This window comes from Streptomyces sp. NPDC006544, from assembly GCF_040611715.1.
Lineage (GTDB): Bacteria > Actinomycetota > Actinomycetes > Streptomycetales > Streptomycetaceae > Streptomyces.
In genome coordinates, this window is sequence record NZ_JBEXOV010000063.1 from 1 (window position 1) to 43515 (window position 43515).

The 43515-nt window shown below is 71.2% G+C and carries 43 protein-coding genes, 3 pseudogenes and 1 riboswitch; of the genes and pseudogenes, 30 read left to right on the plus strand and 16 right to left on the minus strand.

The window, feature by feature from the left end; genetic code table 11:
- Positions 1 to 173 precede the first annotated feature (173 nt).
- From ABZY44_RS25735 to ABZY44_RS25780, 10 genes are all read left to right on the plus strand, one after another.
- Complete coding sequence (locus ABZY44_RS25735) at positions 174 to 764, plus strand: CDP-alcohol phosphatidyltransferase family protein (protein WP_356657716.1); 591 nt, start codon at positions 174 to 176, stop codon at positions 762 to 764.
- 99 nt (positions 765 to 863) lie between these two features.
- Positions 864 to 3359 (plus strand): mannose-1-phosphate guanyltransferase, encoded by a 2496-nt coding sequence (locus ABZY44_RS25740; protein WP_356657718.1) that lies wholly within the window; start codon positions 864 to 866, stop codon positions 3357 to 3359.
- Between the two features lie 111 nt (positions 3360 to 3470).
- On the plus strand, positions 3471 to 4403 hold the full coding sequence (locus ABZY44_RS25745) for a DUF881 domain-containing protein (protein ID WP_356657720.1): 933 nt from the start codon (positions 3471 to 3473) through the stop codon (positions 4401 to 4403).
- Entirely contained in the window at positions 4400 to 4732 is a 333-nt protein-coding gene (locus ABZY44_RS25750; protein ID WP_356657722.1) for a small basic family protein, read from the plus strand. The genes ABZY44_RS25745 and ABZY44_RS25750 overlap by 4 nt, the downstream gene beginning before the upstream one ends.
- A 5-nt stretch (positions 4733 to 4737) precedes the next feature.
- Positions 4738 to 5535 carry a DUF881 domain-containing protein gene (locus ABZY44_RS25755; RefSeq protein ID WP_356657724.1) on the plus strand — a complete coding sequence of 266 codons (798 nt, stop codon included), beginning with the start codon at positions 4738 to 4740 and terminating at the stop codon, positions 5533 to 5535.
- Between the two features lie 483 nt (positions 5536 to 6018).
- Positions 6019 to 6561, plus strand: a complete 543-nt coding sequence (locus tag ABZY44_RS25760) for an FHA domain-containing protein (RefSeq protein ID WP_356657726.1) — start codon at positions 6019 to 6021, stop codon at positions 6559 to 6561.
- A gap of 19 nt (positions 6562 to 6580) precedes the next feature.
- Complete coding sequence (locus ABZY44_RS25765) at positions 6581 to 7354, plus strand: MerR family transcriptional regulator (protein WP_356657728.1); 774 nt, start codon at positions 6581 to 6583, stop codon at positions 7352 to 7354.
- A gap of 96 nt (positions 7355 to 7450) precedes the next feature.
- Complete coding sequence (locus ABZY44_RS25770; RefSeq protein WP_007262890.1) at positions 7451 to 7924, plus strand: bifunctional nuclease family protein; 474 nt, start codon at positions 7451 to 7453, stop codon at positions 7922 to 7924.
- 180 nt (positions 7925 to 8104) lie between these two features.
- Complete coding sequence (locus ABZY44_RS25775; protein WP_356657731.1) at positions 8105 to 8761, plus strand: MerR family transcriptional regulator; 657 nt, start codon at positions 8105 to 8107, stop codon at positions 8759 to 8761.
- Positions 8762 to 8883: 122 nt separating this feature from the next.
- On the plus strand, positions 8884 to 10488 hold the full coding sequence (locus tag ABZY44_RS25780; RefSeq protein WP_356657733.1) for a DNA polymerase IV: 1605 nt from the start codon (positions 8884 to 8886) through the stop codon (positions 10486 to 10488).
- Between the two features lie 160 nt (positions 10489 to 10648).
- Here ABZY44_RS25780 and ABZY44_RS25785 read toward each other — a convergent pair whose 3' ends face one another.
- Positions 10649 to 11014: a PRC-barrel domain-containing protein gene (locus ABZY44_RS25785; RefSeq protein ID WP_356657735.1), complete on the minus strand. Its 366-nt coding sequence runs from the start codon at positions 11012 to 11014 to the stop codon at positions 10649 to 10651.
- 117 nt (positions 11015 to 11131) lie between these two features.
- Positions 11132 to 11230: riboswitch (glycine riboswitch) on the plus strand.
- A 198-nt stretch (positions 11231 to 11428) separates the two neighbouring features.
- On the opposite strand from ABZY44_RS25785, the gene gcvP reads away from it, so the two are divergent.
- Positions 11429 to 14314 (plus strand): aminomethyl-transferring glycine dehydrogenase, encoded by a 2886-nt coding sequence (gene gcvP / locus ABZY44_RS25790; RefSeq protein WP_356657737.1) that lies wholly within the window; start codon positions 11429 to 11431, stop codon positions 14312 to 14314.
- A 95-nt stretch (positions 14315 to 14409) separates the two neighbouring features.
- Here gcvP and ABZY44_RS25795 read toward each other — a convergent pair whose 3' ends face one another.
- Together ABZY44_RS25795 and ABZY44_RS25800 are read right to left on the minus strand one after the other, a co-directional pair.
- Positions 14410 to 14613 (minus strand): DUF5999 family protein, encoded by a 204-nt coding sequence (locus ABZY44_RS25795; protein WP_356657739.1) that lies wholly within the window; start codon positions 14611 to 14613, stop codon positions 14410 to 14412.
- A 285-nt stretch (positions 14614 to 14898) separates the two neighbouring features.
- Positions 14899 to 15519, minus strand: a complete 621-nt coding sequence (locus tag ABZY44_RS25800) for a hypothetical protein (protein WP_356657741.1) — start codon at positions 15517 to 15519, stop codon at positions 14899 to 14901.
- Positions 15520 to 16035: 516 nt separating this feature from the next.
- Between ABZY44_RS25800 and ABZY44_RS25805 the strand changes: the two genes are divergently transcribed.
- Positions 16036 to 17571 carry a glutamate-cysteine ligase family protein gene (locus ABZY44_RS25805; protein ID WP_356657743.1) on the plus strand — a complete coding sequence of 512 codons (1536 nt, stop codon included), beginning with the start codon at positions 16036 to 16038 and terminating at the stop codon, positions 17569 to 17571.
- A 193-nt stretch (positions 17572 to 17764) separates the two neighbouring features.
- Complete coding sequence (locus ABZY44_RS25810; protein WP_356657790.1) at positions 17765 to 18505, plus strand: type II CAAX endopeptidase family protein; 741 nt, start codon at positions 17765 to 17767, stop codon at positions 18503 to 18505.
- 25 nt (positions 18506 to 18530) lie between these two features.
- On the opposite strand, the gene ABZY44_RS25815 is transcribed toward ABZY44_RS25810, so the two are convergent.
- Both ABZY44_RS25815 and ABZY44_RS25820 read right to left on the minus strand, forming a co-directional pair.
- Entirely contained in the window at positions 18531 to 19358 is an 828-nt protein-coding gene (locus ABZY44_RS25815; protein WP_356657745.1) for a PhzF family phenazine biosynthesis protein, read from the minus strand.
- A gap of 161 nt (positions 19359 to 19519) precedes the next feature.
- A complete protein-coding gene (locus ABZY44_RS25820; RefSeq protein WP_356657792.1) occupies positions 19520 to 19969 on the minus strand; it encodes a DUF2199 domain-containing protein in 450 nt (149 codons plus the stop codon).
- A 353-nt stretch (positions 19970 to 20322) separates the two neighbouring features.
- On the opposite strand from ABZY44_RS25820, the gene ABZY44_RS25825 reads away from it, so the two are divergent.
- Positions 20323 to 20949, plus strand: coding sequence for a PadR family transcriptional regulator (locus ABZY44_RS25825; protein WP_356657747.1), 627 nt, complete (start codon positions 20323 to 20325; stop codon positions 20947 to 20949).
- 193 nt (positions 20950 to 21142) lie between these two features.
- Positions 21143 to 21333: pseudogene (locus ABZY44_RS25830) on the plus strand (IS630 family transposase); the annotation flags it as partial.
- A 38-nt stretch (positions 21334 to 21371) separates the two neighbouring features.
- Here ABZY44_RS25830 and ABZY44_RS25835 read toward each other — a convergent pair.
- The gene (locus ABZY44_RS25835; protein ID WP_356657749.1) at positions 21372 to 21746 is read right to left on the minus strand and encodes an ASCH domain-containing protein; all 375 of its coding nucleotides are present in this window, start codon (positions 21744 to 21746) and stop codon (positions 21372 to 21374) included.
- Positions 21747 to 21812: 66 nt separating this feature from the next.
- A complete protein-coding gene (locus ABZY44_RS25840) occupies positions 21813 to 22241 on the minus strand; it encodes an SRPBCC family protein (RefSeq protein ID WP_356657751.1) in 429 nt (142 codons plus the stop codon).
- A 181-nt stretch (positions 22242 to 22422) separates the two neighbouring features.
- Here ABZY44_RS25840 and ABZY44_RS25845 point away from each other — a divergent pair, with 181 nt between their 5' ends.
- The gene (locus ABZY44_RS25845) at positions 22423 to 23400 is read left to right on the plus strand and encodes a DMT family transporter (RefSeq protein ID WP_356657753.1); all 978 of its coding nucleotides are present in this window, start codon (positions 22423 to 22425) and stop codon (positions 23398 to 23400) included.
- A gap of 165 nt (positions 23401 to 23565) precedes the next feature.
- Entirely contained in the window at positions 23566 to 24603 is a 1038-nt protein-coding gene (locus ABZY44_RS25850) for a DMT family transporter (protein WP_356657755.1), read from the plus strand.
- A 40-nt stretch (positions 24604 to 24643) separates the two neighbouring features.
- Here ABZY44_RS25850 and ABZY44_RS25855 read toward each other — a convergent pair whose 3' ends face one another.
- Complete coding sequence (locus ABZY44_RS25855; RefSeq protein ID WP_356657756.1) at positions 24644 to 25348, minus strand: pyridoxamine 5'-phosphate oxidase family protein; 705 nt, start codon at positions 25346 to 25348, stop codon at positions 24644 to 24646.
- A 28-nt stretch (positions 25349 to 25376) separates the two neighbouring features.
- On the opposite strand from ABZY44_RS25855, the gene ABZY44_RS25860 reads away from it, so the two are divergent.
- Positions 25377 to 26717, plus strand: a complete 1341-nt coding sequence (locus tag ABZY44_RS25860) for an aminotransferase class I/II-fold pyridoxal phosphate-dependent enzyme (protein ID WP_356657758.1) — start codon at positions 25377 to 25379, stop codon at positions 26715 to 26717.
- 53 nt (positions 26718 to 26770) lie between these two features.
- Here ABZY44_RS25860 and ABZY44_RS25865 read toward each other — a convergent pair whose 3' ends face one another.
- Positions 26771 to 27829, minus strand: coding sequence for a DMT family transporter (locus ABZY44_RS25865; RefSeq protein ID WP_356657760.1), 1059 nt, complete (start codon positions 27827 to 27829; stop codon positions 26771 to 26773).
- Positions 27830 to 27903: 74 nt separating this feature from the next.
- Here ABZY44_RS25865 and ABZY44_RS25870 point away from each other — a divergent pair, with 74 nt between their 5' ends.
- Positions 27904 to 28803, plus strand: coding sequence for a LysR family transcriptional regulator (locus tag ABZY44_RS25870; RefSeq protein ID WP_356657762.1), 900 nt, complete (start codon positions 27904 to 27906; stop codon positions 28801 to 28803).
- Positions 28804 to 28893: 90 nt separating this feature from the next.
- On the opposite strand, the gene ABZY44_RS25875 is transcribed toward ABZY44_RS25870, so the two are convergent.
- The gene (locus tag ABZY44_RS25875) at positions 28894 to 29319 is read right to left on the minus strand and encodes a pyridoxamine 5'-phosphate oxidase family protein (RefSeq protein WP_356657794.1); all 426 of its coding nucleotides are present in this window, start codon (positions 29317 to 29319) and stop codon (positions 28894 to 28896) included.
- Between the two features lie 244 nt (positions 29320 to 29563).
- Here ABZY44_RS25875 and ABZY44_RS25880 point away from each other — a divergent pair, with 244 nt between their 5' ends.
- From ABZY44_RS25880 to ABZY44_RS25915, 8 genes are all read left to right on the plus strand, one after another.
- Positions 29564 to 30178, plus strand: coding sequence for a cysteine hydrolase (locus ABZY44_RS25880; protein ID WP_356657764.1), 615 nt, complete (start codon positions 29564 to 29566; stop codon positions 30176 to 30178).
- A gap of 18 nt (positions 30179 to 30196) precedes the next feature.
- A complete protein-coding gene (locus ABZY44_RS25885; RefSeq protein ID WP_356657766.1) occupies positions 30197 to 31036 on the plus strand; it encodes a HipA family kinase in 840 nt (279 codons plus the stop codon).
- Entirely contained in the window at positions 31033 to 31416 is a 384-nt protein-coding gene (locus tag ABZY44_RS25890) for a DUF3037 domain-containing protein (protein ID WP_356657768.1), read from the plus strand. The genes ABZY44_RS25885 and ABZY44_RS25890 overlap by 4 nt, the downstream gene beginning before the upstream one ends.
- Before the next feature lie 205 nt (positions 31417 to 31621).
- Positions 31622 to 32383, plus strand: a complete 762-nt coding sequence (gene fabG / locus ABZY44_RS25895; protein WP_356657770.1) for a 3-oxoacyl-ACP reductase FabG — start codon at positions 31622 to 31624, stop codon at positions 32381 to 32383.
- Between the two features lie 20 nt (positions 32384 to 32403).
- A complete protein-coding gene (locus ABZY44_RS25900) occupies positions 32404 to 33165 on the plus strand; it encodes an SDR family oxidoreductase (RefSeq protein WP_356657772.1) in 762 nt (253 codons plus the stop codon).
- 152 nt (positions 33166 to 33317) lie between these two features.
- Positions 33318 to 34901: an ABC transporter substrate-binding protein gene (locus ABZY44_RS25905; RefSeq protein WP_356657774.1), complete on the plus strand. Its 1584-nt coding sequence runs from the start codon at positions 33318 to 33320 to the stop codon at positions 34899 to 34901.
- 131 nt (positions 34902 to 35032) lie between these two features.
- Positions 35033 to 35701, plus strand: a complete 669-nt coding sequence (gene ung / locus ABZY44_RS25910; protein ID WP_356657796.1) for a uracil-DNA glycosylase — start codon at positions 35033 to 35035, stop codon at positions 35699 to 35701.
- A gap of 131 nt (positions 35702 to 35832) precedes the next feature.
- Positions 35833 to 36285 carry a hypothetical protein gene (locus tag ABZY44_RS25915; protein WP_356657798.1) on the plus strand — a complete coding sequence of 151 codons (453 nt, stop codon included), beginning with the start codon at positions 35833 to 35835 and terminating at the stop codon, positions 36283 to 36285.
- An 80-nt stretch (positions 36286 to 36365) separates the two neighbouring features.
- On the opposite strand, the gene ABZY44_RS25920 is transcribed toward ABZY44_RS25915, so the two are convergent.
- Together ABZY44_RS25920 and ABZY44_RS25925 are read right to left on the minus strand one after the other, a co-directional pair.
- Positions 36366 to 36959 (minus strand): hypothetical protein, encoded by a 594-nt coding sequence (locus ABZY44_RS25920; protein ID WP_356657776.1) that lies wholly within the window; start codon positions 36957 to 36959, stop codon positions 36366 to 36368.
- 116 nt (positions 36960 to 37075) lie between these two features.
- Positions 37076 to 37600 (minus strand): DinB family protein, encoded by a 525-nt coding sequence (locus ABZY44_RS25925; protein WP_356657778.1) that lies wholly within the window; start codon positions 37598 to 37600, stop codon positions 37076 to 37078.
- An 84-nt stretch (positions 37601 to 37684) separates the two neighbouring features.
- Between ABZY44_RS25925 and ABZY44_RS25930 the strand changes: the two genes are divergently transcribed.
- A complete protein-coding gene (locus ABZY44_RS25930) occupies positions 37685 to 38590 on the plus strand; it encodes a Gfo/Idh/MocA family oxidoreductase (RefSeq protein ID WP_356657780.1) in 906 nt (301 codons plus the stop codon).
- A gap of 81 nt (positions 38591 to 38671) precedes the next feature.
- Here the strand turns inward: ABZY44_RS25930 and lnt are convergent, their stop codons facing one another.
- Both lnt and ABZY44_RS25940 read right to left on the minus strand, forming a co-directional pair.
- A complete protein-coding gene (lnt, locus tag ABZY44_RS25935) occupies positions 38672 to 40258 on the minus strand; it encodes an apolipoprotein N-acyltransferase (protein WP_356657782.1) in 1587 nt (528 codons plus the stop codon).
- Between the two features lie 49 nt (positions 40259 to 40307).
- On the minus strand, positions 40308 to 40778 hold the full coding sequence (locus tag ABZY44_RS25940; RefSeq protein WP_356657784.1) for a nuclear transport factor 2 family protein: 471 nt from the start codon (positions 40776 to 40778) through the stop codon (positions 40308 to 40310).
- 1003 nt (positions 40779 to 41781) lie between these two features.
- Between ABZY44_RS25940 and ABZY44_RS25945 the strand changes: the two genes are divergently transcribed.
- Together ABZY44_RS25945 and ABZY44_RS25950 are read left to right on the plus strand one after the other, a co-directional pair.
- Positions 41782 to 42153 carry a CorA family divalent cation transporter gene (locus ABZY44_RS25945; RefSeq protein WP_356657786.1) on the plus strand — a complete coding sequence of 124 codons (372 nt, stop codon included), beginning with the start codon at positions 41782 to 41784 and terminating at the stop codon, positions 42151 to 42153.
- Between the two features lie 32 nt (positions 42154 to 42185).
- A complete protein-coding gene (locus tag ABZY44_RS25950; protein WP_356657788.1) occupies positions 42186 to 42536 on the plus strand; it encodes a hypothetical protein in 351 nt (116 codons plus the stop codon).
- 114 nt (positions 42537 to 42650) lie between these two features.
- On the opposite strand, the pseudogene ABZY44_RS25955 reads toward ABZY44_RS25950, so the two are convergent.
- Positions 42651 to 42782, minus strand: a pseudogene (locus tag ABZY44_RS25955) (undecaprenyl-diphosphatase); the annotation flags it as partial.
- A 504-nt stretch (positions 42783 to 43286) separates the two neighbouring features.
- A pseudogene (locus ABZY44_RS25960) lies at positions 43287 to 43420 on the minus strand (IS5/IS1182 family transposase); the annotation flags it as partial.
- Positions 43421 to 43515: the final 95 nt, after the last annotated feature.

Below are 43515 nucleotides of genomic sequence, written 5' to 3' on the forward strand. Positions count from 1 at the left end.
GGGACCCTGTGGGAGAGTAGGACGCCGCCGAACAATTATTGTGGGAAAGCCCCGCACCAGCCCTTACAGGGCACGGTGCGGGGCTTTTCTGCGTTGACGGGCGGGTGTTCCGCCTCCTGTAAGGTCAGGGGGCATCGTTCGACATTTCTACAGTCACAGTGGGAGGCCCCCGGGTGGAGGTCCAGGAGACTCGGGTTCAGACCGACCGAATTTTCACCATTCCGAACATCCTGAGCATGGCTCGCCTCGTCGGCGTACCCGTGTTCCTGTGGCTGATCCTGGCCGAGCACGACGGCTGGGCGCTCGCCGTCCTGATGCTCAGCGGGATCAGCGACTACCTCGACGGAAAGCTCGCGCGGCGCTGGAATCAGATCAGCCGCCTCGGGCGCCTGCTGGACCCGGCCGCGGACCGCCTCTACATCCTGTCCACCCTGTTCGGCCTCACGTACCGGGGGATCCTGCCGCTCTGGCTCACCGCAGCCCTGCTCGCGCGTGAGCTGATGCTGCTGGTCATGGTGTGGATCCTGCGCCGGCACGGCTATCCGCCGCCCCAGGTCAACTTCCTCGGCAAGGCCGCGACCTTCAACCTGATGTACGCGTTCCCCTTCCTGCTGGTCAGTGACGGGACGGGTTGGTTGGCCTGGACGGGGTCAGTTTTCGGATGGGCGTTCGCCGGATGGGGTACAACCCTCTATTGGTGGGCAGGAGTCCTGTACGTGGTGCAAGTCCGCCGGATCGTGAAGGCGGACGCCACGGCCGATTGAGCTCGCTCGGCGCCTGCTGACGCGGAGGAGTTGCCCAGTCACCATGCGCGACGGGTGATGTCGGCTAAGACGTAGTCTCTCAAGGAGGACTCTTCCGACATGAAGGCCGTCGTGATGGCCGGCGGCGAGGGCACGCGCCTTCGCCCCATGACCTCAAGCATGCCCAAGCCGCTCCTGCCGGTGGCGAACCGGCCGATCATGGAGCATGTGCTCAGGCTGCTGAAGCGGCATGGACTCAATGAGACCGTGGTCACCGTGCAATTCCTGGCGTCACTCGTCAGGAACTACTTCGGTGACGGCGAAGAGCTCGGAATGGAGCTCACCTATGCCAACGAGGAGAAGCCACTCGGCACCGCCGGCAGCGTGAAGAACGCGGAGGAGGCGCTGAAGGACGACACCTTCGTCGTCATCTCCGGTGACGCCCTGACCGACTTCGACCTCACCGACCTGATCCGCTTCCACAAGGAGAAGGGCGGCCTCGTCACGGTCTGCCTGACCCGGGTGCCGAATCCCCTGGAATTCGGCATCACCATCGTGGACGAGGAGGGCAAGGTCGAGCGCTTCCTGGAGAAGCCGACCTGGGGACAGGTGTTCTCGGACACCATCAACACCGGCATCTACGTGATGGAGCCGGAGATCTTCGACTACGTGGAAGCGGACGTCTCGGTGGACTGGTCCGGCGACGTCTTCCCGCAGTTGATGAAGGAAGGCCGGCCGATCTACGGCTACGTCGCCGAGGGCTACTGGGAGGACGTCGGCACCCACGAGAGCTACGTCAAGGCCCAGGCCGACGTGCTCGAGGGCAAGGTCCAGGTCGACATGGACGGCTTCGAGATCTCGCCGGGGGTCTGGATCGCCGAAGGCGCCGAGGTGAGCCCGGAGGCGGTGCTGCGCGGACCGCTGTACATCGGGGACTACGCCAAGGTCGAAGCCGGTGTGGAGATCCGCGAGCACACCGTCGTCGGGTCGAACGTCGTGGTCAAGAGCGGCGCTTTCCTGCACAAGGCCGTCGTGCACGACAACGTGTACATCGGGCCGCACAGCAATCTCCGCGGCTGCGTCATCGGCAAGAACACCGACATCATGCGGGCCGCCCGGATCGAGGACGGGGCCGTCATCGGCGACGAGTGCCTCGTCGGCGAGGAATCGATCATCCAGGGGAACGTGCGCGTCTACCCCTTCAAGACGATCGAGGCCGGAGCCTTCGTCAACACGTCCGTGATCTGGGAGTCCCGCGGGCAGGCGCACCTCTTCGGCGCGCGCGGGGTCACCGGCATCCTGAACGTGGAGATCACCCCCGAGCTGGTGGTCCGGCTCGCCGGCGCCTACGCGACGACCCTGAAGAAGGGGGCGACGGTCACCACCGCGCGTGACCACTCCCGAGGCGCGAGAGCGCTGAAGCGGGCCGTGATCTCGGCGCTCCAGGCCAGCGCCATCAACGTGCGGGACCTGGAGAACGTACCGCTGCCCGTGGCCCGCCAGCAGACCGCGCGCGGCAGTGCCGGCGGGATCGTGCTGCGGACCTCACCGGGAGTGCCGGACTCCGTCGACATCGTGTTCCTCGACGAGCGGGGCGCCGACCTCTCCCTCCAGCAGCAGCGCAAGCTGGACCGCGTGTACGCGCGCCAGGAATACCGTCGCGCCTTCCCCGGCGAGATCGGCGACCTGCAGTTCCCGGGAAGCGTCTTCGACGCGTACACGGGTTCGCTGCTGCGCCGGGTGGACATCACCGGCGTCGCGGACTCCGGGCTCAAGGTGGTCGTGGACGCCTCCAACGGCAGCGCCGGGCTCGTACTGCCCAGCCTGCTGGGCCGGCTCGGCGTGGACGCCCTCACCGTCAATCCCGGTCTCGACGAGACCAGGCCGACGGAGACCGCGGAGACCCGGCGGGCCGGACTGGTGCGGCTCGGGGAGATCGTGGCCTCCTCGCGGGCCGCCTTCGGCGTCCGCTTCGACCCGGTGGGCGAGCGGATCTCCCTGGTGGACGAGCGCGGGCGGATCATCGAGGACGACCGGGCACTGCTGGTGCTGCTCGACCTGGTGGCCGCCGAGAAGCGCAGCGGGAAGGTGGCGCTGCCGGTGACCACGACCCGGATCGCCGAGCAGGTCGCGGCGTACCACGGCACCCAGGTGGAGTGGACGACCACCTCGCCCGACGACCTGACCCGGGTGGGCCGGGCGGAGAACACCATCTTCGGCGGTGACGGCCGGGGCGGCTTCATCGTCCCGGAGTTCAGCAGCGTCTTCGACGGGTCGGCGGCCTTCGTGCAGCTGATCGGGCTGGTCGCGCGGACGCAGCTCACGCTGAGCCAGATCGACGCCCGGATCCCGCGGGCGCACGTCCTCAAGCGGGACGTACCGACCCCGTGGGCGGTCAAGGGGCTCGTCATGCGCCGGGTCGTGGAGGAGGCCGGGGACCGGCAGGTGGACACCACGGACGGGGTGCGGGTCGTCGAGGCCGACGGACGGTGGGCGCTGGTGCTCCCGGACCCGGCGGAGGCGGTCACGCACCTGTGGGCCGAAGGCCCCGACGACGCCTCCGCGCAGGCGCTGCTGGACGACTGGGCGGCGGTCGTGGACAGCGCCGGGCGCTGAGTCACCCGACGGAACGCCGCAGGTCGCAACTCCGGTGGGACGGGCGGGGCGCAGGCCCGGCCCGTCCCACCGGGCGGCCGCATTCGGTGTGTGCGGCGCCGACATGCGACGATGTGCGGCATGTCGCAGCCGCCCCCCAACCGGAGTTCCGACCCGCCCCCGGACGTCGTCCAGGGGGCTTCCCGGCCCGCGCGGCCGGACGCCTCCATGTCGCTGCTGACGCACGTGATGGACCACGGTCTCGACGAGGGCTACGCGGAGGCCTCCGAGCGCCGCGCGTCGGACGGTACGGCGGGGCTGCCGCGCAGCCTGAAGGCCAAACTGGGGCTCGCCGCGGGGCTCGTCCTCGCCGCGATGGTCGTCACCCTGGGCGCCGCGCAGGCGCGGGTCGCCGCGCCGGTGCTGGCCAAGGAGCGGCAGGAACTGATCGACCGGGTCGACCGGGCCGACGCGCGCGCGGACGGCCTGGAGCGGGACATCGAGACGCTGCGCAAGACCGTCGCCGACCGCCAGCGCGAGGCGCTCAAGCAGCACGGCGGCGACCGGGGTGAGCTCGTGGCGCTGCTGTCCGGGGCCACCGAGCTGAGCGGGCCCGGGATCAAGCTGACGGTGGACGACGCCAAGGGCGCGTCTTCGGGCAATGGCACCAAGCCCCGCGAGAGCGCCGGGTTCTCGGACACCGGGCGGCTCCGCGATCGGGACATGCAGAAGATCGTCAACGGGCTCTGGCAGTCCGGGGCGGAAGCGATCTCGATCAACGGCCAGCGGCTGACCTCGCTCTCGGCGATCCGGGCCGCGGGTGACGCGATACTGGTCGACAACAGGCCGCTGGTGCCGCCGTACGAGGTGCTCGCGATCGGCGACAAGAAGCGGCTGGGAACGGCGTTCCAGGACTCCGCGGACGGCCAGTACCTGCACGTGCTGCAGGAGAGCTACGGGATCCGCTACGCCTTGTCCGCGCAGGACGAGGTGCGGCTGCCGGCCGCGTCGAGCCTGACCGTACGTACAGCCACAGCAGCAGAGCAGCAGAAGGGTGCATCGTGATCGCGGTACTGGGCCTCGTGGCCGGAGTGGTGGCCGGACTTCTGGTCCGGCCCGAGGTGCCGGCCGTGGTGGAGCCTTATCTGCCGATCGCCGTCGTGGCGGCGCTGGACGCGGTGTTCGGAGGCCTGCGCGCGATGCTGGACGGCATCTTCGTCGACAAGGTCTTCGTGGTGTCGTTCCTGTCGAACGTGGTGGTGGCCGCCCTGATCGTCTTCCTCGGCGACAAGCTGGGCGTCGGCTCGCAGCTGTCCACGGGTGTGGTCGTCGTCCTGGGCATCCGCATCTTCTCCAACGCCGCGGCCATCCGCCGGCACGTGTTCCGGGCGTGAGGCCGATGAGTACGAACGACACCCCGCCCGAGGAACCGACGGGTGCGGAGCAGCCGTCCAAGGAAGTACCGGCCGAGCCCGCGCAGACCGGCCGGCAGCGGCTGGCTGCCGGGCTGTGGCCGCCGCGCGTGAGCCGGGCCCAACTGATCGTCGCGGTGCTGCTGTTCGTCCTGGGTCTCGGTCTGGCCATCCAGGTGCGGTCGAACAGCGACTCGAGCGCCCTGCGCGGGGCACGGCAGGAGGACCTCGTACGGATCCTCGACGAACTGGACGGGCGGACCAAGCGGCTGGAGGACGAGAAGCAGACGCTGGAGGAACAGCGCAGGGAGCTGGAGAGCAGCTCCAACCAGGCCGAGGAGGCCCGGAAGCAGACCGTGGAAAAGGAACGGCAACTCGGGATCCTGGCCGGTACGGTGGCCGCCCAGGGTCCGGGGATCGTGCTGAAGATCTCGGATCCCAAGGCGCAGGTGCAGTCGGACAAGCTCCTGGACACCCTCCAGGAGCTGCGGGCCGCCGGGGCCGAGGCGATCCAGATCAACGGTGTGCGGATCGTGGCGGACTCGTACTTCTCGGACGAGGGCGGTGGCGTGGCGATCGACGGTAAGAAGATCACACAGCCGTACGAGTTCAAGGTGATCGGCAAGCCGCAGGATCTGGAGCCGGCGCTCAACATTCCGGGCGGCGTCGTCCAGTCGCTGGAGAAGGAGCAGGCGGTCGTCACCGTCACACGACCGGCGAAGATCGTTGTGGATGCCTTGCGTGCCGCGAAGCAGCCTGACTACGCTCGGTTGTCATCGCCGTGAGACGGGACGGGGAGCGGACCGGCTCACGCCGCTTGATGCCTGCGGGGGGTCGACGCGCCGAAGTCGCGGTGCGTGGTGGAAACTGTCTGATGGTTACGGACGTTGTAAGTATGTCCGGGTCGGCAGGTGTTGCATTCGGAGTTCGTCCTGCCCCACGGGCGGGTCTGTTTCGGTCAAGGGGAATCGCCCGTGAAGTTGTTTGAGAAGTTGTTCGGCAAGAAGAACCGCGAGGAAAGCGGTGCGGCCAGGCACCGCGCGGGGCACGGAGACGTGGAGGGGCAGGGCGACCGGCCGCTCTTCCGGGACGAGGTCGCCGGCGCCGGTGACATTCCGGGCGCGCAGGGCGCGTCGGCTGTTGACCCTGCCGGTACCGGACGCATAGGTTTCGGTGAACCATCAACCTCAAGTACGGGTGGAGGGTTTGCGCCCGACCCGTATGCCACCAACGCCTCCGCGGGGCAGCCGCGGCGCGAGGAGCCGTCCATGTCGGCCGAGCAGATTTGCAGCAGGTGCGGGCACCGCAGCGATGCGGCCAGCCGATTCTGCTCCAACTGCGGGGCGCCGTTGCGGGCGGGCCTGACGCCGGAGCGTGCCTCGGAGACCACGTCCACCATCTCGATCTCGGGCCTCGAGGCCTACGAGGCCGAGGTGTCGGGACAGACGCACGTGTCGTCCTCGCTGTCCCCCGAGGCCCAGGCCGCGGTGGAAGCGCTGCCTCCGGGTTCCGCCCTGCTGATCGTGCGGCGCGGCCCCAACTCCGGCAGCCGCTTCCTCTTGGACGGCGAGCTCACGACGGCCGGCCGGCACCCGCAGAGCGACATCTTCCTGGACGACGTCACCGTCTCCCGGCGCCATGTCGAATTCCGCAGGAGCCAGGACGGGGGCTTCACCGTCTCCGACGTCGGCAGTCTCAACGGCACGTACGTGAACCGGGAACCGATCGACTCCGTCTCCCTCCACAACGGTGACGAAGTGCAGATCGGCAAGTACCGGCTGGTCTTCTACGCGAGCCTGCGGGGGCACTGACCCTTCAAGGGAAGGTCCCATGCTGCGTACCCCGGCAGGCGGTGCCGCCAAGAGCGGCGCCGCCGGCACCGCCGCCTCCGCCGGGCGGCTGGTGAGCATCGGCACGGTGCTCACGATGCTGCGTGACGAGTTCCCCGACGTGACGATCTCCAAGATCCGTTTCCTGGAAGCGGAGGGGCTCGTCGAGCCCACGCGCACGCCGTCCGGATACCGCAAGTTCAGCACCGGCGACGTGGAGCGCCTCGGGCGCATCCTGCGGCTCCAGCGCGACCACTACCTTCCGTTGCGCGTCATTCGCGAGCAGCTCGACGCCCTCGCCCGGGGCGAGCAGATCCGCATCCCGGCGCCCGCGGCGCACGGGGAGTCCATCGACCCCACGAGCCCCGTCGCCCTCTACGGCGAGGTGGGCCGGGAGCGGCCGACCGTGGCCCGCGTGGGCCGGGCCGAGCTGATCGCCGCCGCGGAGGTGGACGAGGTGCAGCTCGTGGAATGGGAGTCCTACGGGCTGCTCGCCGAGGCACCGGGCGGCGGATTCGACGCCGAGGCCGTCACCGTGGCCCGTCTGGTGGCCGATCTCGGCAGATTCGGGCTGGAGCCGCGCCATCTCCGGGCGATGAAGGCCGCGGCCGACCGGGAGGCCGGGCTGGTCGAGCAGGTCGTCGCGCCGCTGCGCCGGCACCGCAATCCGCAGACCAGGGCGCACGCGGAGGCCACCATGAAGGAGCTCGCGGGGCTCTCCGTGCGCCTGCACGAGGCGCTCGTACAAACGGCTCTCGGAGTGCGACTGCACTGATTGTGGGGCCTTCCGAGGGGTTCCGGAGGGCCTCTGGGGGCAGGCTTGGGGGAGCCCGACTACCCAAACCGGCCGGGCAGGTCCTAGGGTTGCTGTGTGAACGAGCTCGACGTTGTGGGTGTCCGGGTGGAAATGCCCTCGAACCAACCGATCGTGCTCCTGCGTGAAGTGGGAGGCGACCGGTACCTCCCCATCTGGATCGGACCGGGGGAGGCGACCGCCATTGCCTTCGCGCAGCAGGGCATGGCCCCTGCCCGTCCGCTGACGCACGACCTGTTCAAGGACGTGCTGGAGGCGGTCGGCGAGGAACTCACCGAAGTCCGGATCACGGATCTGCGGGAGGGCGTTTTCTATGCGGAGCTCGTCTTCGCCAGTGGAGTCGAGGTGAGCGCGAGGCCGTCCGACGCCATAGCGCTCGCCCTGCGGACCGGGACGCCGATCTACGGCAGCGACGGCGTGCTGGACGACGCCGGAATCGCGATTCCGGACGAGCAGGAGGACGAGGTGGAGAAGTTCCGCGAGTTCCTCGACCAGATCTCGCCCGAGGACTTCGGTACCGGCCCGCAGTGAGGCTCGGGCCGCCTCGTGCTCCGGGGAATCGAAGCCCATTCGAGTAGCCTTTCCCCGCTTTGGGGTACGGGAAACCACTCTCAGGGTGATTATCACTCGGCGTGCCGAGTGTGGCGATCGTTGACGCACCCCTGGTGACTGCCTACCTTCGAGGTGGCAGGTCAAGGACGGAGGGTCGGCGTGAGAGTCACGGGCGACGGTATGACCGGGGGCATCCCCGCACGGAGTGACGGTGGGCCGTACCCGCTGCACGGTGGTGCGGTAAGTTCCGCGCGCCGTCAGCCGGAGCCCGCGCCGGTCGGTTCGATGGGGCCGGTGGGGCCCCAGGGTGGCGAGCCGGTCGCGGAACAGGTGGGCTACCGCGGGCCGACGGCGTGTGCCGCGGCCGGCATCACGTACCGGCAGCTCGACTACTGGGCGCGGACCGGGCTGGTGGAGCCGAGCGTACGGTCCGCGTACGGGTCGGGCACGCAGCGCCTGTACAGCTTCCGCGACGTGGTGGTCCTCAAGATCGTCAAGCGCTTCCTGGACACCGGGGTGGCGCTGCAGAACATCCGCACCGCCGTGCAGCACCTGCGCGACCGCGGTTTCTCGGACCTCGAGCGCATGACCCTGATGAGCGACGGCGCCACGGTGTACGAGTGCACCTCCCCGGAGCAGGTCGTCGGCCTGCTCCAGGGCGGTCAGGGAATCTTCGGAATCGCCGTCGGCGTGGTCTGGCGCGACGTCGAGAACGCGCTGTTGCAGCTGCACGGAGAACGCGTGGACACCGGCGAGACGGTGGCCGGCCACAACCCCGCGGACGAGTTGGCCGCGCGGCGCAACCGGGCCGTCTAGAGGGCTCGGAAGGGACGGTCCGGCAGGAGGGTGCCGGTCCGTCCGGCACCGCCCGCCCGCACGGCGGGCCAGGCCGGACCGCCTGGGGCCGATTGTCGGTGGCGTAGGGCAGCATCGGGGTTGTGAGAGCCGCGCCGACCATCCTGCATCTGGACATGGACGCCTTCTACGCCTCGGTGGAACAGGCGTCGAAGCCGAGCCTGCGCGGCAAGGCCGTCATCGTCGGCGGGCTCGGGCCGCGCGGGGTCGTGGCCACCTGCTCGTACGAGGCCAGGCGGTACGGGGTCCACTCGGCGATGCCGACGGCCCAGGCGCGCCGGCTCTGTCCGAACGGGGCGTACCTGATCCCGCGCTTCAGCCTGTACCGGTCGGTCAGCGACATCGTCATGGCCCTCCTGCGGGAACTGTCCCCGCTCGTCGAGCCGCTGAGCCTGGACGAGGCCTTCGTGGACCTGGAGGCGGGCGGCGTCGCCTTCGACGCGGCGGGTGCGCGGGCCGCCGGGGAGCGGCTGCGGGCGGACATCATGGCCGCGACCGGGCTCAGCGGATCGGTCGGACTGGCCGGGTCCAAGATGCTGGCCAAGGTGGCCTCCGAGGAGGCCAAACCGGCGGGGCTGCTCCTGATCGAGGTCGGCACGGAGCGGGCGCACCTCGCGCCGCTGTCGGTACGGACCCTGCCCGGGGTGGGGCCGGCCACGGGCGAGCACCTGCGGCGGGCCGGGATCACCACGGTCGGGGAGCTGGCGAAGGCCGGCGAGGACGAGCTGGTCCGGATGGTGGGGCGCTCGCACGGGCTCGGGCTGTACCGGATGGCGCTGGGCCTGGACGAGCGGCCGGTGGTCGCGGAGCGCGACGCGAAGTCCGTGTCGGTCGAGGACACCTTCGACGTGGACCTGCACGACCGGGTGCGGATCCGCGGCGAGGTGGGGCGGCTCGCGGACCGGTGCGTGCACCGCCTGCGGGAGTCCGGGCACTCGGGGCGGACGATCGTCCTCAAGGTGCGGCGCTACGACTTCTCCACGCTGACCCGGTCCGAGACGCTGCGGGGCCCCACCGACGACCCGGCGGTGGTGCGGGAGGCCGCGGCGCGGCTGCTGGAGGCAGTGGACACCACGGGCGGCGTGCGGCTGCTGGGCGTGGGCGTGACGGGGCTGGCGGACTACACGCAGGAGGACCTCTTCGCCTTCGCGCTGGCCGCCCGTGCGGACGGCGAGGCCGCGCCGACGGCTGAGGCGGGCGAGGCGGGCGAGGCGGGCGAGGCGGGCGAGGCGGGGGCGACGGGGGCCCCCGGAGCCGTTGAGCCGGACGGGGCCGCGGGGGCTCCTGAGGCGGCCGGGGCGGGTGCGGGCGCAGAAGCGCAGGAGTCGGCGGAGGCCAGTGGGGCGGAGGACGAGCCGGCCGCCGGGGCGCCGGCGCCCGGGGGAGGAGCCGTGGCCGCTGAGGCGGCCGCCGGCGGCGGACCGCCCGGCGAGGCCGGGGCGGTCCACGGGAGGCTCTGGCAGGCGGGGCAAGACGTTCGGCACACGGTGTACGGGCCGGGGTGGGTCCAGGGCAGCGGGGTCGGGCGGGTGACCGTGCGGTTCGAGCGGCCCGGTTCGGAGCCGGGCCGGGTGCGCACCTTCCTGGTGGACGATCCCCAGCTCGAGCCGTCCGATCCGCTGCCGCTGGTGGGCGTACCGGCCGGACCCCGAGGAGGGGACCGGCGAGATCCGGAAGGGACGGCCTGAGGGCTGTCCCGCAATCCCCGGCGGGCGCACGACGCCAGCTACGGCACCTCGCCGCGTTGTCGGAACGCCCGAATACGCCCAGTATGGGGGCGCTCCTCCGCCTTGCGATGCACCGCATCCGACGCCGTGCGCTGACCCACCGGGGATTGCGGGACAGCCCTCAGCCCTCGTCACCCGCGAGCCGGCCGAAGTCGCGCCGGAACTCGCTGGGGAGGGCCACGTCGAGGCCGTAGTGGTGGTAGAGCTGCAGCTCCTGTTCGGGGGAGAGGTGACGGCCCACGCCGAAATCGGGCGCGTCCTTGATGAGGGAACGCTCGAAGGGCACGTGCAGGGTCTCGCCCACCAGCTCGCTCGGTTCCAGCGGGACGAAGGCGTCCCGGCTGAAGAGGCCGGTCCGTACGGCGGCCCATTCCGGGACGCCCGTGGCGTCGTCGAGGTAGACCTCGTCGATGGTGCCGATCTTGGTGCCGTGGCGGTCGAACGCCTTGCGGCCGATCAGGCTGCGCGGATCGATGTCAGTCTGCACGGTCCGGTCCCTCCACTGGTCGCAACTCCTCCGTTATGACTACAAAAGTGCATTTCCGGAGAGGGGGCCACTCGAGGGAGGCCCCGGATCCTCGCTGGTAGGCTGGGTGACGGCTGTTGACCCTGTGCGGGAGAGTCCTCCGAGTGAGCTCGACGGAGGCGCCGAAGGAGCAAATCCTCCCCGGAATCTCTCAGGCATACGTACCGCACGTAGGTGAGGCCACTCTGGAAAGCAGGGCGGGTACCGGGCGCGCAGTGCCGGTTCCCCTCCTCACCGACGGTGAAAACCGGACCTCGCGAGCGATCCTCGAGGGGCCCGGTGAAACTCTCAGGTTGTGATGACAGAGGGGGAGGCCGTCCGGGTGCCCGCGCCGAGGCACCCCTCGCAGGTCGTACGACCAGGAGGCCTCCGTACATGACCGCCAACCGCATTCCGCTCTCCCAGCTGGAGCGAGGCATCCCCTTCGAGCAGCGCCACATCGGCCCGGATGCCGAGGCGCAGGCCAAGATGCTCGCCCAGGTGGGCTACGGCTCCCTGGACGAACTGACCGCCGCCGCGGTACCGGATGTGATCAAGACCACTGACGCGCTGAACCTGCCCGAGGCGCGGACCGAGGCCGAGGTGCTGGCCGAGCTGCGCCAGCTCGCCGACCGCAACCAGGTCCTCTCCTCCATGATCGGTCTCGGCTACTACGGGACGTTCACGCCGCCGGTGATCCTGCGCAACGTCATGGAGAACCCGGCCTGGTACACGGCGTACACGCCCTACCAGCCCGAGATCTCCCAGGGCCGTCTCGAAGCCCTGCTGAACTTCCAGACCGTCGTCGCCGAGCTGACCGGCCTGCCGACCTCGGGCGCCTCCCTGCTCGACGAGGGCACCGCGGCCGCCGAGGCCATGACGCTCGCCCGCCGCGTGGGCAAGGCCAAGGGCAACGTCTTCCTCGTCGACGCCGACGCGCTGCCGCAGACCATCGCGGTGATCCAGACCCGTGCCGAGCCGATCGGCATCGAGGTCGTCGTCGCCGACCTGTCCGGGGGCGTCCCGGCCGAGGCCGCCGAGCGCGGCGTCTACGGCGTACTGGTCCAGTACCCGGGCGCCTCCGGTGCCGTTCGGGACATCAAGCCGGTCATCGACCAGGCGCACGAGCTCGGCGCGATCGTCGCCGTCTCGGCCGACCTGCTCGCCCTGACCCTGCTGACCTCCCCGGGCGAGCTGGGCGCGGACATCGCGGTCGGCACCACGCAGCGCTTCGGTGTCCCCATGGGCTTCGGCGGACCGCACGCCGGATACATGGCCGTCCAGGCCAAGCACGCCCGCTCGCTGCCCGGCCGCCTCGTCGGCGTCTCCGTGGACGCGGACGGCAACAAGGCCTACCGCCTGGCGCTCCAGACCCGTGAGCAGCACATCCGCCGCGAGAAGGCCACCAGCAACATCTGCACCGCGCAGGTGCTGCTCGCCGTCATGGCCGGCATGTACGCCGTCTACCACGGTCCGGACGGCCTGCGGACGATCGCCCGCCGCACCCACCGCTACGCCGCCCTCCTCGCCGCGGGCCTGACGGCCGGCGGGGTCGAGATCGTGCACGGCGCCTACTTCGACACCGTCACCGCCCGGGTCCCCGGCCGCGCCGCCGAGGTCGTGGCCGCCGCCCGCGAGGGCGGGGTCAACCTGTACCAGGTGGACGCCGACCTGGTCTCCGCCTCCTGTGACGAGACGACCCTGCGCGCCGACGTCGAAGCCGTCTGGGCGGCCTTCGGGGTCGAGGCCGACCTGGAGGCGCTCGACGCCACCACGGCCGACGCGCTCCCGGAGGGACTGCTGCGCGAGGACGCGTACCTGACCCACCCGGTCTTCCACCAGCACCGCTCCGAGACCGCGATGCTGCGCTACCTGCGCAAGCTCTCGGACAAGGACTACGCGCTGGACCGCGGCATGATCCCGCTGGGCTCCTGCACGATGAAGCTGAACGCGACCACAGAGATGGAGTCGGTCACCTGGCCCGAGTTCGGCCAGCTGCACCCGTTCGCCCCGGTGGAGCAGGCGGAGGGGTACCTCACGCTCATCACCGAGCTGGAGGAACGTCTCTGCGAGGTCACCGGCTACGACAAGGTCTCCATCCAGCCGAACGCCGGCTCCCAGGGTGAGCTCGCCGGCCTGCTGGCCGTCCGCGCCTACCACCGGGCGAACGGTGACGAGCAGCGCACCGTCTGCCTCATTCCGTCCTCCGCGCACGGCACCAACGCCGCGAGCGCCGTGATGGCCGGCATGAAGGTCGTCGTGGTGAAGACCGCCGACGACGGCGAGGTGGACGCGGCCGACCTGCGGGCAAAGATCGAGCAGTACCGCGACGAACTCGCCGTGCTGATGATCACCTACCCCTCCACGCACGGTGTGTTCGAGGAGCACGTCGCCGAGATCTGCGCCCAGGTGCACGATGCCGGCGGCCAGGTCTACGTGGACGGCGCGAACCTCAACGCCCTGGTGGGCCTGGCCAAGCCGGGTCACTTCGGCGGCGACGTCTCGCACCTGAACCTGCACAAGACCTTCTGCATCCCGCACGGCGGCGGCGGTCCGGGCGTGGGCCCGGTCGGTGTCCGGGCGCACCTGGCCCCCTACCTGCCGAACCACCCGCTGCAGCCGACCGCCGGTCCCGAGACGGGCGTCGGCCCGATCTCCGCCGCGCCGTGGGGCTCGGCCGGCATCCTGCCGATCTCCTGGTCGTACGTGCGGCTCATGGGCGGAGAAGGCCTCAAGCGCGCCACCCAGGTCGCGGTGCTCGGCGCCAACTACATCGCCAAGCGCCTGGAGCCGCACTACCCGGTGCTCTACACCGGGCCGGGCAACCTGGTCGCGCACGAGTGCATCATCGACATGCGCCCGCTGTCGAAGGCGACGGGTGTCAGCATCGACGACATCGCCAAGCGTCTGATCGACTACGGGTTCCACGCGCCGACCATGTCCTTCCCGGTCGCCGGCACGCTCATGATCGAGCCGACGGAGTCCGAGGACCTCGCCGAGATCGACCGCTTCTGCGACGCGATGATCGCGATCCGCGCGGAGGTCGAGCGGGTCGCGGCCGGCGAATGGCCGGTGGACGACAACCCGCTGGCCAACTCCCCGCACACGGCGGCGGCGCTGGGCGGCGAGTGGAACCACCCGTACACCCGCGACGAGGCCGTCTTCCCGGGCGGGGTCTCCGCCGCCGAGAAGTACTGGCCGCCGGTGCGCCGCATCGACGGTGCCTTCGGTGACCGGAACCTGGTGTGTTCCTGCCCGCCGCTGGACGAGTACGACAACTAGGACCCACGGGTTCCAGGCAGACGAAGGGGCCGGTCCGGGAGTGGTACTCCCGGACCGGCCCCTTTCGGCACCGGCTGCCGGCGGACGGGCCGCGGCTAGGCCGCCCTCATCCCGTGCGCCGCGAGGGCGCGGTGGGGCGCGATGATCTGGCCGTCCGGCAGCAGCTCACCGGTGTCCTCGAAGAGCAGGACGCCGTTGCACAGCAGGCTCCAGCCCTGTTCCGGGTGCACGGCCACGGGGTGTGCGGCCTCCCGGTCGGCGGAGTCGGCGGTCGGGCATGCTGGCTTGTGCTGGCACATGGATGCGTTCTTTCGCTGCGGTGTGGTGTGCGTGCTGCGGCTCGATGCGTTGTTCATGGCCGCCCCCCGTATCAACGACTCGGCTTGGTCAGGGTCCCCAGTGTTCCCCGACGACAGGGTGTCCGCAGGGATTTCCCCGCAGCTGTCCTCATGGATTGATGACGCATCACTCGTGCGGGCGGTTCAGCTCAACTCCCCTGTCCTTTCGGATGGTTCGCAGGGGGCCCGAGTGGGCTAGGCCGAATGGGCCGGACGGATGGGCGCCGTCCGGCGCGGGTGGCCCGCTCAGGCGGCAGGCGCCGCCACCGAGGGCGGGACCGGCGGCGCCGACGGTGTGAGCCGGTGGGTCAGGACGGGCAGCAGTTCGGAGACGGGGTGCGGCCGGTAGGCGGCGATGCCCGGCGGGGCGGGTGCCAGCGGGATCAGCAGATCGGCCGCGGCCGGCAGTCCGGCGGAGGCGTCGGCCCCCACCGAACCGTGCAGCCACAGCGTCAGCATGTACAGCTCGGGAACGGACAGCAGTCGCGGCTGGTAGTTCTTGCCGAGCGATTCCGCCTGGCGCAGCGCGCGTTCGGTGGCGGCGACGTAGGGGCCCTCGAAGAAGTGGGAGAAGGCCCAGCCGTCCGGGGTGAGCCGGGTGTCGGCCGCCGCGACGTAGCGGTCCCCGCTGCGGATCAGGAACCGCCAGCCGGTCAGCCTGGTGCGCGGGGGCCTGCCGCCCGAGGGCAGGCCGGAGATGTTCAGCCGGTCCAGGACGTGGACGGGCAACGGCAGTTCGGCGGTCATCGGACCCTGGAGGTCCCGCAGGGCCGGCGTGTGCGCCTCATGGACGGCCGTGGGGGAACCGAGGGCCGCGAGGACGCTGCGCAGGGCGGGCGCGGGAGCCGGAGGGACGTGCAGCGGCATGGTGGGTCGCCTCTCACTTGGGAGACCGGTGGATCGGGGGCGAGGTGCGGGTGCGGGACGGCGCTGTCGCATTCTGGGGCCAGAGGGGGGCCGAGGGGCAATGGCCGCGCGCCAACTCTCTGCCTCGTTTGCGGAGTTTATACGACCTGTGTTCACGCAGTGTTTCGGCTAGCTGTCCCGCCCATTACCTGCAAGACGCTTACCGGCCCCTCTGACATCACATATATGCCCGGTGCGCGCAAACATGAAGCGCTGACCTCGGAGGTTACCGGACGGGGGCTCGGCTGGAAAGCGCCTGTTATCCGGAACCGGCAAAGTCGACGCGGTATTTGCTGACGCGTCCTTGCCAGGTGAATGTGCCAAAGCGCCTGTCGGCCAAACCGGCGCGCGCTCCTGTCCGGTCACGCCCCTTCCGCGTTATCGATCACTCCGCCGGGGCATCATCGAGCGTAACGCGCGCCTGGGCCGACGGATCCCTTCCAATCCGGCCAGGCCCACTCGAGGAGGGACGCTCCGATGGGGGAGAAGGTCGTGGCGGGCGGATTCGACCTGTCCGATCGGCAACGGTACCGACGGAAGCTCCACGAGTGTCTGGAGGGACTGGAGCGGCTGCTGGCCGAGAAGAGGTTCGATCGCCCGAAGAACATGATGGGGCTGGAGATCGAGCTGAATCTCGCGGGTTCCGACGGTTTGCCGAGAATGGTGAATGCGCAGGTTCTGGAGCGCATAGCGAGCCCCGATTTCCAGACCGAACTGGGAATGTTCAACCTGGAGGTGAACGTACTGCCCCACCGGCTCGGCGGCCGCGTATTCGACCAGCTCGCCGAAGAACTGAGCGCGGGGCTCGGCTATGCCCACCGCCAGGCCGTGGAGATCGACGCCGGGGTGGTGATGATCGGCATTCTGCCGACCATCTCCCGGGCCGACCTGGTCACCGCCAACCTCTCGGCGGTGGACCGCTACTCGCTGCTGAACGAGCAGATCCTGATGATGCGCGGCGAGGACTTCACGCTCGACATCGACGGGGTGGAGCGGCTGACCTGGACCTCCGGGTCGATCGTGCCGGAGGCCGCCTGCACCTCCGTACAGCTGCACCTGCAGGTGACTCCGGGCCGGTTCGCGGACGTGTGGAACGCGGCGCAGGCGGTGGCCGCCGTACAGACGGCCGTCGGCGCCAACTCGCCGTTCCTGTTCGGGCGCGAGCTGTGGCGGGAGTCGAGGCCGCCGCTCTTCCAGCAGGCCACCGACACCCGGCCGCCCGAACTCCAGGCGCAGGGAGTGCGGCCGCGCACCTGGTTCGGCGAGCGGTGGGTGGACTCGGCGTACGAGCTCTTCGCCGAGAACGTCCGCTACTTCCCGGCCCTGCTGCCGATCTGCGACGAGGAGGAGCCGCTGCGGGTGCTCGACGAGGGCGGCGTACCGGCGCTCCAGGAACTGGTGCTGCACAACGGCACCGTCTACCGGTGGAACCGGCCCGTCTACGGAGTCGCCGACGGGGTGCCGCACCTGCGCGTGGAGAACCGGGTGCTGCCGGCCGGACCGACGGTGGCCGACGTCGTCGCCAACGCCGCTTTCTACTACGGCCTCGTACGGACCCTCGCGGACGAGCCGCGGCCGGTGTGGAGCCGGCTGCCCTTCGCGGAGGCGGAGGCCAACTTCGACGCGGCCTGCCGCTACGGCATCGACGCCCGGCTGCGCTGGCCGCGCAAGGGCCGCGGCGGAGGGCTGGCGAGCGTGCCGGCGGTGCGGCTGGTCCTGGACGAGCTGCTGCCGATGGCGGCCGCCGGGCTGGACGCGTGGGGCATCGAGCCGGCCGACCGGGACCACTACCTCGGCATCATCGAGGAGCGGTGCCGGCGCCGGGTCAACGGAGCGACCTGGCAGGTGGACACCTACCACCGGGCGCGCGCGGCCGGGCTGGAGCGGGACGCGGCGCTGGCCGCGACCACGCGCCGCTACAGCGAGCTGATGCACAAGGGGGAGCCGGTGCACACCTGGCCGGTCGGCCTCGCGGAGGAGGAGGTGGGCGCCGCGGCGGCGGTCGGGGGCTGACCGTGGCGCGCGCGGGTCCCGCGTCTTCCGCCCGGTCATCCGTTCCCGCGCCGACGAGGCAGTATGGGGTGATCGAACGGAATGCCCCAGCGAGAGGTCGCGGTGGGCGGCGCGACGGGAGACGGGCGTGCGGACGGAACCGGAAGCTGCGGTCGGGGAGCTCGGCGAGGGCCCGGACGGGCGGCGGGCGCTCCTGCGCACCGAGACGCTGCTCGTGCTCGCCCTGTCCCTGGGCGCGAGCGGCCTCTCGGCTCTGATCAGCTTCATCGGGTCGCTGACCAAGCCCGGCGGGCTCAAGGACCAGGCCGCCACGCTCAACGGCTCGTACGCGCCCGGCCGGCCCTGGCTGGACCTGGCCTGGCAGCTCTTCGGTATCGCCAGCGCGCTCGTACCCGTCCTGCTCGTCGCCCACCTGCTGACCCGGGAGGGCGCGCCGGGCCTGAAGGCACTGGGCTTCGACCGCAGCCGGCCCCTGTGGGACCTGGGCCGGGGTGCGCTCGTCGCGGCCGGCATCGGGAGCGCCGGACTCGCCTTCTACCTGGCGGCGCGGGCCACCGGCTTCAACCTGACGGTGGTGCCGGAGGCGCTGCCCGACGTGTGGTGGAAGTTTCCCGTGCTGATCCTCTCCGCGGTGCAGAACGCCGTGGTCGAGGAGATCATCGTGCTGGCCTACCTGCTGCGCAGGCTCGGCCAGCTGGGCTGGTCGCCGATGGCCGCGCTGATCGCCAGCTCCGTGCTGCGCGGCTCGTACCACCTCTACCAGGGCGTCGGCGGCTTCATCGGCAACATGGTGATGGGCGCGGTCTTCGTCCTCGCCTACCGGCGCTGGGGCCGGGTGGGTCCTCTCGTCGTCGCGCACGCGCTGCTCGACATCGTGGCCTTCGGCGGATACGCCCTGCTGGCGGGCAAGGTGGGCTGGCTGCCCACGCCGTAGGCCGCAGTCGGCGCCGTCGGCGCCGTCAGGAGGTGGGCGGGGCCGTGAGCAGTTCGCCGTCGATCACCGTGACGGCGCTGCCCGTCAACAGCGTACGGTCGCCGGCGAGCCGGACCGCGACCAGACCGGTGCGCGCTCCGCCCTGGAGACCGACGAGCTCGGTGCGGCCCAGGCGCGCGGCCCAGAAGGGTGCCAGCGCGGTGTGGGCGCTGCCGGTGACCGGGTCCTCGTCGATGCCGATGGCGGGGAAGAAGCCGCGGGAGACGAAGTCGTACCCGCGGGAGGGGTCCTCGGCGGCCGCCGTGACGATGATCCCGCGGTGGGCGTAACCGCGCAGGGCGGGCAGGTCGGGCGTGAGCGAGCGTACGGCCTGCTCGTCCGCAAGCTCCACGACCAGGTCGCCGATGTGCGCCGAGGTGTCGTGGACCGACTTGATCTCGGCGCCCAGGGCGCGGCGCACCTCGGCGGCGGGCTCGGCCCCGGTCAGGGAGGACGTCGGGAAGTCCAGGGTGATCCGCCCGTCCCCGGCGGCCTCGGCGGTGAGGACGCCGCACCGCGCGGTGAAGCGGATCAGCCCGCGGGCGAGGCCGCTCGCGGCGAGGACGTGCGCGGTGGCGAGGGTCGCGTGGCCGCACATGTCGACCTCGCCGGACGGGGTGAACCAGCGCAGCGCCCAGTCGGCCTCCCCGCCGGGTGGCAGGGGGTGGGCGAAGGCGGTCTCGGAGAGGTTGACCTCGGCGGCGACCTGCTGGAGCCAGGCGTCAGGAGGGAAGCCGCCTTCGAGGAGCAGGACTCCGGCGGGGTTGCCCGCGAAGGGGCGGTCGGTGAAGGCGTCCACGATTCTGATGCGCATGTCACCGACCCTAGGGAGCTGCCGGAGGGGGTCGCAAAGGCCAATTCGGGCTGACTGGACTGGACTGTCCCGCACTGGACCGTAGTGGACCGGACTGGACTGTCGGGGACTGGATTGGATTGCCTCCACGGGCCCCCTCACCGGGCCCGCCCCGCGGTGACTCAGGCCGGATGCAGCACGGCCATGGCGATCTCACGCACGCGGTCCAGCGTGATCCCGGTGCGCTGTTCGACGGCGAGCGGGTGGTCGGTGGGCTCCAGCTCGATGGAGGGCCGCCGGCCGATCGGGCGCGTGTGGGCGTTGGTCTTCAGATCGCGGGTGCCCTCGGAGTAGAGCGCGAGCTCGGTGGTGAGCCAGCCGAAGTAAGGCTTCTGCGCCTCGCGGCCCTCCGTGTCCCACACCTCGAGGGCGCGAGCGAAGTCGTCCCTGCTCAGCGAGACCCAGACGCCCCAGGAGAAGACGTCCTGGCTGCCGATCACAGGTATCTCGACCAGACCCTTGATGAAGAAGTGCTGGCCCTTGATCACGCACCGGTCGGACGACAGCATGCTGTCCGGGTCGTTCTCGAAGCTGGGATCCCAGTCGTCGGGGGCCCTGGTCGAGTAGCTCATGGGCAGCTCTGCGTGGTGGTCGCCGCAGCACGAGCAAGTGAAGCCGAGATCGTTAGACATGGCGTGAGCCTAGTGCTGTCGCACCGGAGTTGCCCCGGACCGCTCGACGGGGGTCGACGGGGGCTCGACGGCCGCTCGCGGGCCTCGCGGACCGGACCGGCCGTCTCTCCTTCGCCCTCACGCCCCGGCGTCCGCCCCGTCCCCGAAGTGGAGCTCCAGGAGACTCCGGAGATCGCCAGGCTGTTCGCTGGAGTTGTTTCCGATATATCGTTGACGCATCGCGATGGGTCAACGATAGTGGAGACATCACACCAGCGACACGAAGAACACCGAATGGGGAAAGGAGCGCAGCCATGCGTTCACACGGACAGCACGGACACGGCCACGAGCACCAGCACGAGCACGGACGGGGCCACGGTCACTGCGGGCCGGACCGTCGGGAGGAGTTCCAGGGGCGGCGCGCCGCTTTCGGACCGTTCGGGCCGCCCTTCGGCGGTGGTCCCTTCGGCGGGCGCGGGGGGCGCGGCGGACCGCGCGGCCGGGCCCGGCGGGGTGATGTGCGCGCCTCCATCCTGGCGCTGCTCGCCGACCGCCCGATGCACGGCTACGAGATGATCCAGGAGATCGGCGAGCGCAGTGGCGGGGCCTGGAAGCCCAGCCCGGGCTCGGTCTACCCGACCCTGCAGATGCTCGAGGACGAGGGGCTCATCACCAGCGAGAGCGAGGGCGGCAAGAAGCTGTTCACGCTCACCGACGCCGGCCGGACCGAGGCCGGGTCCGGCCCGGACGCCCCCTGGGCGGAAGCCGGGCGCGGTGTCGACTTCGAGGCGATGAACGAGATCCGGACGGCCGGTTTCGGCCTGATGGAAGCCTTCGGCCAGGTCTTCAGGACCGGCACCTCCGTACAGCGGGAGAAGGCCCTCGCGGTCATCAACGACGCCCGCAAGAAGCTCTACCTGATCCTCGCCGACGAGCACTGAGTCCGGCCGGCGGGACCCTCCCGCACGCGCAGCGCGCCCCGCGAGTTCCTGGCGGGGCGCGCTGTCGTACGTACGCGGGGGCCGGGTGGTCGTCGTACTGGTTGGAGTGAGGGCACTTCCAACCAGCGTGGGGAGGCGGGACGGCGCAACCGGTCAAGGTCCGCGGACTGTCCGAGCAGGAGGGTCAGGAGCGTTCACCCTCGCCAACTCGAACCACCCCAACCACACCGTCCAGACCAGGGCCCTGCACGCCTACCTCCGCCGGCGCAACAAGAACGCCCGCCGCCCCGACGTCCTGGCCGCCCAACGACGCGAACGAACGCCCGCATCCGCAGCGAGAAAGGCATCCGCTGGGGAGGACGCCACCTGCAAGCAGCGGCATGATCAAGGCAGATGGCTCGTTGGCTCGATGGCGGATGCAGTCAACTCGTCGGACGGAAGTGAACGATGGTGACGTCATCGGTCGACCTGATGTCGGGATAGTGGAACCGCAGCCTGTCTTGCAGCTCGGCAAGATCGCGAAACCCGTCGGCGACAGCGTCCGCCTCGGTCAACGCGGCAACTCCCTTGGAAGTGATCTGAGTGACCACACCGGGCAGCACTACCTCGTCATCCAACTCGAACACCATGTTCACGGGGCCCGTCTCCACTGGGTCTCGGAACCGCACCGTGGTCGTCTTCCGCCCAGTGCGTACAGCATCGAGATAGGTGCGATGGAAATGCAGAGACTGCATCGCGGCCGAGCGCAGCGCGCTGTCGGACCCCGCGGACGTCGGCAGATGCATCGTGCTGTCCATCCAGCAGACATTACTCATACACGTCCCCAAGGCATGCAACCCGGTGAACCTTTCCGGTCGCAGCCCTTAGGCGACCACGCCCGCCAGCTTGCGGAGCGACTCGTTCAGCGCGGCGGTGGCGGAGTCCTTGAGCTTTCCCGCCATCAGGGAGACCGCGGCGCCCGAGAACTCCCCGTCGATGCGGACCGTGGTGGCCGCGCCTTCGGGGATCAGGGTGTAGCGGGTCAGGACGGCCACGCCCATCGGCCCCTTGCCGGTGATCGCGATGACCCGCTCCTCCTCCAGCTCGGAGACCGTCCAGAGGATCTCGGCCGGGAAGCCCATCATCTTCATGTTCTCGGCGAAGGTGGATCCTATGGCGAGGGTCTCGGGACCGCCCTTCGGGAAGTTGGTGTGGGTCATGCTCCACTGGCCGTAGGCGTCCCAGTCGGTCAGCTGGGACCAGAGCTTCGCGGCGGACGCCTCGATGCGTGATTCCGCGGTGACTTCAGCCATGCGACCACCCCTTCTCGTCAGGTACGTGCGGCGGAACGTAGTCCCGGCGGACGCAACATTCAAGACTGACGACCTGTCAGATATCGGGGGGCGGGCCGCTGCGCACCGCCTCCGCCGCACGGCCCGTCTCAACAGGCGTCACGCCCGCGTCGCTCCTGACGGGCCCTGTCATGATGTCCGAATGCAAGCGTCGGGGAAGTACGCCGGACTGAGCCTCGCCCTCGTCTCGGCGATCGCGTTCGGCGGTTCGGGTGTGGCGGCGAAGCCGCTGATCGAAGCGGGTCTGGACCCGCTCCACATGGTCTGGCTCAGGGTGGCCGGGGCGGCCCTCGTGCTGTCCCCGCTGGCGTGGCGCCATCGCGATCTCGTACGCCGCAAACCCCTGCTGCTCGCCGGCTTCGGACTCGTCGCCGTGGCCGGGGTCCAGGCCTTCTACTTCGCTTCCCTGTCCCGGATTCCGGTCGGAGTGGCCCTGCTGCTGGAGTATCTGGGCCCGGCGCTGCTGCTCGGATGGATCCGCTTCGTGCAGCGCAAGCCGGTGACCCGGTCCGCCGCGGCCGGCGCCGCCGTGGCCGTCGTGGGACTGGCCTGCGTGGTGCAGATCTGGGCCGGACTGAGTCTCGACCTGCTCGGGGTGCTGCTCGGCCTCGCGGCCGCCTGCTGCCAGGCCTTCTACTTCGTCTTCGCCGACCAGGGCAGCGACGGGGACGACCTGCCCCACCCCATGGGCATGATCGCGTACGGCATGATCATCGGCACCCTCGTGATGACGGCCGTCGCGAGGCCGTGGCAGATGGACTGGCGGGTCCTGGGCGGCGACGCGGCGGTCGGCGACCTGATGGTGCCGGCTCCGGCGCTGCTGGCCTGGGTGGTGCTGATCGCGACGGTCTTCGCGTACCTGACCGGAGTGATCTCCGTACGCCGGCTGTCGCCGCAGGTAGCGGGGGTGGTGGCCTGCCTCGAGGCGGTCGTGGCCACCGTGCTGGCCTGGGTGCTGCTCGGCGAGCACCTCGCGACCTGGCAGATCGTCGGCGGCGCGCTCGTCCTGGGCGGGGCCTTCATCGCACAGACCTCCCGGCCCGCCGGGGCCGGGGCCGGGGTGGGGGCCGGCGTCGCGGAGCCGGTGGCCGCCCTGGACCGCGATCCGAGCAAGGTCTAGGATCCGGATCATGCCGTTGACCGTGCTTCCGCCTCCCGCCGCCTAGCGCGGGCGGTCGCCACCACGTAGCAGAACCCGGCCCGGGCCATGACCCGGGCGGATGCGCGCCGCCCGCGAAGCGATGACCTGCCCTCCTCATCCTTCACGCACGCGCGGAGACCTCTCGTGTCGAATCTTTCGCCCGCCACCGGGCGCAGCCTGCTGTACCTCGTCGTCGCCGGAGCCGCCTGGGGGACCGCCGGTGCGGCCGCCTCGCTGCTCTTCCTCGCCAGTGACCTCGGCCCGATCGCCCTGTCGTTCTGGCGGTGCGCGGGCGGGCTGGCGGTGCTGCTCGCGGTGCTCGCCGTACGCCGCCCCCGGACCGGGGCGGCGGCCGCCCCGCGGCCCTCGGTGGGGTCGCTGATCGGGACCGGGCTCCTGTTCACCCTCTTCCAGTCCGCGTACTTCGCCGCCGTGCGTGAGACCGGCCTCGCCGTCGGCACGGTGGTCACCCTCGGAGCCGGACCGGTGCTCATCGCGCTCGGCGCGCGGTACTGGATGGGGGAGCGGCTCGGCCGGGGCGGCGCCGCCGCCGTCGTCGGGGCGCTGGCCGGTCTGGCCGTGCTCGTCCTCGGCAGCGGCGCGGGCGAGGTCCGGCCGCTCGGTGTCGGCTGGGCGCTGCTGTCCGCCGCCGGGTACGGGGCGATGACCCTGCGGGCCCGGCTGCTCGGGCAGCGGGGGGCCCAGGGGGACCCGCTGGTCACCACCGCGTGGTCGGTCGGCGTGGGCACGGTGTGCCTGTTGCCGCTCGCCGCCGTGGAGGGGCTGCTGCCGCACGCGGCCGAACCGGTGCGGGTGCTGTGGCTGCTCGCGTACATGGCCACCGTGCCGACCGCGCTGGCGTACGCGCTCTACTTCAGCGGCGCCGCCGCCGTGCGCGCCGCGACCGTGTCCGTGATCATGCTGATCGAACCCGTCAGCGCGGCGGCGATCGCCGTCCTGCTGCTCGGGGAGCGGCTGACCTTCGCCGTGGTGCTGGGCACCGTACTGCTGCTGACGGCGGTGGGTGCGCTGATCGCGGCCGAGTCGCGCCGTCCCGCGCAGGAGGCGGAGAACGCGGCCGGGTCGGAGAGCGCGGCCCAGCCCGAGAGGGTGGCCGGGCCCGAGAGGGTGGCCGGGCCCGACACGGCGCGGAAGGCGCCGGAGGCGGTGGCGGCGCCTTAGGGCCCGTCCGCGGGCCGCAGGTGCGGCCCGCCGACCGGGGTCAGAGCGCGGCGATGTAGTCCGGGGTGGCCATGCCCGGGGCCAGGTCGGCGGCCGGGACCGGGGTCCCGTACGCGGGCGCCACCGGCACCACGCCCGACCAGTACGGCAGCCCGAGGTCCTCGGGGTCGTCGTTGGGGCCGCCCGTACGGAGCTTCGCGGACACCTCGTCGAGGTCGAGGCGGATCACGGCCGTGGCCGCGAGCTCCTTGTCGCTGGCGGGCCGGGAGTCGGCGGAGCGACCCGGTACGACGTGGTCGACGAGGGCGTCGAGCGCCATCCGGCGCTCTTGCGGGTCGGTCACCTCGTAGGCGGTGCCGTGCACGACCACGGAGCGGTAGTTGATCGAGTGGTGGAAGGCCGAACGGGCCAGGACCAGGCCGTCCACGTGCGTCACGGTCAGGCAGACCGGCAGGCCCGGGTCGGCCTTGCCGGCCGCGAGGAGCGGGCGGGAGCCGGTGGACCCGTGGACGTACAGGGTCTCGCCGACGCGGGCGAAGAGTGTCGGCAGGACCACCGGGGCGCCGTCGCGGATGAAACCGAGGTGGCAGAGGTAGGCCTGGTCGAGTATCGAGTGCACCGTCTCGCGGTCGTAGCGGGCGCGGTCGCGGGACCGGGTCGGGACGGTGCGGTCGGTGGGCGCGTACCCGGTCGGCAGCTCCCCGGCCGAGTCCGTGGTCGTCTCCGTGGCAGGCGTGGCGCTCATGGTGCGGACTCCGTTGTATTAGTGCATAATGGGCTTTGTGCCAGGAGAATATCTGATCGTTGGGCGTCGCGCATCGGACATCGCGGCCAGTGTCGAAGCGGGCGTCGGTTCGGGCGCGCTCGCGCCGGGAGCGCTGTTGCCGCCGATGCGGGAGCTCGCCACGGTGCTGGGGGTGAACCCCAACACCGTGGCCGCGGCGTACCGCACGCTGCGCGAGCGCGGGGTCATCGAGACCGACGGGCGGCGCGGCAGCCGGGTCCGGGCCCGCCCCGCGACCGCGCCGCGCGACGAGCTGCGCACGGCCGTCCCTGCGGGCGTCCGCGACCTCACCTCGGGCAATCCGGACCTCCGGCTGCTCCCCGCGCTGGACGATGCCCTGGCGGGCGCCGGGCGCCGGTACGCACGCAGCCCCACGCTCTACGGACAGGATCCCGTGGCCCCGGAGCTGGCATCGCTCGCCAGAGCCGACTTCGACGCGGACGGGGTGCCGGCCGGGGCGGTGGCGGTGACCTCGGGGGCACTGGACGGCATCGAGCGGGTCCTGGCCGCCCATCTGAGACCCGGCGACGCGGTGGCGGTCGAGGATCCGGGCTGGGGCAGCGTCCTGGACCTGGTCCCGGCGCTCGGCCTGCGGGTGCTGCCGGTGGCCGTGGACGACGACGGGCCGCTGCCCGGGGCGGTGGCGGGGGCGTTGGCGGCGGGCGCGCGGGCGCTGGTCGTGACGGCCCGCGCGCAGAATCCGACCGGGGCGGCGGTGAGCGCGCGGCGGGCGGCGGAACTGCGGTCGGTGCTGGCCGGGCACCCGCAGGTGCTGGTCATCGACGACGACCACGGGCACGGCATCGTGGAACAGCCGCTGAACGTGCTCGGCGGGGTGACCACCCACTGGGCGCTGATCCGCTCCACGGCGAAGGCGTACGCGCCCGACCTGCGGATCGCCCTGATGACCGGCGACGACGTGACGCTCGACCGGGTGCGGGGGCGGCAGCGGCTGGGCCCGGGCTGGGTGAGCCGGCTGCTGCAGTACACGGTGGTGGAACTGTGGAACGCCGGTGCGGTCGACCGGGCGGCGGTCGCGCGGTCCTACGGGGAGCGGCGCGACGGCCTGGTCGCGGAGCTGGCGGACCGCGGGGTACGGGCGCACGGGCGGAGCGGGATGAACGTGTGGGTGCCCGTCGCCGACGAGACCGCTGTGGTGACGAGGCTGCTGGGTGCGGGCTGGGCGGTGGCCCCGGGGGGCCGGTTCCGGGTCGAGTCGGGGCCGGGCGTGCGGATCACCGTGTCTGGGCTGACCCCGTCGGACCTGGCGGGCCTGGCGGACGCGGTGGCCTCGGCGGTCCGGCCGACGGCCGGGGGCCGCTTCGACTGACACGGACCGGGGCGGCGGCGCGGGAACCCTCCCGCGCCGCCCCGGTCACAGCGCTATCGGCGCCGGGCCTGGGTGAGGGCCGCGCCCGCCAGGACGACGGCCGCGCCCACCGGCGTGTTCCAGTGCAGTTGTTCGCCCAGCAGGAGGACGCCCGCCGTCGTGGCGATGACCGGGATGAAGTAGGTGACCATCTGCGCGGTGGTCGGGCCGATCTCCGCCACGAGTCCGTACTGCATCTGCAGAGCCATGCCCGTGCCCAGGGTGCCCAGCGCGATCACCGACAGGGTCGGCCACAGCGGGAACGAGGTGGGGGCCGAGGTGAACAGCGAGCTGACCGCGGCCAGTTGGACGGTGGCGACCAGGAGCTGGGCTCCGGTGAGGGCGACCGGGGAGCTGGGCGTGGAGGCCAGGGTGCGGCGGACGTAGATCCAGCCGATCGGGTAGCAGAGCGAGGCCAGGAGGGCGAGCGCGGTGCCCTTCGCGTCGACGCCCGAGAAGCCCTGCCAGGCACCGAGGACGGTGAGCACCCCGAGGAAGCCCAGGCCCAGGCCCGCGAAGCGGCGGCGCGTCGGGCGGTCCTCGGAGAGGGCGATCAGCGAGAGGGCCATCCCCCACAGCGGAGACGTGGCGTTGCAGATGCCCGCCAGGCTGGAGGGGATGCTGAGCTCCGCGTACGCGAAGAGGGAGAAGGGGACGGTGTTGAGGAGCAGCGCCGCCACCGCCAGGTGGGCCCAGGTGCGCGGGCCGTGGGGGAGCGGCTCGCGGCGGACCAGGAGGACGGTGAGCAGGGCGAGCGCACCGAAGAAGACCCGGCCGAGGGCGACGTGGAAGGGTGCGTACCCCTCCGTGCCCACTTTGATCAGCAGGAAGCTGAAGCCCCAGACCACGGACAGGACGGCGAACCGGAGGCGCCAGTCCAGGCACCGGGCTGCGCGGGCCTTCAGGGGCTGCGGGGCGGTCGGCGGGAGGGCCGGGGAGGCGTCCGGGGCGAGGGTCGCGGCGAGAACCCGGGCCGGCGTCGCGGTCAGGACCGGGGAGGGGGCGGCGGAGGGGGAGGGTGCAGGGGCGGAGGTGGAGGCGGAGGCGGAGGCGGAGGTGGAGGGTGCGCTCATGACCACCACCCTGGCGCGTTCAACCTCTTAGGACAAGCGAGAGTTGTTGGGGTCGAAGGCGTAGTATCGCTTACATGTTGAACCTGGAGCGTCTGCGGACCCTCGACGCCCTCGCCCGCCACGGTTCCGTGAGCAGCGCGGCCGACGGTCTCCATGTCACCACCTCCGCCGTGTCCCAGCAGATGGCGAAACTGGAGCGGGAGGTCGGCCAGCCGCTGCTGGCCAAGAACGGCCGCGGCGTGCGGCTCACCGACGCCGGACGGCTGCTCGCCGACCACGCCGCCCGGATCATCTCCCAGGTCGAGCTCGCCCAGGCCGACGTCGAGGCCCGGCGCGGCTGCGCGGTCGGCGAACTGCGGATCGGCGCCTTCCCGACCGCCATGCGCGGACTGCTGCCCCCGACGCTGGCCGGCCTGCGCGACGATCATCCCCGACTGCGGCCCCGGGTCCGCGAGCAGGAGCCGGCGGAGAGCATGGCCGCCGTCGTGCGGGGCGACCTCGACCTGGCCCTCGCCATCGACTGGCACAACAAACGGATGCCGGTTCCGGCGGACCTCAACCGGACGCACCTGCTCGACGACTCCGCGGACATCGCGGTGCCGGCCGGCCATCCGCTGGCCGGGCGCGCCGAGGTGTCGCTGGCCGAACTCCGCGACGAGGACTGGATCTCCTGGAACGAGGGGCAGTTCTGCCACGAGTGGCTCGTCCACACCCTGCGCGGAGCCGGCGTCGAGCCCCGCATCGCGCACATCGCCGAGGAGCACCACACCCAACTGGCCTTCGTCGAAGCTGGACTCGGGGTGTGCGTGACCCCTCGGCTCGGCCGTGGACCGGTCCCGGCCGGAGTGCGGCTGCTGGCGGTGAGCGACACCGTACGCCGCCACGTGTACGCGGTCTGGCGGACGGACGCCGACCGGCGGCCGTCGGTCAGGGCCGCCGTAGAGGCCCTGCGTCGGGCGGCCGCGGGGCTCTAGCCGGCTGCCGCGACAGGCCGACAGGATCCCGGAAGAGAGGGCCGGTGCCGTACCGGGCGCGGCGACCCGGTGGACCTCCCGGTCGCGGCACTAGATCTTGCGGAAGTCCCACGACACGATCGACTCCGGGGTCAGACGGATCCAGGCGTGCCGTCCGTCGTGGGGCATCTCCTCGATGCCGAAGTTCTTGACCGGGAAGATGCGCTCCGGCTCCGCCAGTTCCGCGCACGGCTCGCCCGTGCGCGGGGCCTCGCCCACGAAGACGGCGTTCCCGGAGAGTTCGACCCCGCGCAGCTCGTCGTACGCCTCGCCCGCGTCGACGACCACCGAGATCCGGGGGTCCTTGCGCAGATCGGACCAGCGCCGGCTGCGGGTGATCGAGTAGAGCCACATCGAGGTGCCGTCCCATGCGAACCAGAGCGCGCCGACGTGCGGACGGCCGTCGGGGGAGACCGTGGCCACCCGGCACGTGCGCTGGTCGCGAAGGAAGGCGTCCAGCTCCTCTTCGCTCATCATGATGCGGCGGCCCCGCCGCTGCGGCCTGTCCGTGCGCGCCTCGTCCGCGCGCGTTCCGTCCGTGGGCGTTCCGTCCGCGCGCGTTCCCTCCGTGCGCGTTCCGTCCACGACCACCTGGTCTGTGACCGCCCCGTCCGAGCGCGTTCCGTCCCGCTGTTCCTCGTCCATCCGCCCCTCGCCCCTTCACATCTGACTGTGTGTCAGGAATCATGCGTGCTCTTCCGTCGTCACGCCAGGGGGAGCCATGGCCGAACTGGATCCAGCCACCACCGCTTTGCTCACCGTCGAGTGCCAGAGCGGTGTCGTCGGCGAGGAGAGCGCCCTGCCGGAGCTCGCCAAGGAGGCCCGGGACTCCGGAATGCTGGACCGGGTCGCCGCGCTCGTCGAGGCGGCGCGCGGGGCCGGGGTGCAAGTGCTGCACGCCATCGCCGAGAGGCGTCCCGACGGGCTCGCCGCCAACACCAACGCGCGGCTCTTCCGGGCCGCCGGCAGGCTGCCCGTGCGCCAGCTCTCCGGCAGCGCGGCCGTGGAGGTGGCCGCCCCCATCACCGTCGCCGAGCAGGACCTGGTGCTGCGCCGCCTGCACGGGCTCTCCCCGATGGCCGGAACCGACCTGGACGCCCTGCTGCGCAACCTCGGCGTCCGCACGCTCGTCGTCACCGGGGTCTCCTCGAACATCGCGATCCCGAACACCGTCTTCGACGCCGTCAACCTCGGCTACCAGGTGGTCGTCCCCTCCGACGCCATCGCCGGGGTGCCCGCGGCCTGCACCGCCGAGGTGATCCGCAACTCCCTCTCGCTGGTCGCCGCCATCACCACCACCGAGGCGCTCGTCCACCAGTGGGCTCCCGCCCGCTGACCCCCGTAACCTGGGCGGATGCTGTCCGAAGTGATCGCGACCCGTTACGTCACGCCCCTGCGTGAGGGCGGCTCGCTCCCGGGGATCGTCGAGGCCGACGATCTCGGTACCTATGTCATGAAATTCACCGGAGCCGGCCAGGGCCGCAAGACCCTGGTCGCCGAAGTCATCTGCGGCCGCCTGGCCCAGCGGCTGGGGCTGCGCGTCCCCCGCCTGGTGCAGATGCAGCTCGACCCCGTGATCGGGCTCGGCGAGCCCGATCAGGAGGTCCAGGAGCTGCTCAAGGCCAGCGGCGGGCTGAACCTCGGGATGGACTACCTCCCCGGCTCGATCGGCTTCGACCCGCTCGCCTACCGGGTGGACCCGGTCGAGGCGGGGCGCGTCGTCTGGTTCGACGCGCTCATCAACAACGTCGACCGGTCCTGGCGCAATCCGAACATGCTGGTCTGGCACGGCGACGTCTGGCTCATCGACCACGGCGCCACCATGATCTGGCACCACAACTGGCCCACGGCCGAGAGCGCCGCGGCCAAGCCGTACAACGCCTCCGACCACGTGCTGGCCCCGGCCGGCCCGGACGTCGCCGCGGCGGCCGCCGAGCTCGCCCCCCTCGTGACGAGGGAGCTGCTCACCGAGGTCGCGGCCGACGTGCCCGACGAGTGGCTGGTGGACGAGCCCGGTTTCGACTCCACCGACGCGCTGCGCCGCGCCTACGTCGACGTGCTGCTGCCGCGCGCCGCCACGATCCACGAGCGGATCACCATGGAGGCCGAGGTCAAGACCCAGGCGGGCCCTCCCGGCTGGCTCGCCGACCGCCTCGACCCCCGCCCCCGGAAGAACAAGAGCGACAACGAGTGACCAAGCGGGACGTGTTCGAGTACGCACTGGTGCGCGTGGTGCCCAGGATGGAGCGCGGCGAGTGTTTCAACGCCGGCGTGATCGTCTATTGCCGGGCGCATTCCTACGTCGCCGCGCGCACCCACCTCGACGAGGCCAGACTCCTCGCCCTGGACCCGAAGGCCGACGTGGCCGGGATCCGGGCCGCGCTGCGCGGGGTCGAGGGACTGTGCGGCGGGGGCGAGCAGGCAGGACAGGCGGCGGGCGACGACCCGGGCCGACGCTTCCGGTGGCTGATCGCGCCGCGCAGCACGGTGGTGCAGCCCGGCCCGGTGCACACCGGGCTGACGGCCGACCCGCGGGCCGAGGTGGATCGGCTGCTGGACCTGCTGGTCCGCTGAGCGGCCGGCCGGCCGGGGTCCGCCGGCCGGACGGGCCGGCGTGCGGCCGAACCGTCGCACGATCGATCGGCGGCCGTGACAGAAGCCCTGGCACCCGGTGGCGTTGACACCGGGTGCCAGGGCTCCTAGCGTCTCCTCAGCTGAAGCTACTAAGCGGTTGCTCACCCTTGAGGGGCCGCTTTTTCCGAGGGCGAGGAGATCCAGCATGTCCACCACCGAGCAGCGCGTCGCGATCGTGACCGGGGCGGCCCGGGGCATCGGCGCGGCCACCGCCGTACGCCTGGCCGCCGAAGGCCGGGCGGTCGCCGTACTCGACCTGGACGAGGCGGCCTGCAAGGACACCGTGGAGGCGATCACGGCGGCCGGCGGCAAGGCCGTCGCGATCGGCTGCGACGTCTCCGACAGCGCGCAGGTGGAGGCGGCCGTCGAGCGGGTGGCGAGCCTGCTCGGCGCCCCGACCATCCTGGTCAACAATGCGGGTGTGCTGCGGGACAACCTGCTCTTCAAGATGAGCGAGACGGACTGGGACACCGTCATGAACGTGCACCTGCGCGGCGCGTTCCTGATGTCGAAGGCCTGCCAGAAGCACATGGTGGACGCCAAGTTCGGCCGGATCGTGAGCCTCTCCAGCAGCTCGGCGCTCGGCAACCGGGGCCAGGCCAACTACTCGGCCGCCAAGGCCGGTCTGCAGGGCTTCACCAAGACCCTGGCCATCGAGCTCGGCAAGTTCGGCATCACCGCGAACGCCGTCGCCCCCGGCTTCATCGTGACCGAGATGACCGCGCACACGGCCGCCCGCGTCGGCATGGACTTCGAGGACTTCCAGGCCGCGGCCGCCACCCAGATCCCGGTGCAGCGCGTCGGGCGTCCGGACGACGTGGCCAACGCCATCGCCTTCTTCACGGGCGAGGCCGCCGGCTTCGTCTCGGGCCAGGTCATGTACGTGGCCGGCGGCCCGCTCAGCTGACGAGAGGCAGGGTGCACGACATGACGCACGCAGCAGCGGACAGCGGCAAGGTGGCGCTGATCACCGGGGCGAGCCGGGGCATCGGCTACGGCATCGCCGAGGCGCTGGTGGCGCGGGGCGACCGGCTCTGCATCACCGGGCGCAACGAGGAGGCCCTCAAGGAGGCCGTGGAGCGGCTCGGCGCGGACCGCGTCATCGGGGTCGCGGGGAAGGCGCACGACGAGGCCCACCAGGCCGTCGCGGTGGAGCGCACGATGGAGGCCTTCGGCCGCGTCGACTTCCTGATCAACAACGCGGGGACCAATCCGGTCTTCGGGCCGATCGCGGACCTCGACCTCGGAGTGGCACGGAAGGTCTTCGAGACCAACGTGATCTCGGCGCTCGGCTTCGCCCAGCGCACCTGGCACGCCTGGCAGAAGGAGAACGGCGGGGCGATCGTGAACATCGCCTCGATCGCCGGCGTCTCCGCCTCGCCCTTCATCGGGGCGTACGGGATGAGCAAGGCCGCCATGGTCAACCTGACCCTCCAGCTGGCCCACGAGATGGCTCCGGGGGTGCGGGTCAACGCGATCGCGCCCGCGGTCGTGAGGACTCAGTTCGCGCAGGCGCTCTACGAGGGCCGGGAACAGGAGGCCGCGGCGGCCTATCCGCTGGGCCGGCTCGGGGTCCCGGAGGACATCGGAGGGGCCGCGGCGTTTCTCACCTCTGCACAAGCGGAATGGATCACAGGGCAAACTCTCGTGGTCGATGGGGGAATGTTCCTCAATGCCGGAGTGCATTGACCGATAGTCGGACGCATTTGCCTTCCATTGGGGGGCAAATGCGTACCGAATACGCCCTTAATCGGTCAAGTGCCGCACGAAACCTATCCATTGGATTGGTGACGCACTGCGGTAGGGTCTGCCGCACCCCTGGCTGATCGAGGAGCGTGCACGTGTTCAACCGGACCAGATGCCTGCAGATCTCTGCGGCCCTTGCGTCCATATCCCTGCTCTCCGGATGCGGTCTGTTTTCGGACAAGGGCAGTGACGGCGCGCAGCGGATTGTCGTGGGAACGACGAGCGCACCCACCACCCTCGATCCGGCGGCGGCCTGGGACGGTTCCTGGGAGCTGTACCGGAACGTCTATCAGACGCTGCTGGCGTTCCCCACGGGTGCGACCAAGCCCCAGCCGGACGCCGCCCAGAGCTGCGAGTTCACGGACTCCGCGAACGAGTCCTACCGCTGCGTCCTGAAGAAGGGCCTGAAGTTCTCCAACGGCGAGCCGCTCGACGCCAAGGCCGTCAAGCACTCCCTCGACCGGATCAGGAAGATCGACGCCCCGTCCGGCCCCAAGGCGCTCTTCGGCAGCCTGGACAAGATCGAGACGCCGGACGCGCTGACGGTCGTCTTCAACCTGAACACTCCGGACGCCACCTTCCCGTTCGTCCTCGGCTCGCCGGCCGCCTCGCTGGTCGCGCCGAAGGACTACCCGGGCGACAAGCTGCGGGAGGACGGCAAGGTCACGGGCTCCGGCCCGTACACCCTGGAGTCCTACAAGGAAGCCGGAGAGGCGGTCCTGAACCGCAACGACGGCTACACCGGCTTCGCCAACCGCCGCAACGACGGCGTGACCATCCGCTACTTCGCGGACTCCAAGTCGATGATCGCGGCGCTCAAGTCCAAGAGCATCGACGCGACCTACCGAGGCCTGTCCGCCACGGAGATCAAGGACCTGCAGACCCCCGAGTCTCACAACGCGGGCGTCCAGGTCGTGGAGAACTTCGGCGCGGAGATCCGCTACCTGGTCTTCAACCCCAAGGACCCGCAGGTGGCCAAGCCCGCGGTGCGCCAGGCGATCGCCCAGATCGTCGACCGCGGCGCGCTGGTCTCCAAGGTGTACCAGGGCACCGCCGAGCCGCTGTACTCGATGGTCCCCAAGGGCGTCGTCGGCCACAAGACGCCCTTCTACGACATGTACGGCCAGGTGGACGTCGCCAAGGCCAAGAAGATCCTCAGGGACGCCGGGATCACCCAGTCGGTGGATCTGACCTTCTGGTACACCACCGACCGCTACGGCGCCTCCACCGCGGACGAGTTCACCGAGCTCAAGCGCCAGCTGGAGGAGAGCGGCCTCTTCAAGATCACCCTGCGCGGCCAGCCCTGGAAGGCCTTCCAGGAGGGCTACAAGAAGGGCGAGTACCCGGTCTTCGGCCGGGGCTGGTTCCCCGACTTCCCGGACCCGGACAACTTCATCGCCCCGTTCGTCGGCAAGGACAACGCGGTCGGCACCCCGTACGAGGCCACCGAGATCCTGACCGACCTGCTGCCCAAGTCCCGCCGCGAGAGCGACCGGTCGGCGGGTGTCCACGAGTTCGAGCAGGCCCAGCAGATCTTCGCCCAGGACGTCCGGCTCCTGCCGCTGTGGCAGGGCAAGCTGTACGTGGCCGCGCGCGACGACATCGGCGGCGCCGAGCGGGCGCTCGACCCGCAGACCGTGATGCAGGTCTGGGAGCTGTACCGCAAGGCCAGCTGGTAGCCGCCCCGGCGGTGCGGGCGGACACGGCCGGATGCGGCGTTGTCAGTGGCCCCCGGTAGGTTCTGAACAGTCGCGCGAAGCACTTGCGCGAGATCGCGGAACTTGTACCGGAGGTTGTCGCCGTGACCCAGATGCTGCCCGAGTCCTGGCTCCCCGTCCTCGGCGGGGAGCTGGACCAGCCCTACTTCAAAGAGCTCACCGAGTTCGTCGAGAAGGAGCGGGCGAACGGGCCGGTCTACCCGCCCCGCGAACAGGTCTTCGCGGCCCTGGAGGCCACGCCCTTCGACCAGGTGAAGGTCCTGGTCCTGGGCCAGGACCCCTACCACGGCGCCGGCCAGGGCCACGGCCTCTGCTTCTCCGTCCGGCCCGGGGTGAAGACCCCGCCCTCGCTGCGCAACATCTACAAGGAGATGCACGCGGAGCTCGGCATCCCCGTCCCGGACAACGGCTACCTGATGCCGTGGGCCGAGCAGGGCGTCCTGCTGCTCAACGCGGTGCTCACCGTCCGTGAGGCCGAGCCCAACTCGCACAAGGCCAAGGGCTGGGAGAAGTTCACCGACGCGGTGATCCGCGCGGTGGCCGAGCGCCCCGACCCCGCCGTGTTCGTCCTGTGGGGGGCGTACGCGCAGAAGAAGCTCCCGCTGATCGACGAGGAGCGGCACGCGGTCGTCAAGGGCGCCCACCCCTCGCCGCTGTCGGCCAAGAAGTTCTTCGGCTCCCGCCCCTTCACGCAGATCAACGAGGCCGTCGCAGCCCAGGGCCATGAGCCGATCGACTGGCGGATCCCGGACCTGGGCTGATGCGCGACCGCGCCTAGGCGTCATTGCCCGCGCCTGCGGCTAGCGTCTTGACGATCAGACCGGAGCAGGTCTGGCAGAGCAAGCCGGAGGCCGCGTTGACGGAGCAGCAGGACGCGGCGGAGGACGCCGTCATGACCAGGATCGGCCAGGCGGTCATCCTGCTCCACGTCGGCGACCGCGAGGAGGCCCGCAACCGGCTCGGCGAGATCTGGTCCGAGATCGGTGAGCGGGGGGACTCCCTGCACCGCTGCACGCTCGCGCACTACATGGCCGACGCCCAGGACGACCCGGCCGAGGAGCTGGCCTGGGACCTGAAGGCCCTGACCGCGGCCGACGGTCCCGTGCCACCCGCGGCCGTCCGGGTCTTCTATCCGTCGCTGCACCTGAGCCTGGCCGCCGACTACGTGAAGCTACGGCGCCCCGAGGCGGCCCGGATCCACCTGGCGCGGGCCCGCGCCGCCACAGGAGCACTGGGCGACGACGGGTACGGGAACGGCGTACGGGCCGCCATCGCCCGGCTGGAGCGGCGGCTCGAGGCGGAGCCGGGCGAAGGGCCCCGGCCGTTCCCGGAGCAGAGCCCGTAGCCGGACCCCCGGCCTCCAGCTCCGGCTTCCAGCTCCAGCCCCTGGCTCCGGCCCCCGTCCAGCCCCGCCCCCGGAGCGCCTCAGCCGCCGTGGACGCCCGCGCAGATACGGGCCTCCGGGCTGTCCGGATGCCAGCGCCCGTGCCGGCGGCCCAGCGCGCAGACGTCGGCCGGCCGCACGGGTAGCTCCCGCACCACCTCGCGCGGCACCTGCGCCTCGCCCTGTCGGGGCCGGCGGGGCCGGTGACCGCCGGGACGGCCGTCGCCGTCGCCGGGCCCCGTGCGGCCCGCGTGCTCGCCCGGCTTCCTCGGCTCCGGGATGTCGGGGACGGGAAGCGCTGGCCGCGGACCCCCCGTGGCCGTACGCCGCGCGGCCGCCCGCTCGTCCGCGGCCGGGTCGCCGTCCCGCGGGGCGGACCGCCGTCCGGACGGCGCGGCCGCCGGCCGGGCCGGCTGCCCCGGCACGGCCTCCAGCGCCTCCAGGGCGGGAGCCCGGACGACCACCGGCGCGGCCCCGGGCCCGCCTCGCGGCGCGTGCCGGGGCGCCGCCCCGGGGGTGCCGGGAGCGGCCGCCGGCTGCACGGAGGGCGGGGTCACGTTCACACATCCGGAGACGGCCGAAACGGCACAGGCGACTCCGAGCAGCAGTTTTGTCGTGGTTCGGGTTGGATGCACCCGCGCAACTCTGCTGTGTGAGGACCCCGTTGCGAAAACCCGGAGCCGATATTCACCCCGCACGGGTGACGGTTACCCGCTCCTGGACGCCGTGGGCGTCCGCCCGTCGACCGGTTCTACTCGCCCGTTGCGCCGTCGAGGTGCTCGCGCAGCAGGTCCGCGTGGCCGTTGTGGCGCGCGTACTCCTCGATCATGTGGGTGTAGACCCAGCGCAGGCTGAACACCTCGCCCCGGCGGTGGCTTTCGGCCGAAGAAGTGAGGTCCAGCGAGCGGCCGGCCACGGCCTGCCGGGCCCGCTCGGCCTCGGTCCGCCAGGCCTGCTCGGCCTCGGTCCAGGTGTCCTCGCCGGTGATGTGGAAGTCACCGTCCGGGTCGTCGGCCGTGCAGAACAGCTCGGGCAGCTCCTCGCCCAGCATGATCTCCCGGAACCAGTACCGCTCGACCTCGGCCATGTGCCGCACCAGCCCCAGCAGGCTGAGTTCGGAAGGCAGCAGAGGAGTCGAGCGCAGCTGCTCGTCCGAAAGCCCCTCGCACTTCCAGGCCAGGGTGGAGCGGTGGTAATCGAGCCAGCCGTCGAGCATCTCGCGTTCGCCGGCCGTGGTGGCGGGTTCGGTGCGGTGGGAACCGTCGTTGAGGATCATGGCCTCCATCCTGGTCGAACCCGTCCGAGGTCACCACCGATTAGGCTGCCTGCATTCCACGAGGAACGAACCTGGAGGCTCCCGGTGAAGGTCGGCTGTATCGGACTCGGCGACATCGCTCAGAAGGCGTACCTGCCCGTCCTCACCACGCGCCCAGGGCTCGAACTGCACCTGCAGACCCGCACCCCGGCCACCCTCGAGCGGGTCGGCGCCCGCCACCACGTCCCGGCCGATCACCTGCACACCGACCTCGACTCCCTGCTCGCGCAGAAGCTCGACGCGGCCTTCGTGCACGCCCCGACCGCCGCTCACCCCGAGATCGTGGAACGGCTGCTGGAGGCGGGCGTCCCGACGTACGTGGACAAGCCGATCGCCTACGAGCTCGCGGACTCGCGGCGCCTGGTCGAACTGGCCGAGGAACGCGGGGTCTCGCTCGCCGTCGGCTTCAACCGCCGCCACGCGCCCGGCTACGCGCAGTGCGCCGACCACCCGCGCGAGCTGATCGTCATGCAGAAGAACCGGGTGGGACTGCCCGAGGACGTACGGACCTTCGTCCTCGACGACTTCATCCACGTCGTCGACACCCTGCGCTTCCTGCTGCCCGGCGAGGCCGACGGGATCGACGTACGGGCAGTCGTACGCGAGGGACTGATGAGCCAGGTGGTGCTCCAGATGTCGGGCGCCGGTTTCACCGCGCTCGGCATCATGAACCGGCTCTCCGGCTCGACGGAGGAGGTCCTGGAGGTCTCCGGGCAGGACACCAAGCGCCAGGTGGTCAACCTCGCGGAGATCATCGACCACAAGGGCCAGCCGACGGTCCGGCGCCGCGGGGACTGGGTGCCGGTCGCCCGCCAGCGCGGCATCGAACAGGTGGTGGACGCCTTCCTGGAGGCCGTGGAAGCGGGCCGGACCCTCAGCGCGCGCGACGCGCTGCGCACCCACGAACTGTGCGAGCGCGTGGTGGAAGCCGCCCTGGAGCAGGCTTCCTGAGCGACCCCGCCCCTCCCGGCGGGCCCCGGCGTTGCCGGCTCGCCGGCCGGTCGCGCCAGGCACCCCGGGGCCGTCCACGCACTAGTTTCCGGGAGGCTCGCCGGACCGTTTTCCGAGCGGCTCGGGGAGCGGTGTGCCGGCCGGTGTGCCGAGCCGTGTGCCGAGCCGTACGGAGCGGGCGCCCGCGGCCGCGCAGTAGGCGGCCAGGGCGGCCAGCGCGGCGCCCACCGGCCAGTCTCCGAAGCGGACGTACGGGGTCGTGCCCCGGGCGAGCGGGACCTCGTACACCCGCGCCTCACGCGCCGAGGTGGACAGCGCCGGACCGATCAGCTCGCCCGACGGGCCGCGGACCTCACTGATGCCCGTGAGGGTGGCGTGGACCATGGGGCGGCCGGTCTCCGCGGCGCGCAGCGCGGACAGCGAGGCGTGCTGGGCCGGGGCCCAGCTGTCCTGGAAGCTGGACGTGGCCGACTGGTCGATCAGCAACGCGGCGCCGTCCAGGGCGAGGTGCCGGCTCATGTCGGGGAACGCGGACTCGAAGCAGACCAGCGGACCGAGCCGGACGTCCGCACGGCCGGGCAGGTCCATCAGGACCTGGGCGCTGCCGGGGACCCGGTTCTCATCGGCGGCCTTGCCCACCGAGGTGGCCCAGCCCAGCAGCGCGCGGGCCGGCACGTATTCGCCGAAGGGCACCAGGCGCATCTTGTCGTAGTGATCACCGGTCGGGCCGGCCGGCCCGACGAGGACCGCCGTTTTGCGGATCCCCGGCCGGTCGGCGGCCCGCGCGTCCACGTTGACCAGCAACGGGGCCCCTACCCGCTCCGACAGGCCGGCGAGCCTGCGGGCCAGGTCCGGGCGGCCCGTAAGGTCCTCCCCGACGCTGCTCTCGCCCCACACCACCAGGTCCGGGTGCTGCCCGGCCAAGCTCCGGGTGAGCTCCTCCCCGACGGCGAACCGCCGCTCCGCGGCGTCCGGTCCGTCCGGGACCGGCCCCGGCTGTACGACGGCCACGCGCAGCCCGCCCGAGATCTCCGGGCGGGGCGCCCACGCCCACATGACCCCGGCCAGCACCGCGCACCCCGTCGCCCCGGCCACCGCGGGAGCGCGCGCCCCCGGTACCGCGATCAGCAGGGCCACCGCACAGTTCACCGCCACCACGGCCAGGCCGACCAGCCAGACCCCGCCCACCGAAGCCAGCCGCAGCGCCGGCGCCACCTGCCACTGGCTGGCCCCCAGGAGCCCCCACGGCCCGCCCAGCCCCTGCCAGGACCGCGCCAGCTCCGACAGGAGCCAGGCCGACGGTACGAGGACGAGCGCCGCGGCCGCCCGGGCTCCGCTCGGGGTCCCGCCGAGCAACTCCCGCACCATCAGGGCGAAGGGGATCCAGAGCACCCCCAACAGCGCGGCCAGGACGAGCAGGAACACGTGCAGGCTGGGGAACAGCCAGTGGTGGACCGCGACGACGAACCCGGCGCCCCCGAGCCAGCCCTCCAGGGCGGCCCGCCGGCCGGTGGGGGCGGACCTCAGCAGCAGCATCCAGGGCACGAGGGCGACGTAGGCGAACCACCAGAGCGCGGGAGCGGGGAAGGCGAGGCAGGGCAGCGCTCCGGCGGCGACGGCCGCCGCCGCGCGCCGCCACGCCACCCGCTTCGGGACCGTCGGCATCATGGGGCCTCCGCTTCCAGTGTGGAACAGCCCTGCGGATCATGCCCGTGGGTCAGAAGGACATGTGCCGCCACTTCTCGTGGACGGTGACTCCGGAGAGCCGCCAGCCGGAGCGGGCGGTGCGCACGAGGGCGAAGGCGTAGCGGCCCGCGGCGACGAAGTTGGGCGCGGTGACCGTGCCGTCGGACTCCTCGCCCTCCAGTCGCATCGGATTGAGGAAGTCCGCCCGCACCTGCGCCGTGTCACCGGGCGAGCCGCCCAGGTCCGCCACCCGGATCAGCCGGTTGACGATGAGGTGCTGGCGCACCGGGAACAGCTTCATCGTCTCCGCGAGCCAGTCCGCGACCTCCCCGGCCGGCCCCTCGACCCCGCCCGCCGAGCTGTAGTCGGCCCGCCCGCCCGGGGCGAACAGGGCGCGGTACCCGTCCCAGTCGCCGTCGTCCACGGCCACCGCGTACCCCGTGACCACCTCGTCGATCGCCAGCCGGTCCATCACGGCCGCAAGGTCCACACGCTGCGTCATCGGGTCAGTGTGAGGGCGCGGCGCGCGGAGGCCAAGGGGCGTGCGGGGCCGGGATCTTCGGACGTCCGGTCAGCGACGTGCATGCGCCTCCCGGGGCCGGACCACGACCAGGAACGCATCGCTGGCGAGGTCCATCACCACCTCGGCCGCAACCCCCTCGCGCAGCCGCTGCGCCGCGTACTCCTCGGCAGGCCAGCTTCCCCTCGGACTTCCGGCCGGAAACCGCTCCAACACCACTCGACCCATGGGACACCCCCGTAGCTCGTCTTCAGGTCGTTTCCGTTCTCTTGCACAACGACGCGCGGGCCGCTCGGGAACGTTCCCGAACGGCCCGCGATTCACGCGAAGCAGTGAGCGGGCGGGCTGCCCGCCGTTCCCGGCCGGTAGCCGCGACACGGACCGGGACCGCGGTTCTCCGAGCGCGCCGCGCCCCGCTCCCACCGGGTCGCGGGGGCGTCTCCGGAGCCTGCTCACAGACCGCGGGTTTCGGTTCTAATCGGGCAGATCTGACGGACCCGTCATTTCCGACTTTGTAATCACATTGCTTGTCGTTTACCGTTGGCGAAGCGCGGGAACGACCGTGCTTGTATCTGCGGGAGGTGATCAGCGTGCCTGGTGGAAGTAGTCCCAGGGCATACACGCCACCCATCTCGCTCGACGTACTGCGGTAGCGGCCTCGCGCCACGGCAGGATGCCTCGGCGGCGCGTCGGTGGATCGACGCGAGCCCTGTCCGCCGGGCCTCCGCGCCTGATCTGACCGTTTTCGTGGCGGCTGCGCCCTCTCATGCCAACCGGCTCCGCGGTGGCGTGCCCAGGCATGCCCGCCGGTGACCGCTCCGCTCTTGATGCCTGATGCCTGATGCCTGATGCCTGGCGTGAGGCCCATGCGTCGCCGGCTGTCCCAGCGAACACATTCACCACACCTTTACCGCCGAAGCACGCCCGGAATCCGCAGAGCGGCGACGGACGCGTGCCCACGGCGTGCCTTGACAGGAGGAATTCCATGACCAGCACGACCCCGATGAACCACGACAACGCGGCGGCGCCAGTCGAGACGGTGGAACAGCACGTCCAGAACGCCCAGAAGGTGGAGCTGCTCCGGGAGATCAACAAGGAGCTCCGCGGGCTGAACAAGGAAATGGAAGACATCCGGGTGATCACCGAAGACCAGTTGGAGGTCACGGTGGAGACCCGGAAAGTGAGCGCCTGGACGGCGATCGCGGTGGTCCCCGGAGCTCTCGCGTCGCTCTACGGCTCCAATTTCGAGCACATGCCCGAGCTCCAGTTCAAGTACGGCTGGCCCATCTTCCTCGCCGCCCTGGCGTCCTGCTCGCTGGCCACCTACTTCGCGGTCAAGCGCAAGGGCTGGCTCTGAAGCCGTCACCGAGCAAAGGAAAGGAGATTCGCATGTCGGACCACTCCACCCGCCCCGCCGTGACCGGGCCCACCGCGAAGGACCTCGACGCGTGCTCGGTCGAGGAACTGCGCACCTTTCTCCTCGGAGTCCGCCAGTACCAGAAGGAACTGGTCCTGCTCCACCAGAAGTCGGTCCACCTCTACCACGGGACGAAGACGGCCCGGAAGGTGAGCTCGTGGCTCGTGGTCTTCCTGCTTCCCACGGTGCTGGGCGGCATCTACTCCGCGAACTTCTACCAGCCGGAAACCGGATTCGTATGGGCCTGGCCGGCTTTCCTCGCCCTGGTACTGGCTTCGGGCGTCGCGATGTTCACCCACCTGCGGCGCAGGCGCTGTCTGTAGCGTCGCGGGCGGGCCCGTTCGCTGCCCGGTAGAACGGGGAACGCTGAGCCCGCCGGTGGCACGAGGCAGTGCTACCGGCGGGCTCAGCGTTCCCCGTGGACGCGGAGCGGAGTCTCAGGGGGAGGCCGACTCCCCGGCGTGGGGGCTCAGCACGCCCGCGCCGATCAGGGCGAACAGCAGGATGCCCAGCAGGATCCGGTAGATCACGAAGGGCATGAAGCTCCGGCTGGAGATGAACTTCATGAACGAGTTCAAGTCGAGGTTCTGAGCGGCTCTGACCTGCTGTTTCCACCACTCACAAGATTGAATGGGCGAGCAGTGGGAGATGGCACTTTCCAGTGCTCTCCCTCGCCAGCCGCGAAGCGCAGCGGCGATCTCCTGCTCCATGGTCAGGGGAACGTGCGAGTAGAGACCTTCCACGTCGGCGACCTCGTGGCCCATGCGGGTCTCCACGGCTATGCGACTGTGTCGATCTTCGTCCAGCCACTCCTTGCCGCCGTGACGAAGCAGGTACAGCCGCTTCCCGGCGTAGGCGGACGCAGGGACCTCCGGAAGGGGACGGCGAGAGGTGACCAGCTGGGGTTGACCCAGGCGAACCCTCTCGAATTCCCCGGAGGCCGGTCGACCGCGCGAGACCGGCTGCCAGTAGGAGTAGCTGAAGTTTGCGTTGGCCAGCAGCCCGCCGCCGATGGCCGGAAACAGGTACTCGTGGTCATGGGAGGCGAAGAGCGCCGTGAGCCTTTTCCATCTTCAGCCTGAGCTGGCCAGATGCAGGGTGAGGACAGCCTGAACAACGCTCGTGATGCGGGTGTCGAGCAGCGGGGCTTGCGGACAAGCCGCCATGACTTGAGGGTGGCGACGGCCTGCTCGACCAGGGCCCGGATTGAGGTTCCCCCGAGATGCGGGGTGTCGTGACAGAGGGTCAGATGGGACTCATGAGAGGAACATCGACCATGGCTGCCCCCAGGAAATACTCGCT

What these genes read in the sequence shown, in the direction of transcription:
- ABZY44_RS25915 (WP_356657798.1), top strand. Translation starts at nt 35,833, where the DNA reads ATGACCAGGATCGGCCAGGCGGTCATCCTGCTCCACGTCGGCGACCGC.
- ABZY44_RS25745 (WP_356657720.1), top strand. Translation starts at nt 3,471, where the DNA reads ATGTGCGGCATGTCGCAGCCGCCCCCCAACCGGAGTTCCGACCCGCCC.
- ABZY44_RS25900 (WP_356657772.1), top strand. Translation starts at nt 32,404, where the DNA reads ATGACGCACGCAGCAGCGGACAGCGGCAAGGTGGCGCTGATCACCGGG.
- ABZY44_RS25765 (WP_356657728.1), top strand. Translation starts at nt 6,581, where the DNA reads ATGCTGCGTACCCCGGCAGGCGGTGCCGCCAAGAGCGGCGCCGCCGGC.
- ABZY44_RS25855 (WP_356657756.1), bottom strand. Translation starts at nt 25,348, where the DNA reads ATGAGCGCCACGCCTGCCACGGAGACGACCACGGACTCGGCCGGGGAG.
- ABZY44_RS25815 (WP_356657745.1), bottom strand. Translation starts at nt 19,358, where the DNA reads ATGCGCATCAGAATCGTGGACGCCTTCACCGACCGCCCCTTCGCGGGC.
- ABZY44_RS25845 (WP_356657753.1), top strand. Translation starts at nt 22,423, where the DNA reads ATGCAAGCGTCGGGGAAGTACGCCGGACTGAGCCTCGCCCTCGTCTCG.
- ABZY44_RS25820 (WP_356657792.1), bottom strand. Translation starts at nt 19,969, where the DNA reads ATGAGCTACTCGACCAGGGCCCCCGACGACTGGGATCCCAGCTTCGAG.
- ABZY44_RS25865 (WP_356657760.1), bottom strand. Translation starts at nt 27,829, where the DNA reads ATGAGCGCACCCTCCACCTCCGCCTCCGCCTCCGCCTCCACCTCCGCC.
- ABZY44_RS25795 (WP_356657739.1), bottom strand. Translation starts at nt 14,613, where the DNA reads ATGTGCCAGCACAAGCCAGCATGCCCGACCGCCGACTCCGCCGACCGG.
- ABZY44_RS25940 (WP_356657784.1), bottom strand. Translation starts at nt 40,778, where the DNA reads ATGACGCAGCGTGTGGACCTTGCGGCCGTGATGGACCGGCTGGCGATC.
- ABZY44_RS25870 (WP_356657762.1), top strand. Translation starts at nt 27,904, where the DNA reads ATGTTGAACCTGGAGCGTCTGCGGACCCTCGACGCCCTCGCCCGCCAC.
- ABZY44_RS25885 (WP_356657766.1), top strand. Translation starts at nt 30,197, where the DNA reads ATGCTGTCCGAAGTGATCGCGACCCGTTACGTCACGCCCCTGCGTGAG.
- ABZY44_RS25740 (WP_356657718.1), top strand. Translation starts at nt 864, where the DNA reads ATGAAGGCCGTCGTGATGGCCGGCGGCGAGGGCACGCGCCTTCGCCCC.
- ABZY44_RS25950 (WP_356657788.1), top strand. Translation starts at nt 42,186, where the DNA reads ATGTCGGACCACTCCACCCGCCCCGCCGTGACCGGGCCCACCGCGAAG.
- ABZY44_RS25925 (WP_356657778.1), bottom strand. Translation starts at nt 37,600, where the DNA reads ATGATCCTCAACGACGGTTCCCACCGCACCGAACCCGCCACCACGGCC.
- ABZY44_RS25825 (WP_356657747.1), top strand. Translation starts at nt 20,323, where the DNA reads ATGCGTTCACACGGACAGCACGGACACGGCCACGAGCACCAGCACGAG.
- ABZY44_RS25755 (WP_356657724.1), top strand. Translation starts at nt 4,738, where the DNA reads ATGAGTACGAACGACACCCCGCCCGAGGAACCGACGGGTGCGGAGCAG.
- ABZY44_RS25875 (WP_356657794.1), bottom strand. Translation starts at nt 29,319, where the DNA reads ATGATGAGCGAAGAGGAGCTGGACGCCTTCCTTCGCGACCAGCGCACG.
- gcvP (WP_356657737.1), top strand. Translation starts at nt 11,429, where the DNA reads ATGACCGCCAACCGCATTCCGCTCTCCCAGCTGGAGCGAGGCATCCCC.
- ABZY44_RS25860 (WP_356657758.1), top strand. Translation starts at nt 25,377, where the DNA reads ATGGGCTTTGTGCCAGGAGAATATCTGATCGTTGGGCGTCGCGCATCG.
- fabG (WP_356657770.1), top strand. Translation starts at nt 31,622, where the DNA reads ATGTCCACCACCGAGCAGCGCGTCGCGATCGTGACCGGGGCGGCCCGG.
- ABZY44_RS25805 (WP_356657743.1), top strand. Translation starts at nt 16,036, where the DNA reads ATGGGGGAGAAGGTCGTGGCGGGCGGATTCGACCTGTCCGATCGGCAA.
- ABZY44_RS25800 (WP_356657741.1), bottom strand. Translation starts at nt 15,519, where the DNA reads ATGCCGCTGCACGTCCCTCCGGCTCCCGCGCCCGCCCTGCGCAGCGTC.
- ABZY44_RS25840 (WP_356657751.1), bottom strand. Translation starts at nt 22,241, where the DNA reads ATGGCTGAAGTCACCGCGGAATCACGCATCGAGGCGTCCGCCGCGAAG.
- ABZY44_RS25760 (WP_356657726.1), top strand. Translation starts at nt 6,019, where the DNA reads ATGTCGGCCGAGCAGATTTGCAGCAGGTGCGGGCACCGCAGCGATGCG.
- lnt (WP_356657782.1), bottom strand. Translation starts at nt 40,258, where the DNA reads ATGATGCCGACGGTCCCGAAGCGGGTGGCGTGGCGGCGCGCGGCGGCG.
- ung (WP_356657796.1), top strand. Translation starts at nt 35,033, where the DNA reads ATGCTGCCCGAGTCCTGGCTCCCCGTCCTCGGCGGGGAGCTGGACCAG.
- ABZY44_RS25880 (WP_356657764.1), top strand. Translation starts at nt 29,564, where the DNA reads ATGGCCGAACTGGATCCAGCCACCACCGCTTTGCTCACCGTCGAGTGC.
- ABZY44_RS25835 (WP_356657749.1), bottom strand. Translation starts at nt 21,746, where the DNA reads ATGGACAGCACGATGCATCTGCCGACGTCCGCGGGGTCCGACAGCGCG.
- ABZY44_RS25945 (WP_356657786.1), top strand. Translation starts at nt 41,782, where the DNA reads ATGACCAGCACGACCCCGATGAACCACGACAACGCGGCGGCGCCAGTC.